The following is a 57,671-nucleotide window of genomic DNA, read 5'->3' as shown; positions in this document are numbered from 1 at the left end:
AACCGCGTTCGGCGCGCATACGCCTGGTGTCGGCGATTCTGTTCGGCGGCATTGCCCTGGCGGGTGTGCTGGTCGTGCTGTACGCGTGGCAGCTGCCTCCGTTCAGCAGCCCGATCGAAAGCACCGAGAATGCCCTGATTCGCGGGCAGACCACGATCATCGGCCCGCAACTGAGCGGCTACGTCTACGAAGTGCCGGTGCAGGATTTCCAGTGGGTCAAGCAGGGCGATCTGCTGGTGCGCATCGACGACCGGATTTATCAGCAGCACCTGGATCAGGGCATTGCTCAGTTGGGCGTTCAGCAGGCCGCGCTGGCCAATAATCTGCAACAGCGGCGCAGCGCCGAGGCCACCATTGCCCAACGTCAGGCCGCTATCGCGAATGCCCAGGCGCAGAGTGACAAGGCCGCTGCCGACCTTCGCCGCGGTCAGGCACTGGTGACCGATGGCTCGGTGTCGAAAAGCGAATTTGACGTGACCCGCGCGGCAGATGCACAAGCAAAGGCAGCATTGGCCGAAGCCAAGGCGGCGCTGGAGATTTCCCGTCAGGACCTGCAAACCGTGATCGTCAATCGCGGCTCGCTGGAAGCGTCGGTGAAGAATGCCGAAGCTGCCATCGAGCTGGCGCGCATTGACCTGACCAACACGCGCATCACTGCGCCTCGGGACGGTCAGCTGGGGCAGATCGGGGTGCGCCTGGGGGCGTACGTCAACTCCGGTGCGCAGTTGATGGCGCTGGTGCCGCGCCCGCGCTGGATTATCGCCAACATGAAAGAAACCCAGATGGCCAACGTGCGTCTGGGCCAGCCGGTAAGCTTCACCGTCGACGCCCTGGAAAATCTGAAGATGCGCGGCCGGGTGCAGCGCATTTCCCCCGCAGCGGGGTCCGAGTTCAGCCTGCTGCCTGCCGACAACGCTACCGGCAACTTCGTCAAGATCGCCCAGCGCATTCCGGTGCGCATCACCATCGACGACGATCAGCATGACGTGGACCGCCTGCGCCCGGGGATGTCGGTGGTGGTCAGCATCGACACCAGTCAGGACGGCGCCGTGCCGCCGGACCCCGTGGATGGCAAGGTGGATTCGGTGAACGGCCGCTGAATCGGCCCGCCTGTCTCGCCGTGTATCCCGCTCCACGGCAGATACGTGCTGATTCATTCACTGATTTCCCGGACACATCCGCGACACCTCCCGGACGTTGAATGGCGGCTCCGAGGCAATACGCCTCGGCCGCTCTTTCAACCAACGCGCCCAGTGCCCGGAGCCCGCCATGAACTGGAAAAACCTCACCTCCGCCTTTCTGTCCGCCAAGCTCATCAGCGATGTGGGTGACCGGCCATGTTTCTGATCGCCTTTCTCGGCGGCATCGTCACGGTGCTCAGCCCCTGCATCCTGCCAGTCGTACCCTTTCTGTTTGCCCGGGCCGATCGGACGGCGGGTTCGGTACTGATGACCCTGTTGGGGCTGACGCTGACGTTTGCGCTGGTCTCCAGTCTGGCGGTGGTCAGCAGTGACTGGGTCGTGGCGGCAAACGGTATCGGCCGCAATATCGCGCTGGTGATCCTGATGCTGTTTGCCCTGTCGCTGCTTTCCGCCCGCGTGGGCCACTGGCTGATGCTGCCGCTGGTGTCGCTCGGCAATCGGCTCGACCCGGCGACGCGGCGCTTGTCCGGTCCGTCTGCTTCATTACTGATCGGCGTTGCCACCGGCCTGCTGTGGGCGCCGTGTGCCGGGCCGATTCTAGGCATCATCCTCACTGGCGCCATGCTGCAAGGGCCCAGTGCGCAGACCAGCCTGTTGCTGCTGGCGTACGGGCTTGGCAGCGCAGTGTCGTTAGGGGTGCTGATCTTCGCCGGACGCGGGTTGCTCGCGCGGCTGAAACTGTCGCTGCCGGTCACTGCCTGGCTGCGCCGTGGCGTTGGGTTCACTGCGTTGCTGGTGGCCGTGACCCTCGCCACGGGCTCGCAGAATCAACTGCTTGCCGGCACCTCATCCGAGGGCGCAGCAGCGGTGGAAAAGGGCCTGCTCGGCGGCGTGCCCAAAGTCATCGATTACGTCGTCTCCAGCGTCAAAGCCGCAGCGGCACCGGACGTCAGCAGCCAGGGCGCGATGCCTTCGTTGTCCGGGGCTACCGCGTGGCTTAACTCGCCGCCGCTGAGTGAGGCATCCCTGCGCGGCAAGGTTGTGCTGGTCGACTTCTGGACCTTTGACTGCATCAACTGCCAGCACAGCGTTCCTTACGTCAACGAATGGGCGAAGAAGTACGAAAAGGACGGCCTGGTGGTCATCGGCGTGCACACGCCCGAATACCCGTACGAACGGCTCATCGACAACGTGCGCAAGCATGTCGCGAGGCTGGGCCTGAATTACCCGATCGCCATCGACAACGACTACGCCATCTGGCGCGCTTTCGACAATCAATACTGGCCCGCGCATTACCTCATCGACGCCAGGGGGCATATCCGCTACACCCACTTTGGCGAAGGCGCCTACGACACCCAGGAGCAAGTCATTCGCCAGCTGCTCGACGAGGCCCACGCAAAGGGCTGAAGCGAGAGGCGCTGACGAATGAAAGGTCGCGCTTACACCATGCGTTTGACAGTGTTGTCCTTGCGCACGAAGTGGTGCCAGATCGCCGCGACCACGTGCAGGCCGATGACGTAGTAAAAAATCGTGCCCAGCAGGATGTGGTAATGCTCCAGTGTTTCGGCGGTGTCCTTGGACATGTCGAACGGCGCCGGAATGCTCAGGGAGGTCAGGGGGATGGGCAGGGCGCCGCGTTCCAGCAGCACGGTGAACAGACCCAGCAGGGGTTGCGCGAACAGGAAAGCGTACAGCGCGTAATGAGACAACGTGGCCGCCAGACGCAATACGCCCTCCAGGGGCGGGGTGATGCCCGGCGGCGTATGGCGGTGGCGCTCGGCGATGCGGAAAAACGCCATGACCAGCACGACGATGCCGACCCAGAAATGCGTTTGCACGACGAAGGTTCGCGCGTCACTGCCACGGGCCAGTTGGGTACGGCTCAGGATCAGCGCGTAGGCGAGCACAATCAGGATCGCCATCACCCAGTGAAACCAGCGGGCTTTGTAGCTGTAGCGTTCGGTATCGGAAGGTTTGCTCACGGTCAGGTCTCTTGGTCTGTTTTTTTGATCTGGCGCGGCGCAGTCACTGCCGCAGCGCTTTCATAACCCAACGTCTGGCGGCCGTCGAGGAGAACGTGCAATTCGAACGGCGCCTGGGGCCTTACCCACTTGCCCTTGAAACCTGCCCGTCCCATTAACTCCTCCTTCCGAAAGCCTAACTAACTTGAATGGTATGACTAATTAATTCAGAGATTATGGCGCCCGATATTCAATTTGCTTATTTCAGCTCCATACTATTTTGCACCTGTTCCTGTACTTCATTTTTAATGTCATTCGTTTGAGTAACTTCAAATAGTGGAAGAATTTTAAATATCCCTTCATATTCATATTAGAAATAAACAGCGCCGTTACTTATTCTGATTTGGCATTAAAATTCCGTTGAATTCCGTTTGACAGGTTTCCCGCTTGGATCCATCTTAATGCCTCGACGGCTCAGATCCCTGACTATCAGCTTGAAAAAGCTGGCATTTTGCCCATATGCAACCGGGGCCTCGAAGTTTGTGAATCTATCGAAAAGGAAAGGGCATCTTCATGGATGTTTCAGGCTTCGTTCACCTTTTAAAACGTCATAACTCTGATGCGCAAGTCTGGTTTGATTCGTCGCCGACTGTATATAAAGGCTGCGTGAAGAAGTTGCTGTGGGCTTATCCGGATGCGCACAATTTTATTACCGGATTATTGCCCAATGAACCGGATAGTTCGGATGCCGGCGTCAGCGGGGCCACCACCAACCCGACGCTGATCAGTCAGGCGGTCATGAGCAATGCAGCTCATTACCGTGATTTTCTCCACACCCTGCCCCCTTCGATGTTGGCAGACGCTCGGCTGCGACAGCTCTACGACCAGGTGGTCATCGACAGCGCCCAACCGTTGCTGCCGCTGTTCAAGCGTTCAAGAGCCCGATACGGCTGGCTGTCGGCGCAAATCGAGGGCGGGCACTGGATGAATCAGGACGCGCTGGTTGTCCGCGGGCTTGAGCTGGCGGCGCTGGCGCCGAACATCATGATCAAGATCCCCGGCAGCGCCCAAGGCTATCGCGCCATCGAACAATTGGTGGCGCGGGGTTGCTCAATCAATAACACCTTCTGCTTTACCGTCTCCCAGCTGGATGCCTGCCTCAAGGCCATTCACGCCGGGCGTCAGCGGGCGCACGCCAACGGCGTGAGCACGGAGCGGGCGCGTTACGTGGTCAGCTTCATGATCGGTCGGCTGGGTGCGGAAGCGGAATTCGAGCGGCAAGCGCGGGGCAGTCGTATCCACCTCAGCCGCACGGATAAACGCTGGGCCGAGCTGGCGGTGTATCAGGCGATGCAGGCCCTGATGCGGCGGCGCGAGACACCAGCGCAACTGTTGTTGTGCAGCATCAGGGTCGACACCGATGCGCGTGGACGCGAGCATTGTTGGCACCTGCAGCGCACCGGGGCCGACACCACGCTGTACACGCTGACACCCCAACTCATCGAGTTCCTCGTGCGCCGTCAGCAGGCCGGGCACAGCATCGCCCCGGCGACGGAATGGGTGCAGATTCCCGGCAAAGTCCTTGATCGTCTCCTGGCCATTCCGTATTTCAACCAGGCGTACTTTGAACGCGGCCTCACCCCGGACGAATACGCCCGTCATCCGGCCTTCCTGACTGCAGGCAATGACGTACGCCTGGGCGTGCAGCGCCTGCTTGGTTTCATCAACGACACCCTGGATCCGCCAGGTGTCACGCCTCGCATTGCGCGTCGTCCAGCGACCGTGGAGGGGCGGGCATGAACCGGATGATTGGCCTCTGGGCCCATCCGCGCTCGCGATCGACGGCGCTGGAAAGGGTGTTCATCGAGCGCGGTGATTTCGAGGTTTTCCACGAGCCGTTTTCGCACATGGCGTTCGACGAACAATCAGCCATTCCCCATGGGGACCTCAACTGCGGGATGCCCCGTGACTACGAGTCGATCAAGGCCCTGTTGCGTGACACCCGCCAGCGCGCCCATGTTTTCCATAAAGACATGGCCTATCACTGCCTCGACCGGTTGAAGGCCGACGCCGAGTTTCTAACGGAGCAACAGAACGTCTTCATCATTCGCGATCCGGCCCGGGCGATTCTGTCCCATCACGCCATCTTCCCGCAGATGCCGGCGCACGCGATCGGTCATCAAGCGCTGTACGAAATCTTCCGGGAGGTCAGGCGGCTGACCGGCCACACCCCCTGTGTGATCAACGCCGAGGACCTCGCAAGCCACCCGGAGCACACCGTGCGCAGGCTTTGCGACCACCTGCAACTGGATTTCATGCCCCAGGCATTGAGCTGGAGTGCAACGTGCCCCGAGCAATGGAAGGCCTGGCGCAGCTGGCACAAGGAGGCCGAGAACAGCACCAGGATCATGCCCGGCAGTGCTGATTTCGATGAGCGTCCTCTGCACGCCAATCCCCACCTCATGACGTATTACCAGCTGCATCGACCTTTCTACGAGCGTATGAATCAGTTCACCGAGCAGGGACAGCCATGAAAAAAATCGTCATCACCGGCGCCGCCAATGGCATCGGCAAGGCCACCACCATAGCCTGCGTCAGAGCCGGCTATTACGTCATCGCAGCGGACATTGACCGGCTGGGCCTGCAGTCGCTTCAGGCAAGCCTGCCGCTGCACCGACTCGAAACCCACCTGGCGGATTTCTCCCAGGCGCACGTCTATCAGTCGTTTATCGGCAACCTGTACGACCTTCACAAACACCGGGCGCTGTATGCCCTGGTCAACAACGCCGGGATCTATCACGGCAAAAGTGTCTACGACTACAGCGACTCGGAAGTGGACGAGATCTGGGCCGTCAACCTCAAGTCGCTGGGGTTCCTGTCCAAGGACTTCGCGCGGCGGGAGTCGGCGGCGGGTTACTCGCGCAGCATCGTCAACATCACATCGGTGGCAGGGGAGGTCGGGAGCATGGATGCGTGGTACGGCGCGACCAAGGCGGGCGTGATCGGCCTGACCAAATCCAACGCCTGGAACTTCGCTCCCCGGATCAGGGTGAACGCCGTGTCCCCGGGGCTGATTCGCGACACCTCGATCCATGACCGTATTCCCGATCCCCGCCGCAGGGAGTACGAGCGACAGGAAATCATCAAGGAGCCCATCCAGCCAGACGGCGTGGCCGACGTCATTCTGTTTCTGCTGTCGGAACAGAGCCGGCACCTGACCGGAAAAGTCATCGCAGTGGATAACGGCGCTTACCCGCGCTAGTGATCGGGAACACCACCGTCCCTCACGTCTTTCAGGGAGAACACCATGCACCGCAAAAAACTGCTCATCGTTGGCGGCGGCAACCTGTGCCTGCAAATCCTGCAGATCCTGGCCCCGCGCAATCAATTTGAATTCCACGTCGCCGGTCGCGATCTCGAAAAGGCCACGCGGATGTGCAATTTGATCCGACTGGCCGCGCTGCAACAGAACGTCACGGTCCAGATTCACAGCCATCAGATGGACTTGCGCGAGTCGTGCATCAGCCGCAATGCGGAAACGCTGTTACAGATCCGGCCAGACATCATTCTCAACTGTGCCTCGCTGCAATCCTGGCGGGTGATCACACAACTGCCGGCCGAACGCTTTGCTGCTCTTGATCAGGCGCAGCTCGGGCCCTGGCTGCCGATGCACCTGGCGCCGGCCTACGCGCTGATGCGAGCCGTCAAACAGTCCTGCCCGAAAAGTCTGGTGGTCAACGCGGCGTTCCCTGATGCAGTCAATCCGATTCTTTACAAGGTCGGCATGGCGCCGGACATCGGCATCGGCAATATCGCCAACCTGATTCCGGCCACCCGCAGCGCCGTAGCGCATCTGTCCGGCTGCCTGCCAACGCAGGTCTGCGCCAAACTCGTTGGCCACCACTATTTCAGCCACAGCGTGCCCCGCCATGGCCTGCCGCCGCAACGGCTCGAAGCCAGCTTCAACCTGACGTACTGGATTGATGGCGAAGAGCGCACCGACGAACACACGGCGGAGGCTATTTTCGGTTGCGTCGCCCGTGAATTCAGCCGGTTGGGCGGCGTCGACGGGCAATATCTCACCGCCATGTCGGCCGTGACGGTGCTGGAAAATCTCCACGCCGAGCATGAGGTGCGGGTCCACGGTCCAGGCCCCCAGGGGTTGCCCGGCGGTTATCCGGTCAAGGTCGGCATGGGCAAGGTGCTGCTCGACCTGCCTTACGGCGTGACCCGGGAAGAGGCGATCAAGGTCAACGAAGCGGGGCAGCGGCTGGACGGCATCCAACTGATTCGCGCCGACGGCACGGCGGTGTTCGGTGAGGCACAGATGCAGGTCATGCAGCGTGAACTGAATTTCGCCATGGCCGAGATGCGCGTCTGCGACGCCGCCGCCTGGGCGGAGGAACTGGGTAGCAAATACCTGGCGTATGCCGAGGGCGCTCAGCACAACAGCGGTCATCACACAGGAGTCGCCGCCCATGCCGCCGGTCATCGCGCTTTCGCCTGCTGACCGACTGGCCGTCGCCGATCACGACTATGCCGGGCAATACGCCGTGGACTTCGTCGAGCGCTGGGATGAATTGATCGACTGGGACAAACGCGCGGCCGGCGAGGGGTCGTTCTTTTATGATCTGCTGCGCCGGACAGGGGGCTGGCGTGTGCTGGATGCCGCGACGGGCAGCGGCTTTCATGCGGCGCAGTTGCACAAGGCCGGCTTCGACGTCACCGCCTCTGACGGGAGCCCGACCATGGTGCAGCGGGCCCGACGCAACTTCGATCGGCTGGGCGTCGACGTGCCGGTCCATCGTTGCGACTGGCAAGCGCTGGATGCCCGCGTACTGGGGAAGTTCGACGCGGTGCTGTGCCTCGGCAGTTCGCTGTGCCACGTGTTCGACCGCGAGGCTCGCATCGCCGTGCTGAAAAGGTTTCGGCAGATGCTCAAACCCGGTGGACTGCTGCTGATCGATCAGCGCAATTTCGAAGCCATCCTCGCCGGCCGCTTCAGGTCATCGGGGCGCTATTACTACTGCGGCGACACCGCCAGCGTCAGCCTCGGCGAGCTGGACGAGTCGGTGTGCGAGTTCGTCTACCGCTTTGCCGACGGGGCGCAGTATCGGCTGCGGGTGTGCCCGATTCGTCCGCGCCAGTTGCAGGACGAACTGCGCGCGGCCGGCTTCCGCGCCCCCCATGCGTACGGCGATTTCAAACCGATCTACGACGTCATGAACGTGGACTTCATTATCCACCAGGCCCACGCCTGACCCTGACTCAAGGAGGAGCATTGTCATGATCAGCCATACCCCTGGCCTGACGCAGCACCACAATCTGGTGCCGTATCCGTTCACTCCGATCATTCCGGCCACGTGCGTCGCCAGACCCCGGGTCATCTGGTTGACCGGCCTGTCGGCGGCGGGCAAATCCACCATCGTCGACAGCCTCAACCCGGTGCTCCGGGCGCGCGGGTTGACGACCTGCATTATGGACGGCGACTCCGTGCGCACCGGTCTGTGCCGCGACTTGAGTTTTTCTGCGGAGGATCGTGAGGAAAATGTGCGGCGGGTGGCGGAAGTCGCGGCGTTGATGGTCGAAGCGGGGTTGACGGTGATGGTGGCGTTGATTTCGCCGACCCGCTCGGCTCGGAAGTTGGCCCGCACGATTGTTGGCAGTGCGCGGTTTGTGGAGGTGTTTGTGGACGTGCCACTGGCGGTGGCTGAAGCGCGGGATCCGAAGGGGTTGTACCGCAGGGCCCGGGCTGGGGGGATTCCGGGCTTTACCGGCGTGGATTCGGCGTATGAACCGCCGGTGTTTCCGGAACTGCATATTCGCAGTGATCAGGTTGAGGTGGGGCGGGCGGTGAGGATGATTGATGACTGGTTGTTGGCGCGGGGGTAGGCGATGGCCGCATGGGTTGCGATCCAACACCCCCGCCGTGCGAGTCCGTGATTCCCCTCGCCCAGATCGATCTCCCCCGGCTGAAGGCGGCCCCACTAAATCAACGTATTCATCCGGTGGGGCCTTCTTGAGACGAGCCGCTCCCATAGCCGCTGAGCGCGCAGTTACTTCTCCTTGATGTGGGACAACGCCTTGTTCGCCTGGTCGGCGCATTTCTTGAAGTCGCCCGATTCATGGGCTGCTTTGGCCTGTTGATGCTCATGGTGACCTGACGAGGTGAAGTCAGCCTCCGTCGCTGCCTTCAGCTTTTCGAGTGCCGCTTCGCACTCGTGGTGATCATCCTTGGCAAACGCAGGTCCTGTGACGATAAGTGCTGCAAGCAGAGATGAAGAAAGAAAACGCATCGACCACTCCTTTCAAATAACAGCCATTAATAAACAGAAATTAGCGCACTTAGAGATGCTTCTTGGCTTCCTTATCCAGATGCTTATCCGCTTTATGACGCTCATCGTCGTCATGTTTAACGCCTTTATCCACTTCGTTGGCGTCATGCTTGACGCCTTTGTCTGCTTCCTTGGCATCATGATCCACGCCCTTGTCCAGCTCACGATTGTCGTGACGAATCCCCTTTGCCATTTCGTCTTCGGCGAGGGCCAAAGGAACAACGGACGCAGTTATCAGCGCCGTGATGAGCGCAGACGAAACGAGCTTGTGCATGGTAATACTCCTGAGCGAACGTCGAGGTCCTCATGACCCCATCGCTTTTCAGCGTAGACAAAGTCCAGCAAGATGAAAGGGGTTTGGCGACCTCATCGGTGGCGGGGCCTCTTCGGTTGGAATCTACTCAAAAAAAGACCCGAACAATGACCGCACATTCTCACCTTCAAGCATTCCTGTGATCGGTCATGGCGGGAATGTGCTTGGGTTTAGCGCAACCACGTGGTGGTTCGAAGAAACCGACTGCGCTCGACCGATCAGACGCGCATTCCCGCGGAACTCTTCAAGCATGCTGGCCACTGAGTTTAAGCGCGTACCTGTACATTCCTGATCAGCACGCGACCTCACTGCGCAGCCTCGGAGAACACGTCCATGCTTGAGCTTGATTCCCGCACCAAAGTCATCACTTTTGACTGCTATGGCACCCTTGTTCAATGGCATGACGCCGTACGGCGCGCGGCTGCCTCCATCCTTGAGCGGCATCTGACGGTTACGGCCTCAAAGGAAAGCATCGCAAGTTTCGCGGCTCGCCTGCGTGAGATAGCGATGGAGCATCAGCAACAATCGCCTTTCCTTGAGTACGAAACGGTACTCGGTGCGAGCCTGAACCAGGCGTTGCGTGAAGCCGGTCATGACGCCACGGCGGCAGACCTGGGGACATTGCTCGCGACCCTCAGGCGGATCGAGCCCCACCCTGACGTACCCAAAGCCCTTGCCCGGCTGCGCCAGCATTACCGGATTGCCGTCATCAGCAACACCTCGGATGAGCTTATCGCCGACACCATTACGGCAATCGGTACGCCAATCGATTTCGTTATCACGGCCCGGCAGGCGAGGGCTTACAAGCCTGATCACGCGCTTTTCCGCCACGCTTACGCCACGATGGGTGTTACAAAAGAGGAGACGATCCATGTCGCCATGGGCCAGTTCAGTGACTTGAAGGTCTGCCAGGAACTGGGGATCCGGTGCGTCTGGATTGATCGAGAGAGCGAACCCCTCGATCCCGCCTGGAAACCTGACGCCGTATTGAAGGACCTTTCCGGACTGCCGCAGTTGCTGATGCCGTCCTGACACGCCGGCTCGACTGTCGGACACCACGCTTATAAGGGGGGCTCACGTGCTGGTTACCGGAATCCTCTGGATAGCGTTTTTCATCATCAACTTCAACGTAGTGATGATGATTCCGCTGCTGCCTTTCATTCAGCGTGATTTGCACCTTTCTCCCAGCGAGTCCGGGTGGATTTTGGCTGCTTTTCCAGTGGTGGCGCTGATCAGTAACCTGGCGCTTGGCCCGCTGATTGATCGCCTCGGCAGGAAGCTGTTCATCATCGTGGGGGGCGTGGCTTGCTGCCTCACGCTGCTGCTCACCGCCGCATCCCACAGTGCTTCGATGATCGTGCTGAGCCGTGCGGCGACAGGCCTGTTCATGCCGATGATCGGCGCATCCATTTTTGCCGCCCTGGCGGACTATGTCCCCGAGGCCAAGCGCGCCAGAGCGGCCGGGTATGTCACCACCGCAGCGCCGATTGCCTTTCTGTGCTCACTCTCCATGGGCGTCGTTGTGGGAGGGCTGCTGTCGTGGCAAGTCACGGTCATCGGCCTGGCGGTTGTCTGCGCCGCTCTTGCCGGTCTGGCGCTCACCTTCCAGGCACCGCCTTCAGCCTCGTTGTCCTCCTCCACAATTAGCCGGGCCATGTACAAGGAGCGATTGACGTCGCTGTCGGCCAGCCCCGGAACCCGCCCGTTGATGGCGGCGTACTTTTGCTGGTCGATTGGCGTGTACGTCTTTCTGGGGCTTTACCCGAGCTGGCTCGTGCAACACGGGCTTTCATCATTTAGCGTCGATACCGTCGGCTCGGTCATCTTCATTGGCGAGGTCGGCGGACTCTTCGGCGCGATGCTTTCCGCGAGGCTTGCCAGCCGATTCAACAATCCGTTGCGTTTGTGCGCCGTTGCCTCGGTAGCGATCGCGGCGGTGATTCAGGTGATCCCATGGGGCGAAGGCTCGCCGTTTGCACAAGGCGCGGCCTACATGGCCTTCGCGTTCGGACGAGACCTGATGCTGGCGCTGATATTGGGCGATGCCATGCGGCTGGTTGAAGCGTCGCGAAGAGGAAGTCTTAATTCATCGCTCAATGCGGTGTATCAAACGGGGGGCACGCTGGGTGGGTTGTTGAGCGCCTGGCTGTATGGCTTGAGCGCCGGGTATTTTGCGAATGTGGTGGTCGCTTCGTTGGCGTTTGTGGCTTCTGGGGTTTTGCTGCATGGAATTTCGGGGGCGAGGTTTCGTTCTTGAGCGCGGGGCGGTGTATCTACGAACTAGACTTCTTGCTCCCAGGCAAACGCTGATCATTAAGCAAGACGTGTTGAGCAGACGCATACGCAGAAGGGCTTGCCGCGAACCTACTTAGCTAACAACCGTCGGCGCTATGCGCCGACAGTACTTTTTTACACACTCTGGGCCGAAAGCTGCAACAGGCGCTCCTTACGGGTACCCCTTTTAATATCGACCCTAGGGCTCCCCATTTCTGCCATGCAAACGAAAGCCGACGCGCTCGTTGAGCCTCTCATAATAATCCCTCACCGCTGGCAATTCAGGATGTTCCATCGGGGTTTCAAACCATCGATTGACCGAGAGAGCAATCGGTATGTCAGCCAGCGAAAACCTGTCACCGGCGACATATGCGCCCGTCGAAGCCAACTGGCGCTCCAGTATTTGCATGTGCCGGGCCCAATCCGCGCACCCGGCGGCAAGCGCGGCAGGATCTTGATGGGCAGGCGAATACCTGACTAACGACATGAATGCGTAGCTCCAGGACCGGTTGAGGTCTGAGGCTTGCCAATCGGTCCATTGGTCGATTCTTGCCCTTATTCTCGCTTCGGTGGGATACAGCCCCCACGCCTCATAGCGCGTGGCAAGGTAGCGAATGATGGCGTTGGATTCCCACAAAGTGAAACCATCATCCTGGATGACCGGGACCATGGCATTGGGATTCAATGCAAGGAATTCGGGCGAGCTGGTGGGTTTGAAACCTGCGCCCCAGTCTTCACGCTCGAAAGGGATGTTGATCTCTGTACAGGCCCACAAAACCTTTCGCACGTTGATCGAAGTCGCTCTGCCCAGAATCCGCACCATGTCTTAGTCCTCGTCTTGAGATGGGAAATCGTCTATGGCGATGGTGCATGGGTCAAGGGGCATTTTGTTGAACGCTTATGGCCGTTCTCTTTCGGTCATCGTTTGCAGTAGCGCTCTCGCGGAAGCGCGCGACGGGAAGAACATTCGTTTGCGGATGTATCCGCATGCACCGCAAAGATAAGCATCCTTCGGCCCCATTTCTTTACGCGGAACCGATCTGCCCTCCCGCGCCACACAAGGGCTACCCACTCACCACGCGAACCTCACAGCGATCGCCCCGTTACAACATCCAGCACGCCTGCACCTGTGCAAGCGGTCATGAGTGGGCTTGGGGCACTGCCAACCGACCTTTCAGTTTGGAGAAAAAACGTGAAATTACCCGGACTCGGCGCCTCGCCGCCCAAGACACCTGATATCACCCCCCATGCCTCCAGGCCCGACGGCAAACCAACCCCTGACGCTGCAAAGCCGTCGAACACCCCCACTGATTCCGGCAATGGCGGCAGCCGAGCCACCGGCAACTTCAGCAACGTGGCTCAAGGCACCGGGGCTCTGGCCAGCGGCGGCTCGGCGATTTATCGGGCTGATCAGAGCACACAGAATTCGCAGTACGCCACGCAGTCCGCCACGGGCGCGGTCAACTATGGCAGCCCTGCCGGGAATGGCGGGCCGGCCGTTATGCAAAACAAGTCGCTGGCTGAGCAAAGTCAGGGGTTGAGCAACAGCGGTGAGGCGTCGAAGCCGTCTTCTCCCTTGATGGAGCTGCTTGATAAGTTAATCGGGGCTCTGCTGCAGCCGTTCGGCGGCGGGGCGAGTGCGCATTCCGCCGGCGATTCTGCCCGGAGTCAGACCAGGGATGCCCATGTGGACGAGAAAGGTGCTGACAAGAACGGCCTGGCTTCCGCCGCTGGCGAAGTGGGCAAGGCAATGTGGATGGTCCCCGGTTTGAGTGGCGTGGCGACAGGCATCGGTGAGTCTGATGGCAGTGTTGGCGGGATACTCAAAGGCGGTGTCGAAGGCGGTTTGCATATCGCCGAAGGTGGGGCCAAAGGCCTGATCGGCGGGGGCGGCAATCCGGTAGCCATGGCGGCTGGCGCCTATGCCGGCGCCTTGTCAGAAACCAAAGCTGCACCAGAAGAGGTGCGCACCGTAGCGGGCACGCTCTAAACGATTCTTGCCGCATGCTTCTTTCTGGGAGGCATGCCTGGCAGGAGCGGCAGTCAGGTTGGCGCGCGTCGGCTGTGGATGTTTCCTTCCCCTTTGCGCCCGACGTGGGCTTTCAGGGTGGCCTGTTGGCGGGCGACAAGGTCGCGCGAGATCGAGGCGAGGCACGGTTTAATGCACACCGACCCTGACCCTGACCATTCGAAGCGAATTTTCCCCCCCCGAAGGCATCACGCTGAACAGGTAAGTACAGCGAAGATGCCTTGCGCTGCATGAAAGCCACCGCGCGGCGACCTCAACTATTTCCTTTCCGATACATAACGGGCTTGCAACTCGACATGTATTGTCAGACACTCTCGCTATCGGTTTCGACAATATACAGGCGCCATTAGGGTGACTATTGAAAGTGCATTGGATTAACTGTCTCTATGCAAACCCTGGTATAGCTTTCGTCGCGACAACGGTATATAAGAAAAGATCCAATTTTGCAGACGAGCGGCGCGTGTTAATGCTCGTTTCCCCGGAAACACTGGCGCAAACGCCTGTTTAGTTGCTTCGTAAGTTACCCTTCTTAACTAAAACAAAACCCCTAAGTGACTGTCCATTACTTCGAAAGTTTCACACTGGCGAATTAAACATTCATTTTGCATATCTGCCTTTGCAGTCATCGATATTAATGTTAATAATCCGGCCTGCTCCGGGAAGCAAGGCAATGCGCCATCTCACACGAAGTGAAATATCAAGCCTCCATTCTGATTAAGTCCCCGGCCCCATAAACTCAATATCTCTGTTTGCTCAAGAGGCGATCACGCCTGGAGCATCGAGAAGGCGCGGACAAGCCGTGTGAGGAGGGCATCATCGCTCGTAGTCATTCCGGGATTAAGATCCTGTCGATTTTCGGTACACGTCCGGAAGCCATCAAGATGGCGCCGCTGGTGAAAGCGCTGGCTGCAGAGCCGGGTATTCACTCGCAGATCTGCATCACCGGCCAACACCAGAGCATGCTCAAGCAGGTGCTGGAGCTGTTCGATCTGAAAGCCGATTTCACGCTGGATGTGATGACGCCGCACCAGACCCTCAACTCGCTGACCGCCGCGCTGTACGGAGCGATTGATCCGGTGCTGGAAATCACCCGGCCCGACCGTGTGCTGGTGCATGGCGACACCACGTCCGCCATGGTGGCGTCGATGTGTGCCTTCCATCGCCGCATCCCTGTGGGTCATGTCGAAGCCGGCCTTCGCACCGGTGACATCTACAGCCCGTGGCCTGAAGAAATGAACCGCCGCTGCATCGATTTGAGTGCCGACCTGCTGTTCGCCCCGACCGATGAGTCGCGCCGCAATCTGCTGAGCGAGCGCTTGCAAGGGCGTTCCTTCGTGACCGGCAACACGGTCATCGATGCCCTGCAGTTGACCGCTCGACGCATTGAGGAAAACGCTGAACTGCGTACCCGGCTGGATCAGCAATTCTCGTTCCTGCGGGGCGACCGCAGAGTCCTGCTGGTGACCGGCCATCGTCGGGAAAACTTCGGTGACGGCTTCCTGGACATCTGCAAAGCCTTGCGTCAACTGGCCAAGCGCAGCGATATCCAGATCGTTTACCCGGTGCACTTAAACCCTAACGTCCTGGGCCCGGTGACCGAGCACCTGGGCGATCTGGCCAATGTGCACCTGATCGAACCGCTGGATTACCTGGCGTTCGTGCGCCTGATGCAGCGCGCCCACGTGATCCTTACCGATTCCGGCGGCGTGCAGGAAGAAGCGCCGAGCCTGGGCAAACCGGTACTGGTCATGCGCGAGGTGACCGAGCGGCCCGAAGCCGTTGCCGCCGGCACCGTGCGGCTGGTCGGGACGTCACCGGACTCGATCATCAGCGGCGTCAACGCGCTGTTTGACGATGACCTGCTGTGGCGACGCGCGTCCCAGGCGGCCAACCCCTATGGCGACGGCAAGGCCAGTTCGCGCATCGTCGATGCCTTGATGGGCCGCCCGGTCAACGACTTCGTGGTCGGCCAGCTGCACGTGCCCAAATACCTTGAGCATGGGCAACGCGCCCCGGCACCGGACAGCGACCGTCCGGCTTCCACGTACCAATAACGACCGATCGAACGACCGCCCCTCTATCAGCTTGAGATCTGCCTTAATGAAGTCTTCCGTTGCCACCCAAACGGGCGCGCTTAGCGCCCTTGTCTGTGGCGTGAGCCTGCTCGCGCTCGTGCCCAACTTTGCCCTGGCGGCGGACAGCCCGCTCACCGAGGCGATCAACCGACTCAATGCCGATACCCAGCAACACCGGGAGATTCGCCTGAGCGATCTGGGCATCGATGCACCCATCGTGCTCGGTTCCACGGATTCGCGCCGCGAACTGTACCTGCCGGTTCCAGCCGGTGTGCCATTGACCGACGCGTCGCTGACCTTCGATGCCAGTTACCTCAACGGGGAGGGCGGTCGCAACACCTTGCTGTTGTCCCTGGACGGTTATCCGGTACGGGCCGAAGGGCTCAGCGAAGCGCAAGGCAACGCCAGCTCCACGCTGGGCGTCGACAAAGCCGCTCGCAACAGCGGTTCGGTGCGCTTGGGCGTGGCCTGGTCGTCGATCGTGTCTCGCGTGTTGTGTGAAGACGAACGCGCGATTGGCAACGTACTGCGCATCGAACCCGACACCCGCCTCAATTACAGCTACGACGCCAATCTGTTGCAGGACGTCGGCGCTGCCTGGGGTGCCTTGCCGGGCAAGCCGGGCATCATGGTCGCTCCGGGCGGCCTGGCAGCCGGCTCTTACGACGCCGCCTGGCGCCTGGGCGTGGCCCTGGAACGGATCGGCAAACATGCGCGCATCCTGTCGTTCCCTGCCGTACAGGACAGCGTTGACCTCAGCGCCCTGCGCATTCCGGCCGAACTGCAGAGCATTCCGGCCTTCGCCGCCCTCAACGGCAAGGGCTCGCATACGCTGGCCAACCCGGCGGAAATCGGCGCATTGCTGATGCTCGGCCAGACCCCCGATGTGCAGGCCGACCTGGCCATCAACGACCCGCAATTGCTCAAGGCGATCAACGAATCCCTGGACGCCCTGCAAAGTCAGATTCAAGGTCTGGATGCCTCAGCGGGCGGTGCGTTTACTCAATGGCGCGAACGTCACGTGAACGCCGGTATGGCCGCCAAGGGTACGGACAATGTGCGTCTGGCGCTGCTCGGCACTCGTCCGGTACTGATGATCGCCCCTGACGCGGCCGGCAAGGCCATGGCCCTGTTCAGCAGCGCCTGGAACAAACTGGCCCGCAGTCGCACGCTGACCGTCAGCGAAGCGCAGATGCCGCTGAGTGCCGACGGCCGTGTGGCCCTGAGCAATCTGGGCGGCAACCCCGGCACCATCGACGTGCTCGCCAAGTCCGACTGGAGCGCTTCGTTCCCGCTGGGCACCGTGGCCTACGACGGTCGTCTGCCCGTCAAGGCCGTGATCGATGTGTCCGCCGCCCCTGGCGCGTCGGACACCGCTCCGGTGGCGTCACTGTTCCTCAACGACTACCTGATCGGCGCGCAACAGTTGCTTGCCAACGGCGAAAAGCAACGCATCGAAGCGCGCATCCCGAGCTACGCCCTGGGTTCCAGGAACGTCCTGCGGGTCTCGTTCCAGCGTCAGCCCGTCAGTGATCGCTGCCTGGAAACGCCGCAAGCGTTCCCGGTTTCCGTATTGCCGACCAGCCACATCGTGCTGGACAAGATTTCCCTGGATGACGGTTTCTCCGGCATGGCCGCCCGTTACGCAACGAACACTCAGATCCTCGTGCCCCAGACTTACCTGGATCACCCGGCCAGCAGCTTGCCGCAGGTGATCTCGGTGGCTGACGGGGCGGGCGTTTCGCCGCTGCGCGCTGAACTGAAAGTCAGCAGCGATCCTAAAGCCACGGTCACGCCGGACAAAGACTTCCTGGCCTTCGAGCTGCCGCTCAAGGACAGCAAGGAATCGGTTCAGGTCGATGACCAGGGTCGCCTGCGTATCAACCACAAGGACCAGCCGCTGCTGGACCTGTCGCCGCTCAACCACCTGGCGTCACTGCAGGCGGTGGATGCCGGTGGTCAGCACGGTCTGGTCTATCGCGTTCTTGGCAGCGAAGCCCCTGTGTTCGCCAAGCCGGTGCTGTTGACCCGCGGCGACGTGTCAATCCTGGGCGACAACGGTGTCGTGAACACCTTCGATACCCAGGATCCAAACGGCAGCCAGTTCATCGACAGAGAAGAGCCCAAGGGCCTGGACGCCTGGCGCACACCTTCGCTGTTGTGGCTGATCCCCGGCGGCATCCTGTTGGTGCTCATCCTGATGTTGGCTGGCCGTAGCGCCCGTCGCAATCGCCAGTAACGGAACCCTTCGATGACGTCGCTTTATTGGCCGTACTGGCTGGCCCATTACTACAGCTTCCTGGAGGTCGCGACCATTGTGGTCGCGGTGCTGATCCTGATCTCCAGCCTGGACGATCTGTTCATTGACCTGTGGTACTGGTCTCGCCGCCTGTTTCGCAAGTTCACTGCGGACCGCAAATACCGGCCACTGACCGCCCGGCAATTGCTGGACCGGGACGAACAGCCACTGGCGATCATGGTTCCGGCCTGGCTGGAATACGACGTCATCGCGCCGATGATCGAGAACATGGTGTCGACCCTCGACTACCAGAACTACGTGGTCTTCGTCGGCACTTACATCAACGACCAGCGCACCATCGATGAGGTGGAGCGCATGCGTCGGCGTTACAAGCAATTGCATCGCGTGGAAGTCCCCCATGCCGGTCCGACCTGCAAGGCTGACTGCCTGAACTGGGTGATTCAGGCGATTTTCCTGCATGAACAGACCCACGGCATGACCTTCGCCGGCGTCGTGCTGCACGACAGCGAAGACGTGCTGCACCCGCTGGAATTGCGCCTGTTCAACTACCTGTTGCCGCGCAAGGACATGATCCAGCTGCCGGTCGTTTCCCTGGAACGCAACTGGTACGAATGGGTAGCCGGCACGTACATGGACGAGTTCGCCGAATGGCACGGCAAGGACCTGGTGGTCCGCGAAAGCATGACCGATACCGTGCCCTCAGCCGGCGTCGGCACCTGCTTCTCGCACCGGGCCTTGAAAGTGCTGGCCGGGGAAACCCAGAACCAGCCGTTCAACACCGACAGCCTCACCGAGGACTACGACGTTGGCGCGCGCCTGGCCAAAGTCGGCATGAACGCCATTTTCGTACGCTTCCCGGTGGAATTCCGGGTGCTGCGCAAATCGTGGTTCCGCAAACCCTACGAATCCACCCTGAAAATGCCGCTGTGTGTCCGTGAATTCTTCCCGGACACCTTCCGCACGGCGTTTCGCCAGAAAGCGCGCTGGACCCTCGGCATCGGCCTGCAAGGCTGGGAGCAGATGGGCTGGAACGGCTCGCTGGCCAACCGATACCTGCTGTTTCGCGACCGCAAGGGCGTGGTGACAGCGTTTGTCAGCATCCTGGCCTACGTGATCCTGGTGCAACTGGTAGCGCTGATTATCCTGCGCCAGAGCGGGTTGTGGAACGTGAGTTTCCCGACGCCGTTCGAATCCAACGGCTGGATCAAGTACCTGTTGATTGCCAACGGTCTGGCCTTGGGCTGGCGCATCCTGCACCGCTGCTACTTCACGACGGTGCTGTATGGCTGGCAGCACGGTCTGCTGTCGATCCCGCGCATGGTGGTGGGCAACTTCGTCAACTTCATGGCCGCCTCCCGGGCGTGGCGCATGTTTTTGGTGGGCAAGGCGCTCAATCGCAAGCTGGTCTGGGACAAGACCATGCACGACTTCCCGTCTACCGATCTGGTGGCCGCCGCACCGCGCAAGCTGGGCAGCGTGTTGCTGTCCTGGCAGGCGATCAACGACGCCAACCTGCAAACGGCGCTGGACGAACAACAAACCCGCCATATGCCACTGGGCCGCATTTTGCTCAGCCACGGCTGGCTGGATGACGAAACCCTGGCTGAAGCCATCGCCTTCCAGAACGATCTGCCGCGGGTGTTCGATGTCGCCCACAAAGCCGACGCCTCGCTGCTGGCCGACGAGTTTGCCCTGCGCTGGCGTGTTGTGCCGCTGGGGACCAACGAGGCAGGCCGTGCGCAGATCGCTGTCGCCAGCCCGCTGTCCGCCGAAGGCCTGCAACAGATCAGCGATGAGCTGGGCAGCGAGCCGGTACAACTGATCGCCCGAGAAAGCGAGATCGTCGCGCAATTGCGCAACGTCTACGCGCTCGATGGCCAGCCGGTGCCCAATGCCCGCGCGCCGATGCTGGGCGACCTGTTGATAGAAATGGGGCTGCTTGACCGCGACGTGTTCAACCGCACCATGCTCAATTACCGCCCGCAGCACCACGGCCGCATTGGCGACTATCTCGTCGACAGCGGCGTGCTGCCTCGGACCACCATCGAACAGGCCGTGGCCCGTCAGCACAGTCATTACCCAACGGAGCTCCCGGCATGAACCGCCCCTTCCTGACGCTCATGGCCACGGGGCTGACCCTTTTGCCTGCGCTGGTCCATGGCGAAGTTCTGCCCCTACCGTTGACCGGTCCCGCTTACCAGGCGGCCAGTGAGGCCTACAGCGCCTACGACCGCAAGGACTACGACCTGGCCATCGCCAAGGCCCGCGAAGCCTTGCGTCAGCGGGCCGATGTCACCCGTCTGAACCGGCTGATCGTGCAGGCACAACGTGACAAGGAACAGCGCGACAACCCCAAGCGCTACCCGCAGTCGCCGTCGCGCCCGGCCCCCGGTTTCAGCGCGGCGGCCCAAGCGTTCAAGGCCTATGATCGCGACAACTTCGGCGTCGCCGCGCAGTCCGCTCGCCAAGCGATCGCCCAGGCACCCAAGCGCATGGATTATCGCCTGCTGCTGATCGAATCCCTGCAACGCCAACAGCATCTGGAAGAAGCCGATCAGGCCACCACCGAAGCTCTGCGGGTTTTCCCGGATGACGACACCCTGTTGATGCGCCGCGAAGCCATTCGCCGCCAACTGGCCGCGCCACTGGCCATCGCCGGTTATCGCGCCCTGGAACAAGGCAACCTGCCGCTGGCCGTGGATCAAGCCCGCAAGGCCGTGGCCTGGGCACCGGAAATCGGCGCTCACCAGCAGTTGCTGATCAGCGCGCTGATCGCGACCCAGGATTACCGCGCCGCCGAACTGGCCGCCACCGGCGCGCTGGCCCAGGACGATGGCGAAACCGCGCCGTGGATTCTGCGCAGCTACGCACTTGATCGTCAGGGCAGGACTCAGGCGGCACAGGCCGACTTGAACCGGGCCTTGTCCATCGAAGGCTTGCTGGATTCTGAAGTGCGCGAGATTCGCTTTTTCGCCGCCGACCTGGCGCTGGCCAACAACGCGCCGCAACAGGCTCTGGACCAGTTGCAGAAACTGCCCGCCGACACGGGCGGTGAAGTTGCCCGCCGTCGCGCCGCCGCCCAGGTCGCGTTGCGCCAGAAGAACAATGGCCTGAAAACCGCGACGCGTTTTCCGGCGCCGGCCCTTAACTGCCAGGAAAGCGCATTCGGCCTGATCTGCGATATCTGGCCGGGCAACCAGCGCGATGGCGGCACGGACACGGCGGTGCAGGCTTACGCTGCGCTGGCCCGAAAGGACGCCGCTTCGGCTGCGGCTCTGGCCAGCGAAGCCATTCGCCGGGCGCCGCAGAATCCGGCCTATCGCAGCCTGCTGGTCAGCGCCCTGACCGAGCAGAAGCGCTTGCCCGAAGCGATAGCGGCGGCCAGCGATGGCCTGCAAGCCAATGGCGACGACGCCCGCCTGCTGGCCCAGCGCGGTCGGTTGCGCCAGCAGACCGGTGACGATGCCGGTGCCCGCAAGGATTTCACCCAGGCCCTGGCCCTGGGCAGCCTGCCCACGTATGAAGAAGCCAGCCTTTATGCCGAGCTGGGCCAACGTCGCACGGCGCGGGAACGTTTGCAGGTAGCCCGCGACGCTGGCGAGCTGGACGGCATGAGCGACCTGCAAGTGGCTTACCTGTCGGTGCAGGCCGGCGACGATGACAGCGCCCATGAGTCATTCCGCAAAGCTGACGCCGCAACGCCTCTAGCGCCGACGGCGACTCAGGACGCGGCCTACAACGCGATGCGGGTCAGTGACGACGAACACGCTGTGGGTTATTTCAAGCGGGTTATCGACGCCAAAAATGCCGGCGAACTGGACATGACCGACCAGCAGCTGTTCGACACCCGCCGCGCCGTGGCCGATGTGTCGCGCACCTGGGGCCTGACCAGCACCACCAGTTATCGCGGCAACAGTTCCAGCAGTGGCTTGAGCTCGGCGCCCAGCACCGGCACCAGCAATGGCAATAACGGGAGCGGCAGTAGCAGCAACGACAGCCTGCAAAACAGCACCGAACTGTCGTGGCGTCCGCTGGGTTACCGCAACGCCCGTTTCGTCGAGCTGTATGGCCGGGTCACCGATACGCTGTGGAGCAAGAACAGCGACTCGGACACCGGCCTGGATGCGCTGCAAGGCGCCTTGGGCGTGCGGGTCAAGCCGTTCACCTCGCTGAACGTCATGGCGGCCGTGGAACGGATCTTTCCCCTGGGGTCCTCCGACATCGACGGCGACTGGCTGTTGCGCCTGGGTTACGGCGCCAGCATCGGCACCGATTTGCGGGTTGATGTCCCCAGCTGGTGGACGTCGCAGTTGTTCGCCGAGACCGGTCATTACGTCAACGACTCGCGCAACTACATCAACAGCGAATGGCAAGGCGGTCGCAGCTACGCCATTGGCGGTGCCGGCTCGCGCTGGGTGACATTCCCCCACGTGGTGGCCGCGTACGACTACGACTCGAAGATGGACAGCGACACCCGCTCCGACGGCAGCACCGAATATTCTTCCGGCCATGCCGCTGGCGTCGGCGTGGGCAACAACGTGCGCTACTGGTTCCGCGAAGACGCGTACAACGCGCCGCGCTCCTATGTGGATTTTTCGTTGCAATACCGAGTGAAAGTGTCTGGCGATGACCGCGCCAAAGGTGTTTTCGCTCGCCTGACTTACTCCTATTGAGGACGGATATGCACCCTCGTATGTATTGGCTGATGGGGCTCGGACTGAGCCTGGGCATGGCGTCGACAGTGGCTCAGGCTGCGTCGGAAATCGCTCAACTCTATGCGCCGAAACTGCCGGAAGGCTCGGCTTGGGTGCGGGTGGTCAATCCCGCCGACGGCGCCGTGCAAGTGAGCGTGGACAACAAGCCCGGCGTTGCCCTGTCTGCGCAGTCGGTGGTGGCCAGTCCTTTCCAGGTGGTGGATTCGCGGCAACCGCTGCGCATTACGGTCAACCAGCGTGAGCTCAAGGGCCTGAACGTTCCGAAAAACGCCTTTGTCACGGTGATTCTGAACAGCGATCCGGTGGCCGCCCCCCGGGTGGTGATCGACCCGCAGCCGCGCGGCAAAGACTTGCGCGCCGAACTCAACGTCTACAACCTCAGCGCCGGCTGTGACAAAGCCGAGATCAAGCTGGCCAACGGTTCCAGCGTGTTCAGCCAGCTGCCGCTCAATGGCCAGGCGCAGCGGACCATCAATCCGGTGCAGGCGACTCTTATTGCCAGCTGCGATCAAAGCGCCAGCCTGCCGCTCAAGCTTGAGCCCTTCAAGGCCGGTGACCGTTACAGCCTGTTCCTGGTCGGCTCACGCCAGACCCCCCGCCTGATCGGCCTCGTTGACCAGACTGCCCCATGACCTTCCTAGTAAAACCTCGCCACATCCTGCGCCGCCCTTCGGTATCCGGCTTGATCGCCGGCGCGCTGCTGAGCCTGTCCGGCACCGCTGCCCAGGCCGATTCGGCAGTGATCACCGGGCAGGGCGGCTGGTTATTTCCTGCGTGGGAAAGCCTGAACACCGTCGATAACCCCGGCATTGCGCGCGACATCGCCCTGATCAAGGACGTCCAACACCAACTTGAGCGCGAGAAAATCGCGCTCGTGGTGCTGGTGGTGCCGATGAAAGCGCCGTTCTACGCCCAGCGCCTGCCTGCCGACCATCCGCTGAGCCCGGCCGTGGTGCAGCGCTATGACCGTTTGCAAGGCGAACTGGCCAAGGCTGGCCTGACGACCCTGAACATCAAGCCGATTCTGCAAGCCACCGAGCAAGGCAAGCAGACGGCGTTTTACCGGGCCGACTACCACTGGACCGCCTGGAGCGCTGAAAACACAGCCGATGCCACTGCGAAACTGATCACCGCACGCTATCGCCTGCAGGGTGAGCCCGGCGGCGGTGCAGTGCTGGGGGAATGGTTCGACAAACGCGCCTTCGGCGATCTGGCCAGCAACTTTCTGCCGTCCATCAAGCGCAAGGCCATCGGCCGAGACATTTACACCGTGCGCCATCAGGTCGAGAAAGACCTGCTGATCGATGACGCCCCGGCCCCTGTTCAGGTCATCGGCAACAGCTTCGTGCAGCCTTACCTTGGCTATACGCAGAAACTGTCCAACGCCCTGGACCGCCCGGTCACACTGACCTGGAACCCCGGCGACGTCGGCCCCTGGGCGACACTACTGCAGTACCTGGAATCACCGGACTTTGCTCAGCACAAGCCGCAGGTGATCGTCTGGCAATTCAACGAGGGTCAGTTCCACCTGGGCCCCGATGCAGCAACCCAATGGAACGCCAAGGGCGTGACGTCGCTGAATCAGTGGCACCAGCGCATCAAAAAGGCGCTTCCTTGAAAGTTCTCGGCAGGACCCCCCGGCGTGCCACTCTAGGTGTTCTGCTGCTTGCAGCGACACTTGTCACAGGCACCGCCATGTTTTACGCCACCACGCAAAAACGGCTGGACCCCGGCATCGTTGGAATTGTCTGGCAGCCCGATAACAAAACAGTCGGCATCAAGGGGCAATGGGACCAGCTGGGTGCCAGGGAATTGCTGGTGCAATGGACCGTGGTCGACGATCAGGCATTCGTGCCAGGCACCGGTCTGCCGAGCGTACCGGTGCTGCCCGATTGGGCACGTATTGCCAAAGAGCCTTGGGCCCAAGATGTAATCATCGGCCTGGCCGGATATTTCAGCGAGAACCGCTCCCGGGACAACATCGAGCAACTGGCTGCCGTCTCGGAGCGCATCGCCAGACTGCCGACGCCGTTGCACGTGACGGGCTATTACTTCCCGGCTGAAGTCGACCCCAGCTGGACCCGCGCCAAGGAGCTGCCCGCGCTGCTGGCCAAGCTTCCGCGTCCGTTGTGGATCAGCGTCTATGACGGCGCCAACATCGGCCCGGCCGCCACAGCAGACTGGCTTAAGCAATGGCTGCCAGACGACATCGGCGTGTTCTTTCAGGACGGGGTCGGCGTCTACGCCCGCACCGCACCGGTCGCCCGCACTTACGCCGACACCCTGCGCGAACGCTTGGGCAAGGACCGCGTGCGCATCATCGTCGAAGCCTTCCGCCCCAACTACGGCGGCGGCTTCCGCTCCGCAACGGCCGCCGAACTCAAACCGCAGCTGGCCGCCTACGACGGTTACCCGCTTTACCTGTTCGATGGCCCGCATTATGTGACGCCAGCCTTGGTGAAAGCGTTGGCGAAGTAGTTGTTGAATTGATGTTTCCGCGAGTGGAACACGTCACCAGACAATAGGTTTGTCGTTCCAGTCCCAAAAGGTCCCGCTGTCGGCCGGCCCGTGTGCGCCGACCACCTCAAGAATGCGGTCCGCCGAGTACGCCGGTTCGAACAGTTGGCCCTCAGGCACGTTCGCCTGGAATGGCCGAGACAGCTCCGTGTCGGTCGTGCCCGGATGTATGGCCAGGACGGTCGAGGCAGGGTTCAGGCGTTTCAATTCGATACTGGCGGTGTGCAGCAACTGGTTGAGCGCCGCTTTGCTGGCTCTGTAGCTGTACCAGCCGCCCAATCTGTTATCCCCAATGGAACCAACCCTCGCGGAGAGCGCCGCGAACGTAGCAGGCTGTTTGCGCAGTAGCGGAAGCAGGTGTTTAAGCAGCAGGATCGGCGCAAAGGTGTTGGTCGCGAAGCTCGCTTGCAGGCCTGCAAGGGTCAGTTGCGCCAGACCTTTTTCTGCTCTGGCGCCGTCCTGATGAAGAATGCCCAGCGCACTGATAACTAGGTGCAGATGGCCGCATCCGGCAAGCGTTTCGCTCACGAGCGCTTCGATGGATTGCTCATCCCGCGCGTCGCAGTCGACGCGTTTCAGACGGTCGCCATATTGCGCTGCAAGGGTTGCCAGCTCTGTGGAGGTGGTGGCGCTTCGCGACACCGCCCACACCTCAGCCACCTCATCGCGAGCCAGCAATGCCGCGCAGAGTGCCAGGCCGATACCTCGACTGGCGCCGCAAATCAGCACGTTAGCTTCGCTGTTCAGTTCGGGTATCAAACGCATAAGGCACCTTGATGGGCGTGGCTGAAGTGTTTTTATGACTTCGGAGGAGGGCATGACGTTCAGGAGGGCGGTTGCCAGGAAATCGGCACCTCAACGAACGAGGCCGAATGCTGAGTGTTCACCTGGCCAGGTGAGTGGCTGAAGTACGTCTCTGAGACGGCTGCGACTACCACAGCCTGGACGACAGCGACACCCAGGACATTAGCGCCGAGCCTGCGAACGACCGTTATTGGTCGATCAGCGCCTGTCGCAGTGGAAAGCCATCGACCCAAAGTCGCCCGTCATTCCTGACGGGGGGGAGCGCATGAGCGGATTTCAAACCAGGCTGAAAACGCTCGCTTCTCCGGTCAGAATGTCGTACGCCACCAATGCCTCGCTAACGGCATCGGCGCTGCACACAAGTTCACCGTGACTGTTCCAGATTGAAGAGCCACCCGCGGCGACATAATCGTCGGCGGGACCTACGCAGTTCGCCATCACCACCGTCATGGAATGCTTTTTGGCAATCATCGGATAATGACTGTTTGCCAGTGCAGTCCCTCTCGCAGACTTCGCCACGCTCGCTAAATACACCTGAGCGCCAGACGCTGCGGCTTCTTCTGCATGGCTGGGTTGCAGTGATTCGTAGCAGATGGCGGGGGCCAGGACTAAATCTGCCTGACTCAGCACACGCTTCCGAGTGCCCGGTGTGAAAAAAGGTAATTCGTCAGGGTGCAGATGCTGTTTCGAATAGCAGGTGCGCTCCAGCCCGGGCTGGAAACTGATCATGCTGATCTCGGTGCCTTTAGCTCCCCTGGTTGGTGCACCCACAGCGATGAGCATCCCGTACCGGTCGCTCAATCTCTGGAACTCATCAAAACGGCTATCACTCGGATGCACCGCCAGGACTTTAGCCAGCCTCGGCTCGTAACCCGTGAGGGAAAGCTCGGGAAACAGCACGAGATTGGCACCCTGGCTTGCCGCCAAGTGGATGACCTCAATGTGTCTGGCGATGTTTTTTTCGTATTCCCCCGGCACAGGGAGAATCTGCGCAGCGATTAGCTTCATTTCCCGTCTCGCGTCCTTGTTTAGGGTTTGCTTGAAGAGCGACTGAACGGTTGTTCCGCCGCTGCTGTTAACGTCAACGTATGCTGCATGACCGTTGGCATTTTGAACAGTGAGTGGTCGTGAGTGTGTACCGACGCCAATGGCCGCTTCTGGCCTGAGCGCTGGGGTACCTCTCGGCAATCACGTCCCCTGACGCAGGACTTGGATCAGCTGTTCAGCAACAAAGGCTTCGACCGCTCCTTCACTGGCGTTCACTTCAAACGCTGCGCAACACGCCGATGTGTCACCGTCGCAGATACGGTAAACGGCAATGACGCTGCCAGGTCCGCAGCCGGTATGTCCGCACAGGGTAAAACTGCCATCAATCGAACCCTGCATGACACCAAGGCCATAGCCGGCCGTGACCCACGGACGACCGGGGATCGCGCCGCCCAATGCTCGTGCTGCCTGCATTTCCTGAAGCAGGTTTGTCGGGATAAGGCCACCGGACATGAGCCGATCCAAGAATACCGCCGCTCGCGAAATCGGGCCGATGAGCAAGCCATGGTAGACCCAGGCGGGGTCGTAATTAGAGGTACTTCCAAGAGGGGGCTTTAGTAAGTCTGCTCGCGTTTTGGCGAAGCGAACGTTCGACAGGCCCAACGGGTTAAGTGCTCGTTGACTCACCGCATCATCAAGCGCCTGGTCCGTTAGTCGCTCTATAAGCTTGCCGATCAGCATGTACCCGACATTCGAGTAGCGCCAACTGGTTCCGGGGTTGTATCGAAGTCGAGTGCCGTCCAGGCGTTGTATCATCTCGTCTGCTGACCACGCTGCCTCGCCCTTTGCAACGGCGGCGTGATAATCCACCAGTTCGCCATAATCAGCGAGCCCAGCCTCATGCCGCAGTAGTTGGCGCAATGTGAAGAGCTGATCGGGGATAGCGTCGTCCAGTCCGATCAGCCCATCACGCACTAAGGAGAGGGCCGTTGCCGCCAGGACTGTTTTCGTAAAGCTCCACCAGGGAACTACCGGTTCTAATCGGTCGGGTGTATTTGGCTGACCATTTGAGATGAGCGAACTGAGCATTGGCGTCCTTGGGTTATCTGCAGATCCAGGGCTCGACAAGATATCTCATTCAGTCTTTTTCGCCGGAGCCTTCTGATGCACATCTGATGGACTCATCCATCCTTTGGAGGACGCTGTTTCATGCAGGGAAAAATCGCTGTTCTGGATTGCTTGATGCGAAGAGTGCCAAGCGCGAGTATTCATACGAGCTTGTTCATCAGCGACGGGCGCCATAGATTGAACTGCCTCGCCGGCATCCGTTCCATCATTAAGAGACTAGCGTTATGGCGTACGGATTAATGACTGACTTCATTTTCGATGTCGGTGACGGTGTGGGTGAATTTTTATCTGACGACGACAAAGCGCAATTTACGCCTCTGAATTTGGAGGAGATAGTTGAAAAATACGTTGATGAGCGCAATTTATTGAATGTCGTTTTTCTCAAAAAACAGATCAGAAATTACATTAAAAGTCATATGGGGCCCGAAGGCTTGGAGTATGTACATCCTCCGTTTGGGCAGGACACATCTTTCGTTGAAGATTATTTCGAAGGTGATCTGTACACCTTTCTAACTCAAGTATTAACTTTGCTTGATGTCGAACTTAAAGCCAGAAGACGTAATATATTCAGCAGGCTTGCTGGAAGAGGTTAGCATTTGAAGTCACCTGCCTTCGCTGTGGACACGCGAAGCTATCCTCATGGATCCCTTGGCTTGGTCTGTGAGCTGTTCCATAAGATGCCTGCTCTTTTTGCCATTCGGCAGAACAGGCTGCAGCGTTCACATAGGGCTACCTTATGCATATACCCCCTCATCTCGTCATCCACGAAACCACCCACTGGCTCATCAACCACCGCCGGGACAGCCACCTCCCGGGCTACCTGATGCTCAGCGCAAAGCAGATGACCCACGCGCTGGCAACCTTACCCATCGAAGCCCTAGCCGAACTCGGTGTATTGCAAGCTCAAATCCAGCAAGCCATCGAAACCCACCTGCATCCCAACCGCCTCTACATCGGCCGTTTCGGCCATGGCGCGGGTCACTCCATTCACTTCCATTTCATCCCGATCTACCCGTGGGTCGAGGCGTTGTTCTGGCAGGACGAACGCTACAGATCGCTGCAAACCTTCGGCTCGCTTCCAGACGGTTCCAACCAAACCGACGGCGCAGAACTGACCCTGTTCGTGTGGCGAGAGTTCTGTGAGCGTCCTGATCCGCCATCCATAGAAGGCCCATCTGTTGACCTAGCCATCGCGGCGCTGCGGCAAGCATTCACTCCCGACACCTCGATCTGATGGCAGGGCAAACTTCCCAAAAAATCCGCCCCATAAGCGCTGTCGGCCAACCAACGCTTGCCAACCCCAACATGCACACCCGCCCGCAACAAAAACCAAAATCCTGCCCAATTGTGTGATCCCGCCCCTCTGGCATTCGTCATGAACCCTAACCCCTGCTGCCGTCAGGGGATCAACGCCAGGACCTTCCATGCAAACGCTGTTGAACGAGATTCTCGACGAAGTGCGTCCCTTGATCGGCCAGGGCAAGGTGGCTGATTACATTCCCGCGCTGGCCGATGTGCCGGCGCAGCAGTTGGGCATTGCCGTGTATGGCAACGATGGCACCTATTACTGCGCCGGCGACGCGCTGGAGCCGTTTTCGGTGCAGAGCATTTCCAAGGTGTTCAGCCTGGTTCAGGCGATCGGCCATTCCGGTGAGGCCATCTGGGAGCGCCTGGGTCATGAGCCGTCGGGTCAGCCGTTCAACTCGCTGGTGCAGCTGGAGTTCGAGCGCGGACGGCCGCGTAATCCCTTTATCAACGCCGGCGCTTTGGTGATCTGCGACATCAACCAATCCCGTTTCGCCGCTCCGACATTATCGATGCGCGATTTCGTGCGGCGGCTGTCGGGCAATCCTCACGTCTTGATCGATGCCCGGGTGGCGGATTCCGAGTATCAATTTCGCGCACGCAACGCGGCGATGGCCTACCTGATGCAGTCCTTCGGCAACTTCCATAACGAGGTCGAAACCGTGCTGCGCAGTTATTTCAGTTGCTGCGCCCTGAAGATGAGCTGCCTCGATCTGGCCCGGGCGTTCTGCTTTCTGGCGAACAACGGGTTCTGCAAGCACAGCGGTGAGCAGATCCTGACGCCGCGCCAGACTCAGCAAGTGAACTCGATCATGGCCACCAGCGGGCTGTATGACGAAGCCGGCAATTTCGCCTACCGCGTGGGGTTGCCCGGCAAGAGCGGGGTAGGGGGCGGAATCGTGGCGATCGTGCCGGGGCAGTTCACCGTGTGCGTGTGGTCGCCGGAGCTGAATGCCGCTGGAAATTCCCTCGCCGGAATGGCGGCGCTGGAGTTGCTGAGTTCGCGAATAGGTTGGTCTGTTTTCTGACAGCCGGCGTCGTCGTTTCACGTTTGCGGAATCATTCAAAAGAATGACCTGCGCGCGCGTTGGTCGCTTTTCCGAAAAAGCTGATTCAAGCCGTGTCGAGGGCGAAGAGTTACCCGATACAATGCCGCTTTACCCTGTCCAGTTCGAACCAGTCTGCGGGATGCCGTGGCGATGTCGGGAGATCCGTTTGACTACTGTTCCAGTCGATCCTAGCGGCGATGAGCGCCTGTCTCATGTGCTGAACGCCAGTGAGCGGCTGGTGATGGCGGAATCAGTGGACGAGGTCGTCGCCGTGCTCCGCGACGTGGCCCGTGCCACGGTCGGCGCGGATGGCGTTGCGGTCATCATTCAGGATGAGGGACGCTGTTCTTATATTGCGGAGGATGCAGTCTCGCCGCTCTGGCAGGGTCAGAACTATCCGGCCGACCACTGCGTTTCGGGATGGGTCATGCGTCGCGGCGAGACGATTGCGATTCGTGATGTCCGGCTCGATCCACGCATTCCGCAGGACGCCTACGCGCCAACCTTCGTCCGTAGCCTGGTCATGGCACCCATCGGTCGACCCGTTCCGGTCGCGGCGCTCGGCGCTTATTGGTCGCAGGTCCGCAGTCACGACGACGACACGGTCAAGCGCCTGGAAAGCCTGGCGCGGCTGGCAACCATCGCGATCGAGAACGCACGGCTGACCCAGGCACGCAATCGCGCGGCTGCGCTCGGGGCCGCGCAGAACCGTATCCTTGAACTGGCTGTTGAAGAAACGCCGCTGAATGTTGCCCTGGACGCGATCGTCCGCGAGGTGGAGGCGCTGTCGCCGTCCCGCTTCCTGGGCAGCATCCTGCTTCTGAGCGAGGAGGGCGGTCAGCTGCAGCATTGCGCCGGACCGAGCCTGCCCCCTCCGTTTATCAACGCTGTGGAAAACATCACCGTCAGCCCAGGTGCTGGTTCAGGCAGTCGCGCGACGACCCCGAACCCACTGGCGTCCGTGTCCGACATTGCCCATGACCTGCAGTGTGCCGAGTTCCGGGCGCAGGCCATCGGCCACGGTTTGCACGTCTGCGCGTCAATCCCCATCCGGTCGGCGCAGGGCGCCATGCTCGGTACTTTTGTCATGTATCACGCCGAGCTGCGCGAGCCGTTATCGGCGGATCTCGAGATCTGCGATTTCGTGGTCAAGACGGTGGGCCTCGTCGTGCACCGTGCGCGAGCCGAGGACGCAATCCGCAGCAGCGAGGCGCGCTACCGCCAGATCGTCGAAGGCGCCGAGGACTTCGCGATCATCACCTTCGACGCGAAAGGCGCGGTCACCGGTTGGAACATCGGCGCCCAGCGCGTGATCGGCTACCGTGCCGACGAAGTCATGGGGCGTGGGGGCGATCTGTTCTACACCGAGTCGGACCAGGCCGAGCGAGTGTTCCAGGGCGAGCTGGAACTCGCCATGGCGCGGGGGCGGGCCATCAACGAACGCTGGCACGTTGATAAGAATGGTGCGCGCTTCTGGGGCTCTGGATTGATGATGCCGCTGGCCACGGAGCAGGGCGGCTTCGTGAAAATCTTCCGCGACCGCACGGCCGAGCACCAGGCCGAAGCGGCGCTGCAAGAGAGCGCGGCGCGACTGAGCTTTTTTGATGAGCTCGACAGCCGCCTTTTCAATATTCGCCGGGCCGAAGACGCGATGCTTGTCGCCACCGAGATGCTCGGCCGCAGGCTCAACGTGTCGCGCTGCGCCTACGCGGATGTGGACGTCGACAATGACCGCTTCTGGATTCGCAGCGACTACAACGCGGCTGGCATTCAGAGCTCGGCCGGAACCTACAGCCTCGACCTTTTCGGCCCACGGGCGGCGGCGGACATGCGCGAAGGCCGCACGCTGATCGTGCGCGACGTGGGCGCAGAGCTCGGCGCCAGCGAGGGCCTAGAGATGTTTCGGGGCATTGGCATCGACGCGATCATCTGCTGCCCGCTGGTCAAGAATGGCCGGCTGACGGCCATGATGGCGGTTCATCAGGATCAGCCTCGCGACTGGTTGCCCTCGGAAGTCCTGCTGGTCAGGGAAGTCGTCGAGCGCTGCTGGGCGCATGTGGAGCGGGTGGGCGCCGAGATGCGAATGCGCGAAAGCGAAGAGCGCCTGCGCCTTGCCGTCGAACACGCCGACATTGGTTTCTGGGACGTTGACATCGTTCACGACACGCTGATCTGGCCGCCCAGAACCAAAGCGATGTTCGGCATCCAGGCTGACGTGCCAGTCACGATTCAAGACTTTTACGACGGCTTGCACCCCGAGGACCGGGACGCCACGATCGCGGCGTTCAAGGCAGCCAGCGACCCCGAACGCCGCGCGCTTTATGACGTCGACTACCGCACCGTCGGCAGGGACGATGGCGTGATTCGCTGGGTGGCCGCCAAGGGGCGGGGCGTGTTCGACGCCGCCGGCCGCTGCCTGCGTGTCACCGGCACGGTGGTTGAGATCACCGCCCGCAAGGACGTCGAGGAAGAGCTGCGCGAACTCAATGCCACGCTCGAAGGGCGGATTGCCAAGGCCATCGCCGAGCGGGAAGAAGTCCAGGAGGCGCTGCGCCAGAGTCAGAAGATGGAAGCCATGGGGCAGCTGACCGGCGGCGTGGCCCATGACTTCAATAACCTGCTCACCCCCATCGTCGGCACCCTCGATATGCTCCAGCGCCGAGGCGTGGGCGGTGAACGTGAGCAGCGTTTGATCTCCGGCGCCGTGCAATCGGCTGATCGGGCACGGACGCTGGTGCAGCGGTTGCTGGCCTTCGCGCGCCGTCAGCCGCTGCAGCCGGTGTCGGTCGACGTGGCGAAGCTGGTGAATGGCATGGGCGATCTCGTCGCCAGCACCACCGGGCCGCAAATCCGGGTCGTCGTCGATGCGCCACCTGATCTGCCAGCCGCGATCGCGGACCCGAACCAGCTTGAGATGGCGCTGCTTAATCTCTCCGTGAACGCGCGCGACGCCATGCCTGAAGGCGGGACGATGCGGATCTCGGCGAGCACCGAATGGGTGTGCAAGGGTCACCGCTCCAGGCTGCCGACCGGTGACTACCTCTGCCTGTCCGTCGCGGACACCGGCATTGGCATGGATGCTTCCACGCTCGCCCGGGCGGTGGAACCGTTCTTTTCCACCAAGGGCGTCGGCAAAGGCACGGGACTGGGTCTGTCGATGGTGCATGGCCTGGCGTCCCAGCTGAACGGTGCACTGACCATTCAGAGCTCGCCGGGTCTGGGGACAAACGTAGAGCTGTGGCTGCCACGCGCCATGACCCTGCCGGCAGCCGCTTTGCGCATCGACGAGGCGCCGGACCGACGCTCCCTGCGCGGGATCGCACTGCTGGTCGACGATGAAGAGCTGGTGCGCGCCAGCACGTCATACATGCTGGCCGACCTGGGCTACCGCGTGATCGAAGCCTCCTCCGGCGAGGAAGCCTTGCAACTGCTGAGCGCCGGGCAGCATGTCGACCTGATCGTAACGGACCACCTCATGCCGGGCATCAGTGGTACCGACCTGGCCAGACGGGTCCGAAACGCCCGGCCGGGGACGGCTATCCTGCTGGTCTCGGGGTATGCCGAACATGAAGGGCTCGACCCGGATTTGCCGCGCCTGACCAAACCGTTCCGCAAGAGCGAGCTGGCGGCAAGTCTGGCGCAGCTTGGAGGGCCGTCTTCATAAGGAGGGTGAGGCCAGTGGCGGCGACCCACCCCACAACCGTCCGAAACCTAAGCAACCCATCACTTCTCTGTCATCATTCCCTCGTCGCTGCATACTGAGGGCATGCCATGTCTATCGGACAACTGAAGATCAATGCCATCCGCCTCGTTGGCGGGGCGGCTGTGCTGGATTACCTCAATACCTGTGACGGCCGCCGCCCGGGCACGGGGTTGCGGGAGGTTGTCGACAAACTGAGCAACCTGGAGGACATCGTCCACTGGTTCTTCCATGCCGGGATTATCGATGCTCAAGAGCATCAGCACTGTATGGCCGTGGTGGGGCGTTCTTCCTGGCACACGCTCACGGCGTTTCAACAGTTGATCGATTTTCGCGAAGCGCTGTATCGGCTGTTGCTGCCCATAGCGCTGGACCATGACACCGACCCTGCCAGCCTTCATGGGTTGAATCAGGCGCTGGCCGACACTGCCGACCAGCGCCTGCTGGTGCTGGCCCCGGCGGGTGTGATCTGGCGTTGGCGTGTCGGTGAAGACCTGAGCTCGATGACGGCCGGGTTTATCGGTCGTCTCGCGGTTCAGGCGGCGACGTTGCTCACCTCCGGCGATATGGCCCGTCTCAAGGCCTGCGCCACGCCGGACTGTGACTGGCTGTTTCTCGATACCTCGAAAAATGGTCGCCGTCGCTGGTGCCAGATGAATATCTGCGGCGCGCGAGAAAAGATCAAAAGGGCCTCGGCCGAGTCCTGAGGGCAGGGGGTGGCGCAGCCTGCGGCAATCTGCGCCGCAACGCCGGCAAAAAGCCAGGGAACCTGCCACGGTCTCAAGCTTCTTATCTCTAGTTCACCAGTGTCGGGGCAGGTGCCGCGGCAGGACATCAGAGAGCACAGGCATGGGCGACATTCGTATCGGCATTTCAGGCTGGCGTTACACGCCATGGCGCGGGGATTTCTATCCCGACGGCCTGACGCAGAAAAACGAGTTGAAATTCGCCTCCAGAGCCGTGAACAGCATCGAAATCAATGGCTCGTTCTATTCGCTGCAATCGCCTGAGCTGTACGCGCGCTGGTACGACGACACGCCAAAGGGATTTGTTTTCAGCGTCAAGGGCCCGCGCTACATCACCCATGTCCGCCGCCTTAAAGAGATCGACGAACCCGTCGCCAATTTCTTCGCCTCCGGTGTTTTTCAGCTCAAGGAAAAACTGGGACCGATCCTCTGGCAGTTCGCGCCCAACTTCAAATTCGACGCCGAGCGTTTCGAGCACTTTCTTAAACTGCTGCCCCACGACGGTAAAGCCGCCAAGGCCTGCGCCAGCAAATGCGCTGAGCGCTTGCAGCAGCCGGGTTATCTGGACATCCCGGCACGCCTGAAGCTGCGTCACGCCGTTGAAATTCGCCATGAAAGCTTTCTGGTGCCTGAGTTCGTCGCGCTGTTGCGCAAATACAAGGTGGCGCTGGTGGTGGCGGACACCGCCAGCAAGTGGCCCCATGTGGAAGACCTTGCCACCGATTTCGTCTACGTGCGCCTGCACGGCGACAAGGAACTCTACGCCAGCGGCTATTCCGACGAGGCGATCAGGCACTGGGGCGACCGCATCGATGCCTGGCAACGGGGCGCGCAGCCCAAGGATGCTCAACTGATCGTGGACAAAGCCCTGCGCGCGCGGAAGTCCCGCGACGTTTTTTGCTATTTCGACAATGACATCAAGGTCCGCGCCCCTTACGACGCGCGCCGGTTGCTTGAGCGTTTCAAACTCACTGAAAACCTGGAAGTTGCGCCAGGCGATTTGCATGGAGCCACGTTGTGACCAGTGCCCTGATCCCCGAAGACCTCAACGGCCGACGACAAAGCGCGTCGGCCTCGGTCACCCTTAACGTGCTGACGATGAACATGCACATGGGCTTCGGTTTCCTCAACAAACGCTTCATCCTCCCGGAGCTGCGCGACGCAGTGCGCTCGGTGTCCGCCGATATCGTCTTCCTGCAGGAAGTCCACGGCGAGCATCAGGACCATGCGCAGAACGTGAAGAACTGGCCGACCACCTCGCAGTACGAATTCCTCGCCGACAGCATGTGGAAGGATTTCGCCTACGGCCGCAATGCCGTGTATCCCCACGGCCATCACGGTAACGCGTTGCTGTCCAAGTACCCGATCCTCCGTCACGACAACCTCGATATTTCGATCCACGGCACCGAAGAACGCGGCCTGCTGCATTGCGTGCTGGACGTGCCGCATTTTGGCGAGCTGCACGCGGTGTGCGTGCACCTGGGCCTGAAAGAGGTCCATCGCCAGCAGCAGCTGAAGTTGATCGCCGATCTGGTGGGGCGTCTGCCAGCCGATGCGCCGGTGATCGTCGCCGGGGATTTTAATGATTGGCGGCAGAAGGCCGATGACGTGTTGAATCCTGCCGGGCTGCGCGAGGTCTTTGTTGAATCCTTTGGTGCGCCGGCGAAAAGCTTTCCGGCGCGCTTTCCGTTGCTGCGGCTGGACCGCATTTACGTGCGCAACGCGCACATCCGGTCGCCCAGGGTGATGTCCAATCGCCCCTGGTCGCACCTTTCCGATCATGCGCCTTTGGCGGTGGAGGTAACGCTATGAGGGGTATGAGAGCGATGGGCGCCATGTGCGGCCTTTGGCGCGACGGCAACTCGGTGGAGTTGTTGATCAATGGCGAAGACTTTTTCGCCCGGGTGTTCGACGCCATTCGTGCGGCGCGCGAAGAGGTGCTGATCGAGACGTTCATCATTTTCGAAGACCGGGTGGGCGAGGGCTTGCAGCAGGCGGTGATTGCTGCCGCCAGCCGTGGCGTGCGCGTGGTCATCACGGTGGACGACTACGGCACCAGCGACCTGAGCACGGCCTTCGTCAGCAAGATGATCGAAGCCGGCGTGCAGATTCAGCTGTTCGACCCGCGCCCGAAACTGATGGGCATGCGCACCAACCTGTTCCGGCGCCTGCACCGCAAAGTGGTGGTGATCGACGGCGAGACGTCGTTCATGGGCGGGATCAACTACAGCGTCGACCACATGGCCGACACCGGCATCACTGCCAAGCAGGACTACGCCGTACTGGTGCGCGGGCCGATTGTTGCCGACATCTATCGCTCGACGCTGAGCATGCTCGGCCCGGCCGTGCGCAAAACCTTTACGCCGCTCAAGCCGGTGACGCGTCAGGCTGGCAGCGCTCGCATGCTCCTTGCCGAACGCGACAACCGAAACCACACCACCGACATCGAAGAGCAATACCTGCTGGCGATGCGCAACGCGACTCAGCGCATCACCATCGCCAATGCCTACTTCTTCCCCAGCTACCGGTTCTTGCGTGAACTGCGCAACGCCGCCCGACGCGGGGTGAAAGTCACGCTGATCCTTCAGGGCCAACCGGACATGCCCTTCGTGCGCGTGTGCTCGCGCCTGACCTACACCTGGCTGCTGCGCGAAGGCGTGGTCATCCACGAATACAAACAACGGGCGTTGCACGGCAAGGTCGCCTTGATCGACCACGAGTGGTCAACCGTCGGTTCCAGCAATCTCGACCCGTTGAGCCTTGCGCTAAATCTGGAAGCCAACCTGTTCATCCGCGATCACGCCTTGAACCAGCGCTTGCACGAACACCTGCGCGACCTGGCCGTGGCCCACAGCAAACAAGTCAACCTCAAGGGCCTGGCGAAAGGGCAGTGGTGGCGTGCGCCGATGATTTTTCTGAGCTTCCACTTCCTGCGGCACTTCCCGGCGATTGCCGGTCTGTTCCCGGTGCACGGCCCACGCCTGAAACCCCTGCGCGCGCCGGAAACCCTGCCGGAAGCCGCTGCGCTTAAAAATGAAGTACCGGCCGATCAGGAGAAATCCCTATGACCGGCGTCTCCCAAGCGTCCACTCACGAGCAGAAACCGGCCGACACGGGCAAGAATCGTCCGTGGCTGACGTGGGCCAAGCGCGCCTTCACGCTGTTCTTCTTCATCGCCGTGCCTGTGTTGTTGTTCACACTGATGAAAAACCTCGACTGGAACGAGGTGATGCACGCGCTGGAGTCCTACAAGCTCAGCACCCTGGCGCTGGGCTTCGTCATCGCTGCGGGCAGTTATCTGACGTATTGCTGCTTCGACGTCCTGGCCCGGCGCTACACCGAACACAAATTGGCGGTCAAACAGATCATCCCCGTGACCTTCGTGTGCTACGCCTTCAACCTGAACCTGAGTTCATGGGTCGGCGGCATCGCGCTTCGCTATCGCCTGTATTCGCGGCTCGGCCTGGACGTGCCGACCATCACCCGCATCCTCAGCCTGAGCCTGATCACCAACTGGCTGGGCTACATGCTGCTGGCCGGGTTTGTATTCGCGGGTGATTTCGTTGACCTGCCCGAAGGCTGGAAGATCGGCGACACCACGCTGCAACTGATCGGCTTCGTCCTGCTGGCCGTCTGCCTGGCGTACTTCCTGGCCTGCCGCTTCTCCAAGAAACGCACCTGGACCATCCGCAAGCAACAGTTTGTGCTGCCATCGCTGAATCAGGCCATGCGCCAGGCCTTGCTGGGCGCATTGAACTGGGGACTGATGGCGCTGCTGATCTACGTGCTGCTGCCGGAAAAAGCCTTCTACCCGGCTGTGCTCGGGATCCTGCTCATCAGCAGCATCGCCGGCGTCATCGCCCACATCCCTGCCGGCCTCGGCGTGCTCGAAACCGTCTTCATCACCCTCATGCAACACCAATTCAGCAAAGGCCAACTGCTGGCTGCGCTGATTGGCTATCGGGTGATCTACTTCCTCATCCCGCTGATGATTGCGCTGGTGGTTTACGTTGTTTTGGAAAAACGGGCGAAAGCCATGCGGCTCAGGAATGAAGAGCAGTTGTGAGTGGGAGAGTGACGCGGGAGCTCGGGGACTGACGAATTTACAGTGAGGCGTCGTAAATAAATCATTCGCTCAATTCAGTCCAAAAAAAGTGTTGCCCGGACTGGCCCCTTCCCGGCTAAAGCCAGTCCTACAAAAACATCGAGTGCATTCAGTGGAACCGGTGTCGGGTGACGCGGAGCGTCACGGTATGCATGCCCACGCGGAGCGTGGGCACGATCAGCGAAGATCCTGAAATCGCCAGCGCCTGAACTGGCCTCTTCCCGGCTAAAGCCGGTCCCACAAAAAGCAGCGCGTGCAGTCAGTGGCATCGGCTCTGACTGTAGGACCGGCTTCAGCCGGGAAGCTTTTGCTTTTGATCTCATACAGAGAAGGTTCAAACACCGCCAATCGCGACTTGGGTGCAGGCTGAACGCAGACGACGCGGAGTGAGGGTATTCCGACGAAGGAGGAACCCAACCAGGAGCACAAGCCCTTGGTTACTTGGGGCTTTATCAAGTAACTCGCCGAAGGCGAAACAGTCTGTCCCCAGACAGACGCTCTTGACCTTAAGGGTCAATCCCGCCCGGCAAACATCCTCACGGCATCCACCGCATCATTCGTCCCCGAACTGATCTGCACAATCGCATCCCCCGCCTGATCCGCCAGATCCACACCCTTCACCGCCGTACTCCGCGTATTGTCCATACTCACAATCGCCTGACGCGTCTCGGCCTGAATCACCTGAATCATCTCCGAAATCTCCTGCGTCGACCGGCTCGTGCGCCCCGCCAACTGCCGAACCTCATCGGCCACCACCGCAAAGCCACGGCCCTGATCACCGGCCCGGGCCGCCTCGATCGCCGCATTCAACGCCAGCAAATTCGTCTGATCCGCAATACTGCGAATCGTATTCACGATCGCTGTAATCTGCTCCGAGCGCTCACCCAACTGACCAATGATCCGCGACGAATCATCAATGTTCTGCGAAATCTGACGCATCTCACTGGCCGCCTGCTGAATCACCAGGGTGCCCTGCTCGGCGTACTTCTGCGTCTGCACCGAAATGTGATACGCCTGGGCAGCGCTTTGGGAATCCTGCTCGTGCTTTTCGATACGCGCGGTCACGTCCGACGCAAACTTGACCACCTTCCACAGCTTGCCAGCGGCGTCGTACACCGGGTTATAGGACGCTTCCAGCCAGAGCGTCTGGCCGTGCTTGCCGACGCGCTTGAACTGATCGCTGAAAAACTCGCCTTTGTTCAACCGACGCCAAAAGTCCTGATACTCGGTGCTTTTGGTGAACTCAGGGGGGCAGAGCAACTTGTGGCTTTTACCCAGCAGCTCTTGCCGGCTGTAGCCCAGCAAGCGCAACAGGTTGTCGTTGGCAGCGATGATCGTGCCGTCCAGATCGAACTCAATGACTGCCATGGCGCGGTCGATGGCCTGCAGCTTATTGTGGGCTTCGCTCTCGGCTTGAAGTTTGGCGGTGACGTCCATCGCGTATTTGACCACCCGGGTGACCTTGCCGTCCGAGTCCCTGACCGGGTTGTAATTGGCCTCCAGCCATACGGTGCTGCCATCGCCCGCCACGCGCTGGAACGTCGACGACACGAACTCTCCATTACGCAAGCGCGACCATAACTGGGCGTACTCGGGGCTGCGCGCGTGTTCGGGGGTGCAGAACATGCGGTGCTCTTTACCGATGACCTGCTCGGGCCGGTAGCGCATGGTCTTGAAGAAGTTGTCGTTTGCCTTGAGCACCACACCGTTCAGATCGAATTCGATGCTGGCCATCGAGCGATTGATCGCCTCCAACAGACTGTCCTGATGGGCGACGGTCAGTTGCAGGTCCTGGATGATTTTATTCTTGGACGAGTCAAAAAACATGATGGCGGCTCAGGCAAGTGATTGAGGTGTGGTCCTGATCCATGACCTTGCGAGCGAGATGCAGCTCAGATGCGTGTTCCATTTGCAGTGCAGCCGATCATTACGCAGGTGATGTTAAAAAGCTATGCTGAACTTGTACAGCTCGTCGGGTTTGTACAAGGTTGTCGGTTATCAGTCATCGAAACCGGCCTGTTCGGCGATTTCGTCCACCTTCAGCTCCAGGCGATAGGCCACGGCAATGAACAGCGCCTGGCATAAACACAGCGTGGCACTGAGCGAGCGAAAGGCGAACGAGCTGCCTTCGTTGACCAGCAACACGGCATTGGCGCGCTTGGCCAGGGGAGAGAGGTTGCTGTCAGTGATGATCAACGTCTTGGCCTGATGATGCTGGGCGATGCGCAGGCAGTGCTGGGTTTCCTTGCCGTAGGGTGTGAAGCTGATGGCGATCACCAGATCGTTGGCGCGCACGCTGCGCATCTGCTCGCGGTAACTGCCGCCGAGGCCGGAAATAAGGTGGATGCGCTTGTTGGTGTGCTGCAGGTTGTAGACCAGATAGTCGGCGACGGCGAAGGAGCGTCGCACCCCGACCACGTAGATGTTGTCGGCGTTGACCACCAGGTCCACGGCTTTCTCGAAGGCCTCGTGGTCCAGTTCCAGCGCCAGCCGCTCCAGTCCCGACAGCGTAGCGTTGACGCATTCCCGGGCCAGGTCGCCCGCGCTGGCCTTCTGGGATTTGTTGGCGATCATGCTGCGAATGCGTTGCTGGTAGTTCTGCACCGGCGTGGCTTTGTGGGTGTAGGCCTCGCGGAACAGCGCCTGCATTTCGCTGAACCCGCTGAAGCCGAAGCGCTGGGAAAACCGCACGATGGCCGACGGATGCACCTCGCATTCCCGGGCGATGTCGCTGATGCGGTCGACCATGATCCGGTCGCTCTGCTGGCTCGTGTAACTGGCAATGCGCTTGAGCTGGCGCGGCAGGCTCTCGTATTCGGCCGTGATCAGCTTGAGCAGGGCATCGGCAGTCTCCGGCGCAGCGGTGACGGGCGTTGCGCCGTCGGCTCCGGTTTCGGGCGAGCCTGGCTGATCGAGGCTGGACATACGTGCGAATCCTTTGGCAGGTGGTGGCGTGGCGGAGTGTCCGGGAGGACAGGCGGCCAGTTTTGCAGGGTGCGACCTGCAATGCAAAGTGGAATAAATATTCCACATGAAAATAATTTAGAAAAATTCATTGATCAAGCCCGGGCGCCGTTCTAGTCTGCATCCACGAACTCGCTTGCAAGCACCTCGCTTGTGGGCAAGGGCATCAGCAATCAAACCCATAACAATAAAAGAAGAGGGGCCGGCATGGGCCAGACTCGTTTTGCCACCGGGCGTCAGCTGGACGTGATTTGTCTCGGGCGCCTGGGCGTCGATCTCTACGCGCAGCAGGTCGGCGCGCGCCTGGAGGACGTCAGCAGTTTCGCCAAATACCTCGGCGGCTCCTCCGCCAACATCGCTTTTGGCACCGCACGGCTGGGGGTGAAATCAGCCATGCTGACCCGCGTTGGCGACGACCACATGGGCCGTTTCCTGGTGGAATCCCTGGCGCGGGAGGGCTGCGACGTCAGCGGCATCAAGGTCGACGCCGAACGCCTGACCGCCATGGTCCTGCTCGGCATCAAGGACCGCGAAACATTTCCGCTGGTGTTCTACCGCGAGAACTGCGCCGACATGGCGCTGCAGCCTGAAGACATCTATGAAGCGCAGATCGCCTCCAGCAAGGCGCTGTTGATCACCGGCACGCATTTCTCCACCGATCAGGTGTTTCGCGCCAGCAGTCAGGCGCTGGACTACGCCGAAAAACACAACGTCAAACGCGTCCTCGACATCGATTACCGCCCGGTGCTATGGGGCCTGGCCGGCAAGGCTGACGGCGAAACCCGCTTCGTCGCCAACGACACTGTCAGCCAGCACGTGCAACGCATCCTGCCGCGCTTCGATCTGATCGTTGGCACCGAAGAAGAATTCCTCATCGCTGGCGGCTCGACCGATTTGCTCAGCGCCCTGCGCCGGGTTCGCGAGCTCAGTGCCGCGACGCTGGTGGTGAAGCTCGGGCCCCAGGGCTGCACGGTGATTCACGGGGCGATTCCGGCGAAGCTGGAAGACGGCGCGATTTACCCCGGCGTACGGGTGGAAGTGCTGAATGTCCTCGGCGCAGGCGATGCGTTCATGTCCGGTTTCCTGAAGGGTTGGCTCAACGACGAGAGCGACGAGCGCTGCTGCCAGTTGGCCAATGCCTGCGGCGGTCTGGTGGTGTCGCGGCATGCCTGCGCGCCAGCCATGCCGACGCTGGTCGAGCTGGAATACCTGTTCAACAGCCCGGTGCCGATCACTCGACCCGATCAGGACGCGGTGTTGCAACGTCTGCACCGGGTCAGCGTGCCCCGTCGCGAATGGCATCCGCTGTTCATCTTCGCCTTCGATCATCGCGGGCAACTGGTCGAGCTGGCGCAAAAGGCCGGGCGCGATCCGGCGTGTATCGGCCAGCTCAAGCAGTTGTTCGTTCAAGCGGTCGCCCGGGTCGAGGCCGATTTGGAGAAGCGCGGCATCGCCGCCGATGTCGGCGTGCTGGCGGACCAGCGCTTTGGTCAGGATTCACTGAATGCGGCCAGTGGGCGCGGCTGGTGGGTGGCACGTCCAGTGGAAGTGCAAGGCTCGCGCCCACTGGCGTTCGAGCACGGGCGCTCGGTGGGCAGCACGTTACTGGCCTGGCCTCAAGAGCAGATCATTAAGTGCCTGGTGCAATACCACCCGGACGACGAACCGATGCTGCGCCTGGAACAGGAAGCGCAGTTGCTGGGCCTATATCAGGCAGCGCTGGCCAGCGGTCATGAACTGCTGCTGGAAGTGATTCCGCCGAAGGATCATCCTTCGACCCATCCGGATGTCATCTACCGTTCCCTCAAGCGCCTCTACAACCTCGGCATTTACCCGGCCTGGTGGAAAATCGAATCGCAGTCCGCCGAGGTCTGGGAACAGCTCGATGCGCTGATTCACGAGCGCGATCCGTACTGCCGGGGCGTGGTGTTGCTGGGGCTGAACGCGCCCGCCGAAACCCTCGCGGCCGGCTTTCGTCAGGCGGCGAAAAGCACCACCTGCCGTGGGTTTGCCGTAGGCCGCACGATTTTTCATGAACCCAGCCGAGCCTGGCTGGAGGGCGAAATCGATGACGCGGACCTGATCACTCGGGTACAGAGCAACTTCGGTTTCCTGATCGAGTCCTGGCGCGACGCCCGGGCTTGAAGTCCGAACCCGCGGCCTGTGTGTTCAGTTGAACGTGATAACAACAATAAAGGTGCAGCCATGCCCGCTTCTGCAATCCGAATTGGCATCAACCCGATTTCCTGGAGCAACGACGACCTCCCGGCCCTCGGTGGCGAGACGCCCCTGAGCACCGCGCTCAGTGAGGGCAAGGAGATCGGCTACGAAGGCTTCGAGCTCAACGGCAAATTCCCCAAGGACGCACAGGGCGTGGCCGATGTGTTGCACCCCTATGACCTGGCGCTGGTGTCGGGCTGGTATTCCGGTCGGCTCGCCAGCCGTTCGGCGGCCGAGGAAATCGACGCCATCGCCAGCCACGTCGAACTGCTCAAGCACAACGGCGCCACGGTGCTGGTCTACGGCGAAGTGGCCGATTCGATTCAGGGCCAGCGCATCCGACTGGTCGAACGACCGCGCTTCCACAGCGCCAGTGCCTGGCAGGCCTACGCCGACAAGCTCACCGAGCTGGCCCGGTTCACCTTGTCCCAAGGCGTGCGTCTGGCCTATCACCACCACATGGGCGCGTACGTGGAATCGCCGGAGGACATCGACACGCTGATGGCACTGACTGGCGGCGAAGTCGGCCTGCTGTTCGATTCCGGTCACTGCTACATGGGGGGCGGCGAACCGCTTCAAGTGCTGAGCACACACATCGATCGTGTCTGCCATGTGCATTTCAAGGACGTGCGCAAGCCGGTGGTGCAGCTGGCGCGCAACAATTTGTGGAGCTTTCCGGACTGCATCGTCAACGGCACCTTCACCGTGCCCGGCGATGGCGACATCGATTTCGCCGCGCTGCTGGACGTGCTGATGCAAGCGGATTACCAAGGCTGGCTGGTGGTCGAGGCGGAACAGGACCCGGCCGTTGCGCCGAGCTATGCCTACGCGAAGAAGGGCTATGAGACCCTGCGCCATTTGCTGGCCGCCGCGCAGTTGAACAGCACGGCCCAACAACGGAACGCACCTCAACAACCGCCTGAACAGAGGAGCCTGTGAACATGAATCTCTTGGTCAAGAGCAAGGCCGAAGGGCGCGACGTCGTCGCGCTGGCCGACGGCGTGCTGACGTACGTCGGCTTCTCCGCCCACCGATTGAGCGTCGGCGAACGTCTGCCGGTGAATGCGGGCGACAAGGAAATCTGTCTGGTGCTGCTCAGCGGTCGCATCAGCGTCAGCGGCGAGGCGCCGGGGCAGGGCGGTTTCAACTGGGAAAACCTCGGTGATCGGCAATCGGTGTTCGAAGACAAATCGCCCTTCGCGGTGTACCTGCCGCCGGGCAGTCAAGCCGAAGTCACGGCGTTGAGCGCGGTGCAGATTGCCGTGTGCGCTGCGCCGGGCGATGCGTCCAAAGACCTGCCGGCGCGCGTGATCGCCCCCGACACGATGAAACGCAGCGTGCGCGGCCGGGCGGCCAACACCCGTTACGTCTGCGACATCCTTCCCGATTCCGAACCGGCGCATTCGCTGCTGGTGGTAGAGGTGCGCACGCCCTCGGGCCACTCGTCGAGCTACCCGCCGCACAAGCACGATACGGATGATTTACCGCACCAGAGCTTCCTCGAAGAAACCTATTACCATCAGGTCAACCCGCCCCAGGGCTATGTGTTCCAGCGCGTGTACACCGATGATCGCAGCATCGATCAGGCCATGGCCGTGGAGAACAACGATCTGGTCACGGTGCCCAAGGGTTACCACCCGGTCAGCGTGCCGTACGGCTACGAATCCTATTATTTGAACGTGATGGCCGGGCCAAAGCGCGCATGGCAATTCCACAACGATCCGCAGCACAGTTGGCTGCTGGATCTGTAACCCAATTTTTTTGAAGGAGCCCGTCATGAGCAACGCCCCGATCATCGGCCACTACATCAACGGCCAGATTCACGACAGCGCCGAGCGTTTCAGCGATGTGTTCAATCCGGCCACCGGCGCCGTGCAGGCCCGGGTGGCGCTGGCGGAACTGAAGACCGTCGATGAAGCCGTTGCCGCTGCCCAGGCGGCGTTTCCCGCGTGGGCGGATCAGTCGTCCCTGCGGCGTGCGCGGGTGATGTTCAAGTTCAAGGAACTGCTTGACCAGCACCACGACGAGCTGGCGGCCATCATCTGCCGCGAGCACGGCAAGGTGTTTTCCGATGCCAAGGGCGAAGTGGTGCGGGGCATCGAGATCGTCGAGTTTGCCTGTGGCGCGCCGAGCCTGCTGAAAAGCGACTACAGCGACAACATCGGCGGCGGCATCGACAACTGGAACCTGCGTCAGCCACTGGGCGTTTGCGCTGGCGTCACGCCGTTCAACTTCCCGGTGATGGTACCGCTGTGGATGATTCCCATGGCGCTGGTTACCGGCAACTGCTTCATCCTCAAACCGTCCGAGCGCGACCCGTCGGCGAGCCTGCTGATGGCGCAGCTGTTGAAACAGGCGGGCCTGCCGGATGGCGTGTTCAACGTGGTGCAGGGCGACAAGGTGGCCGTGGACGCGCTGTTGCAGCACAAGGGCATCGAGGCGATTTCGTTTGTCGGCTCCACGCCCATCGCCGAATACATTCATCAGCAGGGCACGGCCCACGGCAAGCGGGTGCAGGCCCTCGGCGGTGCGAAAAACCACATGATCGTCATGCCCGATGCCGATCTGGATCAGGCCGCCGACGCGTTGATCGGCGCGGCCTACGGTTCGGCGGGCGAGCGCTGCATGGCGATCTCCATTGCTGTGGTGGTAGGAGACGTGGGGCAGAAACTCATCGACAAACTGCTGCCGCGCATTGATGCGCTCAAGGTCGGCAACGGCATGAACGCCGATTCGGACATGGGCCCGCTGGTCACGGCGGTGCACAAGGCCAAGGTCGAGGGCTACATCGCCCAGGGCGTGCAGGAAGGCGCGAAGCTGATCGTCGACGGGCGCAACTTCAGCGTGCCGGGCGCAGAACAGGGTTTCTTCGTCGGCGCCACGCTGTTCGATGACGTGACGCCGGAAATGACTATCTATAAGGAAGAAATCTTCGGGCCGGTGCTGGGCATCGTCCACGTGCCTGACTTTGCCTCGGCGGTGGAGCTGATCAACGCCCACGAATTCGGCAACGGCGTGTCGTGCTTCACCAGCGACGGCGGCATCGCCCGGGCCTTTGCCCGCAACATCAAGGTCGGCATGGTGGGCATCAACGTTCCGATCCCGGTGCCGATGGCCTGGCATTCCTTCGGCGGCTGGAAGCGCTCGCTGTTCGGCGATCATCATGCCTACGGCGAAGAAGGCCTGCGCTTTTACAGCCGCTACAAAAGCGTCATGCAGCGCTGGCCGGACAGCATCGCCAAGGGCGCGGAATTCAGCATGCCGACGGCGAAGTAGGGAATTTGCGCTGACCGTCTGTCGTACGCGGTCAATGTGGGAGCGAGCTTGCTCGCGAAGGCGGCGGTATGGCCACTGGGGATGTGCCAGACGGACCGGCCCCTTCGTGAGCAACCTCACTCCCACAGGGATCATCGCTGAGTCTGAATATTCAGCCCAGTCAGCCAAGTCCGCTAACCATTCCCCGGGCATCCATCACCGCCAATAACAACAAGGTGCAAGCATGACCACGACTCGATTGACCATGGCCCAGGCCCTGGTGAAGTTTCTTGATAACCAGTACGTCGAAGTCGACGGCGTGCAGAGCAAGTTCGTCGCCGGGGTGTTCACCATTTTTGGCCACGGCAACGTGCTCGGCCTGGGCCAGGCGCTTGAGCAGGACCGCGGCGATCTCGTCGTCCATCAAGGTCGCAACGAACAAGGCATGTGCCACGCTGCCATGGGGTTTGCCAAGCAACACCTGCGCCGCAAGATCTACGCCTGTACCTCATCGGTCGGCCCCGGCGCCGCCAACATGATCACCGCCGCGGCCACTGCGTCGGCCAATCGCATACCGCTGCTGTTGCTGCCCGGCGATGTCTACGCCAGTCGCCAGCCTGATCCGGTGCTGCAACAGATCGAACAGTTCCACGACCTCAGCATCAGCACCAACGACGCCTTCAAGGCCGTGAGCAAATACTGGGACCGCATCAACCGCCCCGAGCAACTGATGAGCGCGGCCCTCAACGCCATACGTGTGCTCACCGACCCTGCCGAAACCGGCGCCGTCACCCTGGCGCTGCCCCAGGACGTACAAGCCGAGGCCTACGACTACCCCGATTCCTTCCTGCAAAAACGCGTGCACCGCATCGACCGCCGTCCGCCCACCGAAGCGATGCTCAATGACGCCGTGGCGCTGCTCAAGGGCAAGCGCAAACCGCTGCTGATCTGTGGCGGCGGCGTGCGTTATTCCGGCGCGGCCGCCGAGCTGCAGGCGTTCGCCGAGCGCTTCGGCATTCCGTTCAGCGAAACCCAGGCCGGCAAGAGCGCCATCGTTTCCGCCCATCCGCTGAACATGGGCGGCATCGGCGAGACCGGCACGCTGGCGGCCAATACCCTGGCGCGGGAAGCGGACCTGATCATCGGCGTCGGGACCCGTTACAGCGACTTCACCACCGGCTCGAAATCCCTGTTTCAGAACCCTGAGGTGCAGTTCCTCAACCTAAACGTCGGTGCCTTCGATGTGCAGAAGCTCGATGGCGTGCAGGTGCTGGCCGATGCGCGCCTGGCGCTTCGTTCCCTGGCGGATCAGCTGGGCGACTACCGCGCGCAGTGGGGCGATCAGCCGCGCGAGGCAAGGGCTGCTCTGGAGGCGGAAGTGGATCGGCTGTACGCCGTGGAATACCAGACCGAAGACTTCGAGCCGGAAGTCAGCGGCCACCTTGACCCGCAGGTGCTGCGCGACTTCATCGAGATGACCGGTTCGTGCCTGACCCAGAGCCGAGTGCTGGGCGTGCTCAACCAGCAATTGCCCGGGGACGCGGTGATCGTCGCGGCGGCCGGTAGTCTGCCTGGAGATCTGCAGCGGGCATGGCGCAGCACCAGTGTCGACAGTTATCACGTCGAGTACGGCTATTCGTGCATGGGCTATGAGGTCAACGCCGCGTTGGGCGTGAAAATGGCAGCGCCCCAGCGTGAGGTGTACGCCCTGGTGGGCGACGGTTCCTTCATGATGCTGCACTCGGAACTGGCCACCTCGATTCAGGAGCGGCGCAAGATCAACGTGGTGCTGCTCGACAACATGGCCTTCGGTTGCATCAACAATCTGCAGATGGGCAACGGCATGGGCAGTTTCGGCACCGAGTTCCGCTACCGCAATCCCGAAACCGGTGAGCTGGATGGCGACTTCGTGCCGGTGGATTTTGCGATGAGTGCCGCGGCCTATGGCTGCAAGACTTACAAGGTCAGCAACGCTCAAGAGCTGGAAGCGGCATTGGCCGATGCGCGTACCCAGACGGTTTCGACGCTGATCGACATCAAGGTGCTGCCGAAAACCATGATCCACGGCTACCTGTCGTGGTGGCGCGTGGGCGTGGCGCAGGTGTCGACCGCGGGTACAACGGCCGATGCATATGAACGGCAAAAAGCGGCGTTGGCCAAGGCCCGTCAGTATTGAACACGCTTCTGCAGGGACAGGACATTCACCCATGAAAATCGGACTCATCGGCTACGGAAAGGGCGGGCGCTATTTTCACGCACCGCTGATCGCCAGCCTGCCCGGCGTGACCTTTGCCGGCGTGGTCACCCGCTCGCCGGAACGCCGGCAGGACCTGCGGAACGACTACCCCAAAGTCCCGGCCTTCGACAGCCTCGCCGATCTGGTCGCGGCCGGGGTCGATGCGGTGGTGATTTCGACGCCGCTGGCCTCTCGGCGGGCATTGATTCTCGACGCCATCGAGCTCGGCGTCCCGGTTGTCAGCGACAAACCGTTCGCGCCGGATGCCCAGGCCGCCCAGGAACTGGTAGACGCCGCCGAACGCCGAGGGGTGCTATTGGGCGTGTACCAGAACCGTCGCTGGGACTCGGATTTTCTCACCGTGCGCAAACTGATTGATCAGGGCGTTCTCGGCGACATCAGCCGCTTCGAGTCCCGTGTCGAGCGCTATTCGCCCACGTCGGTTGGCAAGGAAAGCGGCGGCGGCATTCTGCGGGATCTTGGCAGCCATCTGGTGGATCAGGCGCTGCTGCTGTTCGGGCCGGTGAAGCGGGTGTACGCCGAGCTTGAATTTGCGACCCCTGGGCAGAAAGTTGATCACGGCTTCTTCATGTCACTGACCCATGCCAACGGCGTGGTTTCGCACCTCTGGGGCAACTGCCTGCAAAACGCCCAGGGCCCGCGATTTCGGGTCAACGGTTTACAGGGCTGCTATACCGTCGAGGGCCTCGACGGTCAGGAGGCTGCCGCACTGGCCGGGTTGTCACCCAAGTCCGAAGGCGAACGCTGGGGCGTGGAAGAACACCGACGCTGGGGCTGGTTCGAACAGGGCGAGCACCGTGAGCGGGTCCCGTCGGAGCGTGGCTGCTGGACCGAGTTTTACCGGCAATGGCAGGAGGCGGTGATGAATCAGGGGCGTAATCCTGTGGATGCAAACGATGCGGTGGCCTCGGCCAGGGTGCTGGATGCCGCAAGAATCAGCGCGATGGAGGGCAGGGTGGTGGTGCTGTGAAAAGCACACGCAGATGCCCTGTGAGGCACTGCGCTACACCCACCAACAGCCCAGACGGGGCGCATCAAAACGAAAATAGAAATTAATTCTAAAAGCTGTTGAAGTAGAAATTATTTTCCAATAGAGTCATTTCCAGGTTGCCGACGATCGCCGTCAGCGCCTGGTGTCGGGTCTCCCGGCAGCAGGTCGAACGAGCGACACAAAAACAAGAAAGCCAATCGCAGACAGGTACCGCCGATGAACATTTTCAGATCAGCCGCCAAGGCTTGCCGCCCCTTCTTACTCGCGCTTCCCGCCATTCCCCGAGCTGTTTCCCGCACATTCATCAACGCTGCCCCTGCGTTCGAATCCGCCCTCGAAACCATCGCCCACGTGCTCTGCGTCGAAAGTCGCGGCGTTATGGTGTGCGGGGCATCGGGCGGTTCGGTCGCGCACCTTTCAGACGCGGCGTCTTCTGCTCCGCGCTAAACGCCAGCACCTCCAGCAGTCGTTATCCCGCTATTACAACAACAAGAATCTGGAGAAAGACCGTTCATGAATACCCCACTCCGTTTCACCTCACTCGCCCTGGCCCTGATGCTGAGCAGCGGCGTCACCCTGGCGGCCGACCTGAAGATTGGCGTGTCCATGTCTCAGTTCGACGATACGTACCTGACCTACATGCGCGAGGACATGGACAAGAAAGTCAAAGCCATGGGCGGTGTCGATCTGCAGTTCGTGGATGGTCGCAATGACGTGAACAAACAGCTCGATCAGGTGCAGGAGCTGATTGGCAAGAAGGTCGACGCACTGATCGTCAACCCCGTCGACACCGAAGCCACCGTGAAGATCACCAAGGCGGCCACGGATGCTGGCATTCCGCTGGTCTACGTCAACCGCCGTCCGGATGATCCGAAGCTGCCCGCAGGCGTTGCCTCCGTGACCTCCGACGACAAGGAAGCCGGGCGCATGCAGATGGAATACCTGGCCAAGAAAATGAACGGCAAAGGCAACGTCGTCATCTTGCTCGGTGAGCTGGCCAATAACTCGACCCGCGACCGCACGGCGGGGGTCAAGGAAGTGCTGAAAAACTACCCTGACATCAAGGTCACCCAGGAGCAGACCGGCGCCTGGCAGCGGCAGAAAGGCATGGACGTCACCAATGACTGGCTGACCCAGGGCCGCGACTTCAAGGCGGTCATCTCCAACAACGACGAAATGGCCATCGGTGCGGCCATGGCCCTGAAGCAGGCCGGCAAAAAAGGTGAGGTGTTTGTGGCCGGTGTCGACGGCACGCCGGACGGCCTGAGCGCGGTCAAGAAAGGCGACCTCTCGGTCTCGGTGTTCCAGGACGCCAAAGGGCAGGGCGAGGGCGCCATCGATACGGCCGTGAAATTGGCGAAGAAGGAAACGCTGCCCGAACAGGCCATCGTGATTCCCTTCAAGCTGATCACCCCGGACAACGTCAGCACCTTCAAATAAACGCTCACCTCACACCGACTGACACCCGGCAGAACGCCGCCGTGCCTCTGCCGCCCTGTCACTCGAGGAGCCTGTGACCATGTTCGCTTCCGCAACCGCTTCGGCTTCAAACAATCCACCCGCTTCCGGGATGGCGAGCGACGCCGAACACCCTTATCTGCTGGAAATCACCAACATCAGCAAGGGCTTTCCCGGGGTGGTGGCGCTGGACAACGTGCAACTGCGCGTGCGGCCCGGCAGCGTGCTGGCGCTGATGGGCGAGAACGGCGCGGGGAAGTCCACGCTGATGAAAATCATCGCCGGCATCTACCAGCCCGACACCGGTGAAATCCGTCTGCGCGGCAAACCGGTGGTGTTCCAGTCGCCGCTGGCGGCGCTGCAATCAGGCATCGCCATGATCCATCAGGAACTCAACCTGATGCCGCACATGAGCATCGCCGAAAACATCTGGATCGGCCGCGAGCAGCTCAACGGCCTGCACATGGTCGATCACCGCTCCATGCACCGCTGCACGGCGGAACTGCTCGAACGCCTGCGCATCAACCTCGATCCGGAAGAAATGGTCGGCAACCTGAGCATCGCCGAACGGCAGATGGTCGAGATCGCCAAGGCCGTTTCCTACGACTCCGACGTCTTGATCATGGACGAGCCGACCTCCGCCATCACCGAGACGGAGGTGGCCCACCTGTTTTCGATCATTGCCGACCTGCGCGCCCAGGGTAAGGGCATCATCTACATCACCCACAAGATGAACGAAGTGTTCGCCATCGCCGATGAAGTGGCGGTGTTCCGCGACGGCGCCTACATCGGCCTGCAGCGGGCTGACAGCATGAATGGCGACAGCCTGATTTCCATGATGGTCGGCCGTGAACTGACCCAGCTGTTTCCCGAACGCGACCAGCCCGTCGGCAAGTTGCTGCTGTCGGTGCGCGACCTGGCGCTGGACGGCGTGTTCGAGGGTGTGTCGTTCGACCTGCACGCGGGCGAAGTACTCGGCATCGCCGGGCTGATGGGATCGGGGCGCACCAACGTCGCTGAAACGATCTTCGGCATCACCCCGAGCACGCGCGGGGACATTTTCCTCGACGGCACGCCGATCCGTGTCAGCGACCCGCACTTCGCCATCGAAAAGGGCTTCGCGCTGCTCACCGAAGACCGCAAGCTCAGCGGCCTGTTTCCGTGCCTGTCGGTGGGTGAAAACATGGAAATGGCCGTGCTGCCCCATTACGTCGGCAACGGTTTCGTCCATCAGAAAGCCCTGCGCGTGCTGTGCGAAGACATGTGCAAAAAACTGCGGGTGAAGACGCCGTCCCTTGAGCAGTGCATCGACACGCTGTCCGGCGGCAATCAGCAGAAAGCCCTGCTGGCGCGCTGGCTGATGACCAACCCGCGGGTGCTGATTCTCGATGAGCCGACCCGTGGCATCGACGTCGGCGCCAAGGCCGAGATTTACCGGCTGATTTCCCTGCTCGCCAGCGAAGGCATGGCGGTGATCATGATTTCTTCCGAACTGCCGGAAGTGCTGGGCATGAGCGACCGGGTCATGGTCATGCATGAAGGCGAAATGATGGGCACCCTCGACCGCGCCGAGGCCACCCAGGAACGGGTCATGCACCTGGCGTCCGGAAACCCTGTTCACTGATCCCCATTCACACGATCTCTGGCGACAGAAGCGCCGATTCAAGCACTGCGCCACGCCCCAGTGGCAATGCCCCGGTCGGGTCGAACAAGAACAAGAGGCACACATGAAGATGAACGCGATGCTGGAAAACAAACCCGCGCTGGCGCCTCGCAAACACAAGCGCCGGCTGCCCACCGAACTGAGCATTTTTCTGGTCCTGATCGGCATTGGCCTGATTTTCGAGCTGTTCGGCTGGATCGTCCGCGATCAGAGCTTTCTGATGAATTCCCAGCGGCTGGTGCTGATGATTCTGCAGGTGTCGATCATTGGCCTGCTGGCCATCGGCGTGACTCAGGTCATCATCACCACCGGCATCGATCTGTCGTCAGGCTCGGTGCTGGCGCTGTCGGCGATGATTGCCGCCAGCCTGGCGCAATCGTCGGACTACACCCGGGCGGTGTTTCCGTCGCTGACCGACCTGCCGGTGTGGGCGCCGGTCATCGCCGGGCTTGGGGTGGGGCTGCTCGCGGGAGCGATCAACGGCAGCATTATCGCCATCACCGGCATCCCGCCGTTCATCGCCACGCTGGGCATGATGGTGTCGGCGCGGGGCCTGGCGCGCTATTACACCGGCGGTCAGCCGGTGAGCATGCTGAATGATTCCTACACCGCCATCGGCCAGGGCGCCATGCCGGTGATCATTTTTCTGGTGGTCGCGGTGATCTTTCACATCGCCCTGCGTTACACCAAATACGGAAAATACACCTACGCCATCGGCGGCAACATGCAGGCGGCGCGCACCTCGGGGATCAACGTCAAGCGTCATCTGGTGATCGTCTACAGCATCGCCGGTCTGCTGGCCGGGCTGGCGGGCGTTGTCGCCTCGGCGCGGGCGGCCACGGGGCAGGCCGGGATGGGCGTTTCCTACGAGCTGGACGCCATTGCGGCGGCGGTGATCGGCGGCACCAGCCTCGCCGGTGGCGTCGGTCGGATCACCGGCACGGTCATCGGCGCGCTGATTCTCGGGGTCATGGCCAGCGGCTTTACCTTCGTCGGCGTCGATGCCTACGTACAGGACATCATCAAGGGCCTGATCATCGTCATCGCCGTGGTCATCGATCAGTACCGCAACAAGCGCAAGCTCAAGCGCTGAGTCGTTCAGGGGTTATTGAAGAGGGCCTGTTGTCAGGCCCTTTTCGTTTTTCATCGGTTTGAACCGATCAGGCCACGGTCGGTCAGACACCATCTGCCTCGTTTCGAGGACGCCCGGGCCGGGTGAAGGGTGCGATCAAACCCCGGCGCGACCCAATGCCACCGGGTATTCAAACCCTTGTTGGACGAATCCTGATCAATTATGTTGCCGAGTACCGAACCCGGCCTTAGACTGCCGCCCCTCGTAAATTGAGTGCCAAGCGGCGCTTCGAGACTACGGCGCGTTTAATGCCAGGTTGAGGCGCACCTTTGAGATCGCCTTAATGCACGTTTTTTTATAGAGAAATCAATGACCAAGGAAAAGTTGCTGGCGATGCCGGCCGATGACTACATGAACGCCGAGCAGCACGCGTTCTTCGTCGACCTGTTGCAAGCCATGAAAGTCGAAATCCACGAGCGCATCGAGCAGAGCCGTATCGCGATCGAAAGCCTGGACACCCCGGCTGACCCGGCCGACGCCGCTTCCGTGGAAGAAGAGCGCCACTGGCTGGTGAACGTGATTGACCGCGATCAGCGCATGCTGCCACAGCTGGAAATGGCCTTGAGCCGTATCGCTGACGACAGTTTTGGCTGGTGCGAAGACAGCGGCGAGCCCATTGGCCTGAAGCGCCTGCTGATCAGCCCGACCACCAAGTACTGCATCGAAGCTCAGGAACGTCACGAGCAGATCGACCGCCACCAGCGTCAGGCGTGATCCCTCGGGTTCGACCGCCCGCAACGGGTGGTCGAGCCGTTCCATTGCGTACCCTTTACGCGCTGACTGCGTAAGCCCCTTCCTTCGCCGCACATTCCGACCGACTACCACCAATGACTCATGGCGCATGGCCGCTATTTGGGCGTTTAATGCTTTCACAATAATGAAAGCAGGGCAGGTCCCGGACATGGATGCGAAAGGTCGTCACGCCGCAACACCCTCTCAACCCGCTCACGGGGCTCCCGACAAGCGGACCGCCGCCGGTTCGCGCTGGCTGACGCCCGCCCTGCAAAGCTTTGGCCTGTGCCTGCTGTTCGCGGCGATGGTCTGGGGTGGTGTGTCGGTTTACGTGTGCCTGCTCGTTGGGCTGTTGATCCTGTGGTTGCCAATTTTCTTACCGTCGCTGTTCGCCGGCCGAACGCCGGTGGCAGAGGAAGAAGCGGGCGAAGACGGCATGACCCGTCTGACCCGCGATTTATCCCGGAGCACCAGTCACAATGCGCTGTCTGCGGCGGCCGTGGCGTTTTCGGTCAGGCAACTGGCGGGCAAGCTGCAGTCCCAGGTCAACGCGGCCGAGCAGATCGTCAGCAGCGCCGACGTGATGATCGCCACCGAGCGCGCCACTTCCACGCTTAGCCAGCAAGCGCTGACCGCCGCCAGCCAGGCGCGGGAGAGCAGCGGCGCGGGGCTCAGCGTCCTCAATGAATCCATCGGCCTGATGCACCAACTCAGCGAACGGGCCGACAGCAGCCGTGAACTCATCGAAGCCCTCAGCCAGCGCAGCGAAGACATCCAGCGTGTCACGGCGGTGATTCAGTCCATCGCCAGCCAGACCAATCTGCTCGCCCTGAACGCCGCCATCGAAGCCGCGCGCGCCGGCGAACACGGCCGTGGCTTTGCCGTTGTGGCCGACGAAGTGCGCGGGCTGGCCGGGCGCACGGCGACGGCGACCAGTGAAGTGGGGGAGATGGTCGTCGATATTCAGCAGCGCACCCGTCAGGTGGTCGAGCAGATTCGGCAGTTGTCGGGCGACCTGAGTGGCGGCGTCGCCCAGGTCGAATCCACCGGACAGCAACTGGCGAACATCGCTCAACTGGCGGTTGGGGTAGAGCAACAGGTGGGTGAAATCGCGCGGGGCGCCCAGACCAATCAGGAGCAACTGAGCAGCCTGTTCGTGGCGGTGGAGCAAATGCGCAGCGACCTTGCGATCAGCGATGACCAGACCCGGCGCCTGGCGCAGTCGGCGTTGCAGATGGAAGAGCAGGCGGAAACCATCAGCGAGCGCCTGGCTCAGGTCGGCCTGGATGACTACCACCAGCGCATTTATGACCTCGCCCGGGAAGGCGCCAGCCAGATCGCCGCGACGTTCGAGCAGGACATCGATCAAGGCCGGGTCAGCCTGACCGATCTGTTCGACCGCACCTACCAGCCCATCGCCAACACGTCGCCCGCCAAGTACCAGACCCGCTTCGACCGCTACACCGATCAGACGCTGCCGGCCATCCAGGAACCGCTGCTGACCCGTCATGAGGGGCTGGTTTTCGCCATCGCCTGCACACAGCAGGGCTACGT

Annotated in this window: 47 protein-coding genes and 2 pseudogenes (2 of these 49 only partly in view); 38 read left to right on the top strand and 11 right to left on the bottom strand. The window is 61.3% G+C overall.

Annotation, left to right across the window (positions count from 1 at the left end):
- Both IFT47_RS21915 and IFT47_RS21910 read left to right on the top strand, forming a co-directional pair.
- A protein-coding gene (locus IFT47_RS21915; RefSeq protein ID WP_244656017.1) for an HlyD family secretion protein crosses the window boundary here: on the top strand, positions 1–1,100 show its 3' portion. 16 nt of this gene lie to the left of the window's left edge; the window shows 1,100 of its 1,116 coding nt (coding positions 17–1,116); its start codon lies off the left edge, out of view; the stop codon is at positions 1,098–1,100.
- Between the two features lie 237 nt (positions 1,101–1,337).
- On the top strand, positions 1,338–2,549 hold the full coding sequence (locus IFT47_RS21910) for a cytochrome c biogenesis protein DipZ (RefSeq protein WP_192174086.1): 1,212 nt from the start codon (positions 1,338–1,340) through the stop codon (positions 2,547–2,549).
- A 32-nt stretch (positions 2,550–2,581) separates the two neighbouring features.
- Here the strand turns inward: IFT47_RS21910 and IFT47_RS21905 are convergent, their stop codons facing one another.
- A complete protein-coding gene (locus tag IFT47_RS21905) occupies positions 2,582–3,124 on the bottom strand; it encodes a cytochrome b (protein WP_192174085.1) in 543 nt (180 codons plus the stop codon).
- A gap of 2 nt (positions 3,125–3,126) precedes the next feature.
- The gene (locus IFT47_RS21900) at positions 3,127–3,279 is read right to left on the bottom strand and encodes a hypothetical protein (protein ID WP_192174084.1); all 153 of its coding nucleotides are present in this window, start codon (positions 3,277–3,279) and stop codon (positions 3,127–3,129) included.
- Positions 3,280–3,769: 490 nt separating this feature from the next.
- Between IFT47_RS21900 and IFT47_RS21895 the strand changes: the two genes are divergently transcribed.
- The 6 genes from IFT47_RS21895 to cysC are packed head-to-tail and all read left to right on the top strand — an operon-like array spanning position 3,770 to position 8,995.
- Positions 3,770–4,903 (top strand): transaldolase family protein, encoded by a 1,134-nt coding sequence (locus tag IFT47_RS21895; RefSeq protein ID WP_192174083.1) that lies wholly within the window; start codon positions 3,770–3,772, stop codon positions 4,901–4,903.
- Positions 4,900–5,637, top strand: coding sequence for a sulfotransferase-like domain-containing protein (locus tag IFT47_RS21890; protein WP_192174082.1), 738 nt, complete (start codon positions 4,900–4,902; stop codon positions 5,635–5,637). The genes IFT47_RS21895 and IFT47_RS21890 overlap by 4 nt, the downstream gene beginning before the upstream one ends.
- On the top strand, positions 5,634–6,365 hold the full coding sequence (locus IFT47_RS21885) for an SDR family NAD(P)-dependent oxidoreductase (protein WP_192174081.1): 732 nt from the start codon (positions 5,634–5,636) through the stop codon (positions 6,363–6,365). Before IFT47_RS21890 ends, IFT47_RS21885 begins: the two co-directional genes overlap by 4 nt.
- Positions 6,366–6,410: 45 nt before the next feature.
- Positions 6,411–7,613, top strand: a complete 1,203-nt coding sequence (locus tag IFT47_RS21880; RefSeq protein WP_192174080.1) for a hypothetical protein — start codon at positions 6,411–6,413, stop codon at positions 7,611–7,613.
- Complete coding sequence (locus IFT47_RS21875; RefSeq protein WP_192174079.1) at positions 7,582–8,364, top strand: class I SAM-dependent methyltransferase; 783 nt, start codon at positions 7,582–7,584, stop codon at positions 8,362–8,364. Before IFT47_RS21880 ends, IFT47_RS21875 begins: the two co-directional genes overlap by 32 nt.
- A 28-nt stretch (positions 8,365–8,392) precedes the next feature.
- The gene (gene cysC, locus IFT47_RS21870) at positions 8,393–8,995 is read left to right on the top strand and encodes an adenylyl-sulfate kinase (RefSeq protein ID WP_407073253.1); all 603 of its coding nucleotides are present in this window, start codon (positions 8,393–8,395) and stop codon (positions 8,993–8,995) included.
- Positions 8,996–9,159: 164 nt separating this feature from the next.
- Here the strand turns inward: cysC and IFT47_RS21865 are convergent, their stop codons facing one another.
- Complete coding sequence (locus IFT47_RS21865) at positions 9,160–9,399, bottom strand: hypothetical protein (protein WP_192174077.1); 240 nt, start codon at positions 9,397–9,399, stop codon at positions 9,160–9,162.
- 49 nt (positions 9,400–9,448) lie between these two features.
- A complete protein-coding gene (locus IFT47_RS21860; RefSeq protein ID WP_192174076.1) occupies positions 9,449–9,712 on the bottom strand; it encodes a hypothetical protein in 264 nt (87 codons plus the stop codon).
- A 372-nt stretch (positions 9,713–10,084) separates the two neighbouring features.
- Between IFT47_RS21860 and IFT47_RS21855 the strand changes: the two genes are divergently transcribed.
- Together IFT47_RS21855 and IFT47_RS21850 are read left to right on the top strand one after the other, a co-directional pair.
- Positions 10,085–10,783: a haloacid dehalogenase type II gene (locus tag IFT47_RS21855; protein WP_192174075.1), complete on the top strand. Its 699-nt coding sequence runs from the start codon at positions 10,085–10,087 to the stop codon at positions 10,781–10,783.
- 46 nt (positions 10,784–10,829) lie between these two features.
- Positions 10,830–12,008 carry an MFS transporter gene (locus IFT47_RS21850; RefSeq protein WP_192174074.1) on the top strand — a complete coding sequence of 393 codons (1,179 nt, stop codon included), beginning with the start codon at positions 10,830–10,832 and terminating at the stop codon, positions 12,006–12,008.
- A 216-nt stretch (positions 12,009–12,224) separates the two neighbouring features.
- Here the strand turns inward: IFT47_RS21850 and IFT47_RS21845 are convergent, their stop codons facing one another.
- The gene (locus IFT47_RS21845; RefSeq protein ID WP_192174073.1) at positions 12,225–12,848 is read right to left on the bottom strand and encodes a glutathione S-transferase family protein; all 624 of its coding nucleotides are present in this window, start codon (positions 12,846–12,848) and stop codon (positions 12,225–12,227) included.
- A 369-nt stretch (positions 12,849–13,217) separates the two neighbouring features.
- On the opposite strand from IFT47_RS21845, the gene IFT47_RS21840 reads away from it, so the two are divergent.
- The 8 genes from IFT47_RS21840 (at position 13,218) to IFT47_RS21805 (ending at position 25,582) form a co-directional block, all read left to right on the top strand.
- Entirely contained in the window at positions 13,218–14,015 is a 798-nt protein-coding gene (locus IFT47_RS21840; protein WP_192174072.1) for a hypothetical protein, read from the top strand.
- Between the two features lie 875 nt (positions 14,016–14,890).
- Positions 14,891–16,108 (top strand): non-hydrolyzing UDP-N-acetylglucosamine 2-epimerase, encoded by a 1,218-nt coding sequence (wecB, locus tag IFT47_RS21835; protein ID WP_342345387.1) that lies wholly within the window; start codon positions 14,891–14,893, stop codon positions 16,106–16,108.
- A gap of 46 nt (positions 16,109–16,154) precedes the next feature.
- Positions 16,155–18,368: a hypothetical protein gene (locus IFT47_RS21830; RefSeq protein WP_192174070.1), complete on the top strand. Its 2,214-nt coding sequence runs from the start codon at positions 16,155–16,157 to the stop codon at positions 18,366–18,368.
- A 12-nt stretch (positions 18,369–18,380) separates the two neighbouring features.
- A complete protein-coding gene (locus IFT47_RS21825) occupies positions 18,381–20,489 on the top strand; it encodes a glycosyl transferase family protein (protein WP_192174069.1) in 2,109 nt (702 codons plus the stop codon).
- Entirely contained in the window at positions 20,486–23,062 is a 2,577-nt protein-coding gene (locus tag IFT47_RS21820; RefSeq protein WP_192174068.1) for an NfrA family protein, read from the top strand. The genes IFT47_RS21825 and IFT47_RS21820 overlap by 4 nt, the downstream gene beginning before the upstream one ends.
- 8 nt (positions 23,063–23,070) lie before the next feature.
- A complete protein-coding gene (locus IFT47_RS21815; RefSeq protein ID WP_244656016.1) occupies positions 23,071–23,736 on the top strand; it encodes an alginate O-acetyltransferase AlgF in 666 nt (221 codons plus the stop codon).
- Positions 23,733–24,722 (top strand): alginate O-acetyltransferase AlgX-related protein, encoded by a 990-nt coding sequence (locus IFT47_RS21810; protein ID WP_192174067.1) that lies wholly within the window; start codon positions 23,733–23,735, stop codon positions 24,720–24,722. Before IFT47_RS21815 ends, IFT47_RS21810 begins: the two co-directional genes overlap by 4 nt.
- Positions 24,723–24,799: 77 nt before the next feature.
- Positions 24,800–25,582 carry a hypothetical protein gene (locus IFT47_RS21805; protein ID WP_244656015.1) on the top strand — a complete coding sequence of 261 codons (783 nt, stop codon included), beginning with the start codon at positions 24,800–24,802 and terminating at the stop codon, positions 25,580–25,582.
- A 33-nt stretch (positions 25,583–25,615) separates the two neighbouring features.
- Here the strand turns inward: IFT47_RS21805 and IFT47_RS21800 are convergent, their stop codons facing one another.
- The 3 genes from IFT47_RS21800 to IFT47_RS21790 form a co-directional block, all read right to left on the bottom strand.
- The gene (locus IFT47_RS21800; RefSeq protein ID WP_192174065.1) at positions 25,616–26,386 is read right to left on the bottom strand and encodes an SDR family NAD(P)-dependent oxidoreductase; all 771 of its coding nucleotides are present in this window, start codon (positions 26,384–26,386) and stop codon (positions 25,616–25,618) included.
- A 315-nt stretch (positions 26,387–26,701) separates the two neighbouring features.
- Positions 26,702–27,433 carry a carbon-nitrogen hydrolase family protein gene (locus IFT47_RS21795; protein WP_192174064.1) on the bottom strand — a complete coding sequence of 244 codons (732 nt, stop codon included), beginning with the start codon at positions 27,431–27,433 and terminating at the stop codon, positions 26,702–26,704.
- 180 nt (positions 27,434–27,613) lie between these two features.
- Entirely contained in the window at positions 27,614–28,501 is an 888-nt protein-coding gene (locus IFT47_RS21790) for a serine hydrolase domain-containing protein (protein WP_192174063.1), read from the bottom strand.
- 278 nt (positions 28,502–28,779) lie between these two features.
- Between IFT47_RS21790 and IFT47_RS21785 the strand changes: the two genes are divergently transcribed.
- From IFT47_RS21785 to IFT47_RS21745, 9 genes are all read left to right on the top strand, one after another.
- Positions 28,780–29,133: a hypothetical protein gene (locus tag IFT47_RS21785; protein ID WP_244656014.1), complete on the top strand. Its 354-nt coding sequence runs from the start codon at positions 28,780–28,782 to the stop codon at positions 29,131–29,133.
- A 143-nt stretch (positions 29,134–29,276) separates the two neighbouring features.
- Entirely contained in the window at positions 29,277–29,774 is a 498-nt protein-coding gene (locus tag IFT47_RS21780) for an HIT family protein (RefSeq protein ID WP_192174061.1), read from the top strand.
- A 190-nt stretch (positions 29,775–29,964) separates the two neighbouring features.
- Entirely contained in the window at positions 29,965–30,873 is a 909-nt protein-coding gene (gene glsB, locus IFT47_RS21775; protein ID WP_192174060.1) for a glutaminase B, read from the top strand.
- Positions 30,874–31,060: 187 nt separating this feature from the next.
- Positions 31,061–34,558 (top strand): PAS domain S-box protein, encoded by a 3,498-nt coding sequence (locus IFT47_RS21770; protein ID WP_192174059.1) that lies wholly within the window; start codon positions 31,061–31,063, stop codon positions 34,556–34,558.
- A gap of 107 nt (positions 34,559–34,665) precedes the next feature.
- Positions 34,666–35,301 carry a CGNR zinc finger domain-containing protein gene (locus tag IFT47_RS21765; protein ID WP_192174058.1) on the top strand — a complete coding sequence of 212 codons (636 nt, stop codon included), beginning with the start codon at positions 34,666–34,668 and terminating at the stop codon, positions 35,299–35,301.
- 142 nt (positions 35,302–35,443) lie between these two features.
- Positions 35,444–36,361 (top strand): DUF72 domain-containing protein, encoded by a 918-nt coding sequence (locus IFT47_RS21760; protein WP_192174057.1) that lies wholly within the window; start codon positions 35,444–35,446, stop codon positions 36,359–36,361.
- Entirely contained in the window at positions 36,358–37,152 is a 795-nt protein-coding gene (locus IFT47_RS21755; protein WP_407073251.1) for an endonuclease/exonuclease/phosphatase family protein, read from the top strand. Before IFT47_RS21760 ends, IFT47_RS21755 begins: the two co-directional genes overlap by 4 nt.
- A gap of 5 nt (positions 37,153–37,157) precedes the next feature.
- The gene (clsB, locus tag IFT47_RS21750) at positions 37,158–38,408 is read left to right on the top strand and encodes a cardiolipin synthase ClsB (protein WP_407073252.1); all 1,251 of its coding nucleotides are present in this window, start codon (positions 37,158–37,160) and stop codon (positions 38,406–38,408) included.
- Entirely contained in the window at positions 38,405–39,406 is a 1,002-nt protein-coding gene (locus IFT47_RS21745) for a lysylphosphatidylglycerol synthase domain-containing protein (RefSeq protein WP_192174056.1), read from the top strand. Before clsB ends, IFT47_RS21745 begins: the two co-directional genes overlap by 4 nt.
- A 552-nt stretch (positions 39,407–39,958) precedes the next feature.
- Here IFT47_RS21745 and IFT47_RS28285 read toward each other — a convergent pair.
- The 3 genes and pseudogenes from IFT47_RS28285 to IFT47_RS21735 form a co-directional block, all read right to left on the bottom strand.
- Positions 39,959–40,390, bottom strand: a pseudogene (locus IFT47_RS28285) (methyl-accepting chemotaxis protein); the annotation flags it as partial.
- 105 nt (positions 40,391–40,495) lie between these two features.
- Positions 40,496–41,179 (bottom strand): annotated as a pseudogene (locus tag IFT47_RS28280) (PAS domain-containing protein); the annotation flags it as partial.
- A 264-nt stretch (positions 41,180–41,443) separates the two neighbouring features.
- Positions 41,444–42,370 (bottom strand): MurR/RpiR family transcriptional regulator, encoded by a 927-nt coding sequence (locus tag IFT47_RS21735; protein WP_192174054.1) that lies wholly within the window; start codon positions 42,368–42,370, stop codon positions 41,444–41,446.
- A gap of 246 nt (positions 42,371–42,616) precedes the next feature.
- Between IFT47_RS21735 and IFT47_RS21730 the strand changes: the two genes are divergently transcribed.
- From IFT47_RS21730 to IFT47_RS21680, 11 genes are all read left to right on the top strand, one after another.
- Positions 42,617–44,554 (top strand): bifunctional 5-dehydro-2-deoxygluconokinase/5-dehydro-2-deoxyphosphogluconate aldolase, encoded by a 1,938-nt coding sequence (locus IFT47_RS21730; protein WP_192174053.1) that lies wholly within the window; start codon positions 42,617–42,619, stop codon positions 44,552–44,554.
- Positions 44,555–44,614: 60 nt separating this feature from the next.
- Positions 44,615–45,568, top strand: coding sequence for a myo-inosose-2 dehydratase (gene iolE, locus IFT47_RS21725; RefSeq protein ID WP_192174052.1), 954 nt, complete (start codon positions 44,615–44,617; stop codon positions 45,566–45,568).
- Positions 45,569–45,570: 2 nt separating this feature from the next.
- Positions 45,571–46,380: a 5-deoxy-glucuronate isomerase gene (gene iolB, locus IFT47_RS21720; RefSeq protein WP_192174051.1), complete on the top strand. Its 810-nt coding sequence runs from the start codon at positions 45,571–45,573 to the stop codon at positions 46,378–46,380.
- Positions 46,381–46,405: 25 nt separating this feature from the next.
- Positions 46,406–47,905 carry a CoA-acylating methylmalonate-semialdehyde dehydrogenase gene (locus IFT47_RS21715; RefSeq protein WP_074891127.1) on the top strand — a complete coding sequence of 500 codons (1,500 nt, stop codon included), beginning with the start codon at positions 46,406–46,408 and terminating at the stop codon, positions 47,903–47,905.
- A gap of 223 nt (positions 47,906–48,128) precedes the next feature.
- Positions 48,129–50,060: a 3D-(3,5/4)-trihydroxycyclohexane-1,2-dione acylhydrolase (decyclizing) gene (iolD, locus tag IFT47_RS21710; protein WP_192174050.1), complete on the top strand. Its 1,932-nt coding sequence runs from the start codon at positions 48,129–48,131 to the stop codon at positions 50,058–50,060.
- Between the two features lie 31 nt (positions 50,061–50,091).
- The gene (locus IFT47_RS21705; RefSeq protein ID WP_192174049.1) at positions 50,092–51,111 is read left to right on the top strand and encodes a Gfo/Idh/MocA family protein; all 1,020 of its coding nucleotides are present in this window, start codon (positions 50,092–50,094) and stop codon (positions 51,109–51,111) included.
- A 534-nt stretch (positions 51,112–51,645) separates the two neighbouring features.
- A complete protein-coding gene (locus tag IFT47_RS21700; RefSeq protein ID WP_192174048.1) occupies positions 51,646–52,572 on the top strand; it encodes a sugar ABC transporter substrate-binding protein in 927 nt (308 codons plus the stop codon).
- Between the two features lie 79 nt (positions 52,573–52,651).
- On the top strand, positions 52,652–54,214 hold the full coding sequence (locus tag IFT47_RS21695; RefSeq protein ID WP_192174047.1) for a sugar ABC transporter ATP-binding protein: 1,563 nt from the start codon (positions 52,652–52,654) through the stop codon (positions 54,212–54,214).
- Between the two features lie 109 nt (positions 54,215–54,323).
- Entirely contained in the window at positions 54,324–55,346 is a 1,023-nt protein-coding gene (locus tag IFT47_RS21690) for an ABC transporter permease (protein WP_192174120.1), read from the top strand.
- 348 nt (positions 55,347–55,694) lie between these two features.
- Complete coding sequence (locus tag IFT47_RS21685; RefSeq protein ID WP_122537744.1) at positions 55,695–56,099, top strand: TraR/DksA family transcriptional regulator; 405 nt, start codon at positions 55,695–55,697, stop codon at positions 56,097–56,099.
- A gap of 127 nt (positions 56,100–56,226) precedes the next feature.
- A protein-coding gene (locus IFT47_RS21680; RefSeq protein WP_192174046.1) for a methyl-accepting chemotaxis protein crosses the window boundary here: on the top strand, positions 56,227–57,671 show its 5' portion. Its footprint extends 250 nt past the window's final position; the window shows 1,445 of its 1,695 coding nt (coding positions 1–1,445); it begins with the start codon at positions 56,227–56,229; its stop codon lies beyond the right edge, outside the window.

The sequence above is a fragment of the Pseudomonas sp. CFBP 13711 genome (assembly GCF_014842265.1).
In the GTDB taxonomy this organism is placed as follows: domain Bacteria; phylum Pseudomonadota; class Gammaproteobacteria; order Pseudomonadales; family Pseudomonadaceae; genus Aquipseudomonas.
Note: the sequence above shows the minus strand (reverse complement) of the source record. Positions and strands in the feature narration are given on the sequence as shown.

What these genes read in the sequence shown, in the direction of transcription:
- IFT47_RS21810 (WP_192174067.1), top strand. Translation starts at nt 23,733, where the DNA reads ATGACCTTCCTAGTAAAACCTCGCCACATCCTGCGCCGCCCTTCGGTA.
- IFT47_RS21910 (WP_192174086.1), top strand. Translation starts at nt 1,338, where the DNA reads ATGTTTCTGATCGCCTTTCTCGGCGGCATCGTCACGGTGCTCAGCCCC.
- IFT47_RS21885 (WP_192174081.1), top strand. Translation starts at nt 5,634, where the DNA reads ATGAAAAAAATCGTCATCACCGGCGCCGCCAATGGCATCGGCAAGGCC.
- IFT47_RS21860 (WP_192174076.1), bottom strand. Translation starts at nt 9,712, where the DNA reads ATGCACAAGCTCGTTTCGTCTGCGCTCATCACGGCGCTGATAACTGCG.
- IFT47_RS21730 (WP_192174053.1), top strand. Translation starts at nt 42,617, where the DNA reads ATGGGCCAGACTCGTTTTGCCACCGGGCGTCAGCTGGACGTGATTTGT.
- iolD (WP_192174050.1), top strand. Translation starts at nt 48,129, where the DNA reads ATGACCACGACTCGATTGACCATGGCCCAGGCCCTGGTGAAGTTTCTT.
- IFT47_RS21780 (WP_192174061.1), top strand. Translation starts at nt 29,277, where the DNA reads ATGCATATACCCCCTCATCTCGTCATCCACGAAACCACCCACTGGCTC.
- IFT47_RS21790 (WP_192174063.1), bottom strand. Translation starts at nt 28,501, where the DNA reads ATGCTCAGTTCGCTCATCTCAAATGGTCAGCCAAATACACCCGACCGA.
- IFT47_RS21825 (WP_192174069.1), top strand. Translation starts at nt 18,381, where the DNA reads ATGACGTCGCTTTATTGGCCGTACTGGCTGGCCCATTACTACAGCTTC.
- iolB (WP_192174051.1), top strand. Translation starts at nt 45,571, where the DNA reads ATGAATCTCTTGGTCAAGAGCAAGGCCGAAGGGCGCGACGTCGTCGCG.
- IFT47_RS21690 (WP_192174120.1), top strand. Translation starts at nt 54,324, where the DNA reads ATGAACGCGATGCTGGAAAACAAACCCGCGCTGGCGCCTCGCAAACAC.
- IFT47_RS21800 (WP_192174065.1), bottom strand. Translation starts at nt 26,386, where the DNA reads ATGCGTTTGATACCCGAACTGAACAGCGAAGCTAACGTGCTGATTTGC.
- clsB (WP_407073252.1), top strand. Translation starts at nt 37,158, where the DNA reads ATGAGAGCGATGGGCGCCATGTGCGGCCTTTGGCGCGACGGCAACTCG.
- IFT47_RS21745 (WP_192174056.1), top strand. Translation starts at nt 38,405, where the DNA reads ATGACCGGCGTCTCCCAAGCGTCCACTCACGAGCAGAAACCGGCCGAC.
- IFT47_RS21715 (WP_074891127.1), top strand. Translation starts at nt 46,406, where the DNA reads ATGAGCAACGCCCCGATCATCGGCCACTACATCAACGGCCAGATTCAC.
- IFT47_RS21765 (WP_192174058.1), top strand. Translation starts at nt 34,666, where the DNA reads ATGTCTATCGGACAACTGAAGATCAATGCCATCCGCCTCGTTGGCGGG.
- IFT47_RS21785 (WP_244656014.1), top strand. Translation starts at nt 28,780, where the DNA reads ATGACTGACTTCATTTTCGATGTCGGTGACGGTGTGGGTGAATTTTTA.
- IFT47_RS21705 (WP_192174049.1), top strand. Translation starts at nt 50,092, where the DNA reads ATGAAAATCGGACTCATCGGCTACGGAAAGGGCGGGCGCTATTTTCAC.
- IFT47_RS21845 (WP_192174073.1), bottom strand. Translation starts at nt 12,848, where the DNA reads ATGGTGCGGATTCTGGGCAGAGCGACTTCGATCAACGTGCGAAAGGTT.
- IFT47_RS21875 (WP_192174079.1), top strand. Translation starts at nt 7,582, where the DNA reads ATGCCGCCGGTCATCGCGCTTTCGCCTGCTGACCGACTGGCCGTCGCC.
- IFT47_RS21830 (WP_192174070.1), top strand. Translation starts at nt 16,155, where the DNA reads ATGAAGTCTTCCGTTGCCACCCAAACGGGCGCGCTTAGCGCCCTTGTC.
- IFT47_RS21700 (WP_192174048.1), top strand. Translation starts at nt 51,646, where the DNA reads ATGAATACCCCACTCCGTTTCACCTCACTCGCCCTGGCCCTGATGCTG.
- IFT47_RS21735 (WP_192174054.1), bottom strand. Translation starts at nt 42,370, where the DNA reads ATGTCCAGCCTCGATCAGCCAGGCTCGCCCGAAACCGGAGCCGACGGC.
- IFT47_RS21890 (WP_192174082.1), top strand. Translation starts at nt 4,900, where the DNA reads ATGAACCGGATGATTGGCCTCTGGGCCCATCCGCGCTCGCGATCGACG.
- IFT47_RS21865 (WP_192174077.1), bottom strand. Translation starts at nt 9,399, where the DNA reads ATGCGTTTTCTTTCTTCATCTCTGCTTGCAGCACTTATCGTCACAGGA.
- IFT47_RS21760 (WP_192174057.1), top strand. Translation starts at nt 35,444, where the DNA reads ATGGGCGACATTCGTATCGGCATTTCAGGCTGGCGTTACACGCCATGG.
- IFT47_RS21805 (WP_244656015.1), top strand. Translation starts at nt 24,800, where the DNA reads ATGTTTTACGCCACCACGCAAAAACGGCTGGACCCCGGCATCGTTGGA.
- IFT47_RS21695 (WP_192174047.1), top strand. Translation starts at nt 52,652, where the DNA reads ATGTTCGCTTCCGCAACCGCTTCGGCTTCAAACAATCCACCCGCTTCC.
- IFT47_RS21815 (WP_244656016.1), top strand. Translation starts at nt 23,071, where the DNA reads ATGCACCCTCGTATGTATTGGCTGATGGGGCTCGGACTGAGCCTGGGC.
- IFT47_RS21685 (WP_122537744.1), top strand. Translation starts at nt 55,695, where the DNA reads ATGACCAAGGAAAAGTTGCTGGCGATGCCGGCCGATGACTACATGAAC.
- IFT47_RS21795 (WP_192174064.1), bottom strand. Translation starts at nt 27,433, where the DNA reads ATGAAGCTAATCGCTGCGCAGATTCTCCCTGTGCCGGGGGAATACGAA.
- IFT47_RS21820 (WP_192174068.1), top strand. Translation starts at nt 20,486, where the DNA reads ATGAACCGCCCCTTCCTGACGCTCATGGCCACGGGGCTGACCCTTTTG.
- iolE (WP_192174052.1), top strand. Translation starts at nt 44,615, where the DNA reads ATGCCCGCTTCTGCAATCCGAATTGGCATCAACCCGATTTCCTGGAGC.
- IFT47_RS21880 (WP_192174080.1), top strand. Translation starts at nt 6,411, where the DNA reads ATGCACCGCAAAAAACTGCTCATCGTTGGCGGCGGCAACCTGTGCCTG.
- IFT47_RS21855 (WP_192174075.1), top strand. Translation starts at nt 10,085, where the DNA reads ATGCTTGAGCTTGATTCCCGCACCAAAGTCATCACTTTTGACTGCTAT.
- glsB (WP_192174060.1), top strand. Translation starts at nt 29,965, where the DNA reads ATGCAAACGCTGTTGAACGAGATTCTCGACGAAGTGCGTCCCTTGATC.
- IFT47_RS21900 (WP_192174084.1), bottom strand. Translation starts at nt 3,279, where the DNA reads ATGGGACGGGCAGGTTTCAAGGGCAAGTGGGTAAGGCCCCAGGCGCCG.